Origin of the sequence: Photorhabdus viridis, from assembly GCF_040256935.1 — a bacterium.
Classification (GTDB): Bacteria; Pseudomonadota; Gammaproteobacteria; order Enterobacterales; family Enterobacteriaceae; genus Photorhabdus; species Photorhabdus viridis.
Genome location: NZ_JBEJZY010000027.1, coordinates 1 through 57671, shown reverse-complemented (window position 1 = coordinate 57671; position 57671 = coordinate 1). Strand labels below are relative to the sequence as shown.

Sequence of the window (57671 nt, the reverse complement as noted above, 5' to 3'; positions counted from 1 at the left end):
CCGGTATTTCGTGCCAGAGGGCCGGGGATCGCACCAATATCACGATGACCACGTTCAATAAGATAGCGGCCAGCCAGATAACCGCCGTGGAATGCGTTATCAATAATCGTATCAGTGAAATCACTTCTGGCTTGCCCCCAATCCATGACGACCATTGGGATATTGCGATAATCTTCTAACATTCCCAGCAATTGTTCCGGGTACTCTGAACACATCACCAGCAAGCCATCCACCCGTTTTTGTGCCAGCATGGCCAGATAGGCTTTCTGTTTATCAATGTTATTGTGTGAGTTACACAAAATCAGCGTATAGCCTTTGCTATAACAACTGTTCTCAACGGCTTCAATGATTTCAGCAAAATAGGGAGCTTCGCTGGACGTTGCCAGTAATCCGATCGATTTTGTATGGTTAACTTTCAGACTGCGGGCAACAGCACTGGGTGAATAACTCAGTTCTTTGATAGCAGCCCAAACGGCGGCCTTGGTATCTTCGGCGACGAAACGGGTTTTATTAATAACATGGGATACAGTAGTGGTTGAAACGCCAGCGTGCTTAGCCACATCTTTGATCGTTGCCATGAGATGAAATACTCCTGACCTTTTGGTCTAAATTTAAAACTCTTTGTTAATTATTTACCAGCATCTTTATACATTAGGGTGTCTGCTGGCAATAATTTAGCGATAAATCCTGAATTTTGTCTGATCTGGCTCAAAAGTGAAAGCAATAATCAATGTTATAAAATACAGGGTAATCGCTATTTTATTTTTTTTCCTTAAATGTAAGGATAATTAACCATATTAAATGAATGGTATTTGTGGTTATAGACGTCTATTCTGAGGGGGCATCGATGAATACCGATTTGAAGCTTGGCTTATTTACTGCGGTGAGCACGTTGGCGATGATTGCCATTTTTGCTGCTGTTTGCTTGATCTTTGCCTGATAAAGGCCATACGCGCCAGGATAAGAAAATATCAGGATGCATATTGGTGAGAGAAAATGGTATTCTCCGCCAATATTGTGACGATGTTGGTTATCAACATACTGTTGGTTTAAAGGAAATAAAAATGACGACTATTGAGAAGATTGAGCGCCAAATTAAAGAGAACCCGATTCTGCTGTATATGAAAGGCTCTCCTAAATTACCAAATTGTGGATTTTCTGCCCAGGCTGTTCAGGCTTTATCTGCATGTGGTGAACGTTTTGCTTATGTAGATATTTTGCAAAATCCAGATATTCGTGCAGAATTGCCTAAATATGCTAACTGGCCAACTTTTCCTCAGCTTTGGGTCGAGGGTGAGTTGATAGGTGGATCCGATATTATTATTGAAATGTATCAACGTGGTGAGCTACAAACATTAATTAAAGAAACTGCTGATAAATATCGCTCTCAGGATGAAAACGCGACAGAATAATTTTTAAATTAGCGACAGGCTATTATGTTATCTCCCCATATGTTGATATATGGGGGTTTTTGTTATTGCTTAAATTTAAATTTGATTATATTAATCTTATAGTTAGCTATAAGTCTCTCCGGTTTTTTCTTCTTCTGTTGTCGCTAAGGGCCAGCCGCCGAGTTGTTTCCAGCGGTTAACCATTTTACAGAATAATTCAGCGGTACGCTCAGTATCATATAAGGCGCTGTGAGCTTGATTATTGTCGAATGGGATCCCGGCAGTGGCGCAGGCTTTTGCTAAAATCGTTTGTCCTAATACCAGGCCACCTAAAGCAGCCGTATCAAAAGTCGCAAATGGATGAAATGGATTCCGTTTCAGTCTGGCGCGTTCTGCGGCAGCCATAACAAAACTATGATCAAAGTTAGCATTGTGCGCAACGATAATGGCCCGACTACAATGACTATTTTTTATCCCTTTACGAACCATTTTGAAAATAGTGTGCAGAGCTTCATATTCGCTTACTGCTCCACGTAGCGGGTTTGATGGATCGATGCCGGTAAACTCCAGGGCTGCTGGTTCAAGATTTGCGCCCTCAAATGGTTCAATATGGAAATGAAGTGATTCGCTTGGCGTCAGCCAACCTTGATCATCCATCTCCAGTGTGATGGCGGCAATTTCAAGTAACGCGTCTGTTTTGGCATTAAAGCCGCCAGTTTCAACATCAATAACGACAGGGTAATAACCTCGAAAACGCCCACTAAGGACGTTTGGCTCTTTTTTGTCAGACATCAGATTGAGTTACCCAGGGCGTTGCTGGCATTTTTGTTTTCAATAAGCTCAATTTTGTAACCATCTGGATCTTCAACGAAAGCAATAACGGTTGTTCCACCTTTTACCGGGCCGGCTTCACGGGTAATGTTACCACCTGCTTTGCGAATAGATTCGCAAGTGGCTGCGACATTATCGACGCCCAATGCAATATGACCAAAGGCATCTCCCATTGCATAATGGTCAACTCCCCAGTTATAAGTTAACTCGATCACCGCCCCTTCGCTTTCATCTGTGTAACCAACGAAAGCGAGTGAGTACTTATATTCTGTATTCTCACTGACGCGCAGCAGGCGCATTCCTAATACTTCAGTATAAAAATCAATGGAGCGTTGCAGATCACCAACGCGGATCATGGTGTGGAGTAAGCGCATAATTACCTCTCATTTAATGGTTTTACCAGTATTTTTGTGCGACAGGTCGCACAAAAACCACTAACTATAACGTGTCTTACGGTTACAGTTCAATTTATCCATAATTATAATTTATTCTCATCTGGGTTTATAATTAAATATAGTATATGAATTATATAGGAAACGGGATGTGATGGTCGAGCAACTAGAGTTCTTTGCTATTCCCACTCCTTGTCGAGGAATTTGTCAGGCTAATGAGCGGGGTTTCTGTTTGGGATGTTATCGTAGCCGGGAAGAAAGATTTAATTGGATGAAAATGTCGGATGGGCAAAAGCGTGAAGTATTGAGATTGTGCCGGCAAAGATATTTACGTGCAGTGAGAGCACAAAATCAGACAGATGAAGAACTGCCTGAGCAGCCATCACTATTTTAATTAGAAAATTTTGAGGTTATTAGAATTAATAATTCAATGATTTACTTATATAGGGTTATATTTTTGGCGAAGTTATAAATGTTCTACTATAATTTAGGATGTTTTGTTTGTTATTTTTTTATTTATTGCTTAACGGGGAGGTTAACGGTTTTTATTTTGATTTTTTTATAACATTATGTTTTTAATGAAATTTATAGTTTGATTGTGTGACAAATGTAAAATAAAAACAACATTAATGTAAAAATAGATAGCTTAGCATTTAGATGACAGCTATCCTTATAGTACTTGGAATAAAGTATTGAATGATATTTATTGGTTTCTATTTGTTTGTATTCATAGTTCTGATAGTTTTTGTGTTAAAAATATTGTATGTTAATTGTTTTGTTCTGAATTGAATTTAAGTTTAGTTGTTCTCGGTTATAGTTACCTGAATTAGTTAGTTACTAAGAGTTTACTGTGATTACACAGAAGTTATATATACTTTTTTAAGGCTAATTAGCCTGATTTAGAAAAATTTGGCTGTTATGTTTAATAGGCTAGTTATTTAAGGAGGGACAATTGGAATCTACATTGGGATCAGATCTGGCACGGTTAGTCCGTATTTGGCGTGCTTTAATTGACTATCGTTTAAAGCCGTTGGAATTAACTCAGACTCATTGGGTAACGTTATATAATATTAGCCGGTTACCCCAGGAGCAATCTCAGATACAGTTGGCGAAAGCTATCGGTATCGAACAACCATCTTTAGTCAGGACATTAGATCAGCTTGAGGAAAAAAGACTTATCACCCGGCATACTTGTGCCAATGATCGTCGTGCAAAAAGAATCAAGTTGACCGAAGATTCTGCATCGGTTATTAGGGAGTTAGATGGTGTTATTGAATCGACAAGAAATGAGATTCTGGATGGTATTTCACGCGAGGAACTTGCTTTTCTTTCCACTTTAGTGCAGAAACTGGAGCAAAATATTATCCAATTACAGAGTAGATAGTAATTACGATATCCATGGAATGCTAACTAGATGAAAGAAGACCGCGACTTACAAAAGATGAAGTCACGGTTTTCTTATCTATATTATTTTATTGTCGAGGTGAAACCGTCAGGTTATTGCCCTGGCCTGCGATTCTGACACGTTGGCCTTTACTGAAGACTGTTTTGCCTTGTTTTTGAACAACAATGATGCTTTCACCACTGTCACGACGAATTTCCAATTCTACACCTTTAGTTGTGTTGAGCGCCCCCTGAATGTTTTGGCCTGCAACACCACCGGCAACTGCACCCGCGGCAGTCGCCAATGTGTTGCCGCTGCCGCCGCCAATAGTATTACCAACCAGTCCACCCAGAACTGCGCCGCCGATAGCGCCTAATACATTCTCATTGCTGCCTGCTTGAATATTGACAGGACGAACGGAAACAATCGTACCGTAAGAGACTGTCTGGACTTGTTTAGCTTGTCCGGCAGTATAGGTATCGCCAGAAAGGGAATCGGTGTTGACACAGCCTGATAGTGATGCGACGGCAACCGCGCTAACTAAAAAATGCTTAAACATAATAACTCCTGATTTTGATGCCTGACTGCGGAAATCTGATAGCTTATGGACAACCAGGCTATAACCGGCATTGGCAACAAGTAATAAAAAATTTATTCGAATAGAATAATCGGTACATTAGCAATCTAGTGCTAAACATATATTAAACGTCAATAGAGATTTTTAAAAGAAATAGCTATTAATGAAAAATTCCGCATTTTTGTGAAGTTGTTTCCAAAACTTAGGTTTTATTCCTTTGTTTTCCTATTAACCATATACAGCTAAAACCACCGCGCCTTATAGTTATTGGCGTGGTTTCTGATTTTATCAAGGTAGATTCTAAGCAGGAAGGCAAATTAATGGTTATGAAGTCAGGTCGTTATATTGGTGTGATGTCGGGTACAAGTCTCGATGGGGTTGATGTGGTGCTTGCAGCGATCAGCGATAAAGTTGTTGCTCAACAAGCCAGTTATTCACATCCGTTTCCATATGAACTGAAGCAAAAAATTCTCGCAGTTTGTCAGGGGCAACAAACGACATTATCGGCGATAGGCCGGTTAGATTATGAGCTGGGTTCTTTATTCGCTGAAGCTGTGCAAGGTTTACTCGCTAAAACTGGGTTAACGACAAGCGATATCATTGCTGTGGGATGCCATGGGCAGACCGTTTGGCATGAGCCGGACAGTCACACGCCTTTCACTATGCAGCTTGGCGATAATAATCGTATCGCGGCTTTAACCGGGATGACCACAGTCGGTGATTTTCGCCGGCGGGATATGGCATATGGTGGGCAGGGCGCGCCATTAGTTCCGGCTTTTCATTTCGCTGTGTTAGGTCACTCAACAGAACGCAGGATAATTCTCAATATTGGTGGTATTGCCAACATAACGACGCTGTTACCTGGATCGTTAGTCAAAGGATATGACACCGGTCCGGGTAATATGCTGATGGATAGCTGGGTATGGCGCCATCAGAAAAAACCTTATGATAAAGATGGTCAATGGGCACGGGAAGGTGTCGTCAATAACAGCTTACTCAGACAAATGCTTTCTGATCACTATTTTTCACGGCCAGCCCCTAAAAGCACTGGCCGGGAGTATTTCAATATGAGCTGGCTGGAGGCGCAATTAGTTAACTTTCCTGATGTATCATTTGTTGATGTTCAGGCAACACTGGCCGAACTGACAGCGGTGTCTGTGTCACAGCAAATTATGTTGAGTGGTGGATGTGAACGTCTGCTGGTTTGTGGCGGCGGCGCGCGTAATCCACAAATAATGAGTCGACTTTCGGCATTATTGCCGGGGACGGAAGTGTGTCCGACAGATAAATATGGTCTTAGTGGTGATGATATGGAAGCACTGGCATTTGCCTGGTTAGCATTCCGTACAATGTCGGGAGTTTCAGGAAATTTACCCTCTGTGACTGGTGCCAGTACTGAAACTATTTTAGGTGCAATTTATCCTGTTGCTAATGAATAACAATGATAAGCTGTCTGGTATTTAATAAGTCATAAGTAGGGCTACATAATGTCAGAAAGTAATGAATTTGATGTTGCAGAATTGCGCCGTGAATATGTTCGTGGCGGGTTAAGACGTAAAGATTTGACCAAAGAACCTATCGAACTTTTTGAGCGTTGGCTCAAACAGGCATGTGAAGCCAAATTGTATGATCCAACAGCAATGTGTATCGCAACGGTTGATGAGCATGGCCAACCGTATCAACGTATTGTGTTATTGAAGTATTTTGATGCCAATAGCTTGGTTTTTTATACAAATTTAGGCAGCCGAAAAGCAACACATTTGGCGCAGAATAACAAAATCAGCCTTCATTTCCCTTGGCATCCACTGGAAAGGCAGGTTTCTTTTCTGGGTAAAGCTGAACGTCTTTCTCCTGTTGAAGTGGTGAAATATTTCCATAGTCGCCCCAAAGATAGCCAGATTGCTGCATGGGTGTCGCAACAATCATCTCGTATTTCCACACGCGGTATTTTGGAGGGGAAATTCCTTGAGCTGAAACAAAAATTCCTCAATGGTGAGGTTCCTTTACCCAGCTTCTGGGGTGGATTTAGAGTGACCTTTGATTCTGTCGAATTTTGGCAAGGTGGCGCAAACCGGCTCCATGACCGGTTTATTTATCAACGGGAAGGTGATAGTTGGCATGTTGACAGGCTTGCACCATAAATCGTGGATTACCATTTTTAATACTGGCACTTATAGTATTGGCGCTTTATGCTATGCCGCACTCTTTTTGAATCGCGATTTATACAACAGACAAAATAAACAAATTGATGGAGTCATTAATGTCTAGCAATAACCTGATAAAACAACTGCAAGAGCGGGGCCTCATTGCCCAGGTTACGGATGAAAATGCGTTAGTAGAGAGACTGGCGCAAGGTCCTGTTTCCCTCTATTGTGGTTTCGATCCGACCGCTGACAGCTTGCATTTGGGGCATCTGGTTCCCTTGCTGTGTTTAAAACGATTCCAACTGGCCGGGCATAAACCTGTGGCGTTGGTCGGTGGGGCTACGGGTTTGATTGGCGATCCCAGTTTCAAAGCCACTGAACGTAAATTGAATACTGAAGATACCGTTAAAGAGTGGGTAGAAAAAATCCGCCGGCAGGTTTCGCCTTTCCTGGATTTTGATTGTGGTGAGAACAGCGCTAAAACAGCCAATAATTATGATTGGTTTGGCAACATGGATGTTTTAACTTTCCTGCGTGATATCGGCAAACATTTCTCGGTTAATCAGATGATTAACAAAGAAGCGGTTAAACAGCGTTTGAACCGTGATGATGTGGGTATTTCTTTCACTGAGTTTTCTTATAACTTGCTGCAATCGTATGACTTTGCCCGCCTGAATGAAGTGCATGGCGTTGAGTTGCAGATTGGTGGTTCTGACCAGTGGGGGAATATTACTTCTGGTATTGATTTAACCCGTCGTATCAACCAGAAGCAAGTATTTGGTATGACGGTTCCTCTGATTACTAAATCTGATGGCACTAAATTTGGTAAGACAGAAGGTGGGGCTATTTGGTTGGATCCGAAGAAAACCAGCCCATACAAATTCTATCAATTCTGGATTAATACTGCGGATGCCGATGTCTATCGCTTCCTGAAATTCTTTACCTTTATGAGTCTTGAAGATATTGATGCTTTGGAAGAAGAAGACAGAAATAGCGGCAAAGCGCCTCGTGCCCAGTACGTGTTGGCAGAACAGGTCACCGGCATGGTGCATGGTGCAGAAGGGTTGGCAGCCGCTAAACGTATTACAGAAAGTTTGTTTTCCGGTGCGGTCGCTGATTTGACCGAAGAGGATTTCGCTCAATTGGCACAGGATGGTATGCCAGTAATCGAGCTGGAAAAAGGCGCAGATTTGCAACAGGCCTTGGTTAATGCTGGGTTAGTCCCTTCCCGTGGACAAGCACGGACTATGATTAGTTCCAATGCTGTTGCGGTTAATGGTGAAAAGCAGCCTGAACCTGAATATGTGTTTACTGACAGTAATCGTCTGTTTGATCGTTACACATTGTTGCGGCGTGGCAAAAAACACGATTGCTTGATCTGCTGGAAATAACCAATATTGCGTATAACCCAATAGATTTCAAGTTGCAGCGCGGCAGCAAGTGAACGCATCCCCAGGAGCATAGATAACGATGTGACTGGGGATAAGCGAAAGCAGCCAACAAAGCAGTAACTTGAAAGATGAAGGGTATAAATGGGCAACGGTAATGTTGCCCATTTTCTTACCCTAACTTTATCTTACAAACAGAAGCCAGAATAAAAATATAGGCCACGATTGTGAAAAATGTCCTTTCGATTCAATCTCATGTTGTCTTTGGGCACGCTGGTAACAGTGCTGCGGAATTCCCTATGCGCCGGATGGGGGTAAATGTCTGGCCATTGAACACAGTCCAGTTTTCAAATCACACCCAATATGCTCAATGGAAAGGGTGTGTTATGCCGGCTGACCATCTCACCGAAATCGTTCAGGGCATTGAAGAAATTGAACAACTTAAATCTTGTAGTGCAGTTCTGAGTGGATATATCGGTTCACCAGAGCAGGGTAATCATATTATCGATATTGTGAAACGGGTAAAGGCGGCGAATCCTGATGCCTGGTATTTCTGTGATCCTGTTATGGGACATCCAGAAAAAGGTTGTATTGTTGCGCCGGGGGTTGCTGAATTTTTGTGTGAAAAGGCGCTCCCTGTGAGTGATATCATTGCACCAAATTTGCTGGAGCTTGAAACGCTCAGTATGCATAAAGTGACCAATGTCGAACAGGCGGTTATGGCTGCTCGATCTCTGTGCGAAAGAGGGCCGGATATTGTACTGGTTAAACACCTTAGTCGTGCCGGTTACCGGGCTGATCGTTTTGAAATGCTATTAGTGACTCAAGAGCATAGTTGGCATGTTAGTCGGCTTTTAGTGGATTTTGGCGAACGTCAGCCGGTTGGTGTTGGTGATTTAACCAGTGGTTTGCTATTAGTTAATCTATTAAAAGGAGAGTCTTTACGAACTGCTCTTGAGTATGTCGCTGCTGCGGTTTATGAAGTTATGATAACAACCAAAGATATGAACGAATATGAGTTACAGATTGTCGCTGCTCAAGACAGAATGGTGATACCTGACCATGAATTCCGTGCGACGCAATTAGATTAATACGCAATTAGATCAACAACGTATTTAACCGTTCCACTGATGCTGTGTGGAACGGTGTGTTTATCTGTAGATCAAATTAACCCTTCAGCCTTCAATGCATCACGAACATTTGGACGTTCTGCAATTTTTTCCTGATAGGCTTTAAGGTGTATCAGGTTGGATAAATCTAACTGAACCAAAGGTGCCCAGTTGCTGACTGTAAATAAATAGGCGTCAGCAACAGTAAAGTTATCTCCGGCAATGTAGGGCTGTTTTGCCAACACTTCATCTATATAATTGAATTTTTTAAGTAGATAATTAATAGCAACAGGACGATACTTGTCTGGTGTCCCTGGTAAAAACAGTGGCGAATACCCTTTATGAATTTCACTGGAAATATAACTAAGACATTCAAGCTGGTGATATCGCTCCATCGTCCCGGCGGGTGCAATTAATTTTTTCTCCGGTTTCTGATCTGCAATATATTGAACAATAACAGATCCTTCTGTAAGGATCTCATTGTTATCTAACAGGAGAGTTGGCACCTGGCCTTTTGGGTTAACGGCGAGAAAGTCGTCGCCATTCTCCGTTTTTTTCGTTTTCAGATCAACTTTAATAACGCTGAAATCAAGCCCGGCTTCACGGAGGATGATGTGAGGAGATAGGGAACACGTTCCAGGCTGGTAATAAAGTTTCATGTATCGCTCCTTAAAAATTTCCGGTAATGAATATTATGGGACAAAGGAACTCAGTAAGGCATTTTTCATGGCCTTGATATATATTACCACGACATATGGGAATATGTTATGTAAAATTGACAATTGAGCAGATATAAGGTGGTGTGATTATCGTGATGAGGATTTTCTTTATCTCTTTGCTTATGTGACTAATATTCTGTTTTTTTATAATGTTTTCTAATAGATTGGTAGCTAATATAGAAATTTAGGGTCAGCTATGGATACAATTACTTACCCAAAACTGACCTGCATTTTGTGTTATATAGCATATTTTCATCTAATTATGTTATACAAAATAAATAATGGAAATTGTTAATAATTTCATAAAATTATCTTGTATTGGTTATAAGATAATTAATATATTATTCTTATTAAATGACTTGTAATCATAAGAAAATAAATTGAATTTATTTGTCAGGTCGCTAAAACAAACCATACATTGTCTATAGTTTCTTGTAAAAATATCTTTTTTATTTTCTTTATTAAAATGTTCAATTAAATTATTGTAAGTGTTGTTAATTGTTTTTATTTGTCCATTAAGTCTATTCACCGAATTGCTGATAGTTTCCAGGCTAAATGAAACATCTGATATGTTTAAAATAATTTCCTCTATCGATAAATAAATTTTATATATTTGCTTTTTATTTTCTCCATCGGCAATGGTTTTTAATAATTTTTGGATTTTTATATGTGTTTTTCTGGCGAAATTTTTATTACACTCAAAATTAATTTTAGCCATTTCAAATGGTTGTGTTATTTTTAAAATAAAATCATTTACCTTACCAAAATCTGATTCAATTTCTTTCAATGTATGACTGATTCTGGCAATATAACCATGACCTAGATATCCACAGCCAAGTGATCCTAAATAATCTGTTACTTTTTTTATATTTTTAATAATTGAGTCAATATCTTGTTCATCGAATTTATATGCATATTCATAATTTTCCAATGCTGATGGCCAACCATATAATGATTTACTAAACTCATTCCAAAAATATTCAATTTCTTTTGATGGGTCATATTTTTTTAGACATTCTGGTAGTGTTATATTCGTAATGGATTTAAACATATTAGATATAATTAAAAAGTCATTTTTCATTTTATGCACCTTGCGAAAATAATAAACATTATGAAACTCTATAAAAGTATGAAATATAATATTTAAACTAAAAGGTTAAATTGATGATAAAAATAAAATATTGTACTGATAATCGATTTTATGAAAGTTAACTTGTTGATTATATTAAAGGACAGATTACTGATTAGTGCAAGGAAATAAGATGATATTTTTTATTTCATTAAAACAATTATAAGGTGATATCATTTAACTCCTTAATTACAAAGGCTTTAATCGATTTTCAAAAATGTTTTTTATATTTTAATTTAAAATTAATCTTTATCTATTAGTGATAATTTAATTAAGCAATTAATGTATTATTTTTATCAATAATAAAAGGCCCGAAAAACTCATTTTCCCGGCCTTTTACGCTAATCATCAAGGACGATTAACGGATTATCTCAATTCCAGCTCATTCATTGCTGCAATGCTAAAACCACCGTCAACATGCAGGATTTCACCGGTAATACCGCCGGACAGATCCGAACACAAAAATGCCGCAGCGTTACCGACATCTTCAGTTGTTACCGTACGACGAATTGGGTTAATGGATTCACAGTGAGCCAGCATCTTACGGAAATCTTTGATGCCGGAAGCGGCTAAAGTGCGGATAGGGCCGGCAGAGATACCGTTAACACGAATACCTTCCGCACCCATAGTATTAGCCATATAACGCACGTTGGCTTCCAGAGACGCTTTTGCCAAACCCATCACGTTATAGTTAGGGATTGCGCGCTCTGCACCCAAATAAGTGAGGGTCAGTAAAGCTGAATTTGGGTTCAGCATTTCACGGCAAGTTTTTGCCATAGCAACAAAGCTGTAAGAACTGATGTCGTGTGCGATTTTAAAGCCTTCGCGGGTAACGGCATTTACATAGTCGCCATCCAGCTGATCAGCAGGTGCAAAACCAATGGAGTGAACAAAGCCATCAAATTTTGTCCATGTTTTAGCCAATTCAGTGAACAGGGCTTCAATACTTGCATCTTCAGCCACGTCGCAAGGCAAAACGAGAGTAGAGCCTAGGGAAGCTGCAAATTCTTCAACACGAGGTTTCAACTTGTCATTCTGATAAGTGAAAGCCAGTTCGGCCCCCTGATCATGCATTGCTTTTGCAACACCATAAGCGATGGAGAGTTTACTGGCGACGCCAGTGATCAGAATGCGCTTGCCGGTCATAAAGCCCATAACAGTATCCTTGTGTGATAAAGCCAATAATGATATTAATGGATTAAAATTGCTAACAGAGACAATATCAATATGGCATTTTATTGTTAATAAACCCAGTGATTCTATCACGCTGGAGAGAAATGTGCTGTATTTTGCGTTCTGCTCCGAGCAGTGATTATAGTTTTATATGCGTCAGGGAATATCCTGTCGCCAAGCATCAGAAGTGAGCGGCTCACCGAAATGGCTGGCGATCAGGCGGCGGGTCATATCATGCAGCGGAGAAGCCAACACTTCAGCTGTATTTCCCCGTTCGACAACTTCGCCTTGATGCATGACCAGGACCTGATCGCTGATATGTTTCATCATGCCAAGATGCTGGGTGACATAGAGGTAAGAAATACCGTGTTTTTCCTGTAATTCCAACATCAGATTAATTATTTGAGAGCGCATAGACATATCAAGTGATGCTAATGCTTCATCGGCAATAATAATCTGAGGTTGTAATATTAATGCCCGCGCCAGCGCTACCCGCTGTTTTTGGCCTGAGGCTAACATATGAGGATAATAATTGGCATGGTCAGGCAGCAGGCCAACTTGTCGCAATGTTTGATTGATACGTTTTTCCCGCTCGGTTGTATTGAGGGCTGTATTGAGCAGAAGAGGAACATCAAGAATTTGCCCAATCCTCTGGCGGGGATTCAGTGAGGTGCTTGGATCCTGAAATATCATGCGAATGCGTTGACTGCGATAGCTATAGTCACCATAAGTGAGTTTATGCCCTTCAATCATGATTTCGCCGGAAGTGGGTTCCATGACACCTGAAAGCATTTTTGCCAGGGTTGATTTTCCAGAACCGTTTTCACCAATAACCGCCAGGGTCTGTTTTGCTTTTAAAGTGAAGCTGACAGGCTTTACCGCGTCAAGATGTTGACGATGAAAAAAACCGGTGCGATAACGGAAAGTTTTAGCTAAGTTCCTGACTTCCAGCAAAGTATTAACCAATTATTGTTCCTCCAGATTCAATGGAAAATGGCAGGCAAAAGCATGGTTTCTAATTACCCGCAACCGTGGTGTTTCAATACAGGTTTTTTGTGCGTAAGGGCAGCGTGGACCTAAACGGCAGCCGATGGGCAGATGTTCAAGGGATGGAATGGCGCCTGACAATGTATTTAACCTGCTTTTATGGGGCAGAGAGCTGCCGAAATCGGGAATAGCGCGGCTTAACGCTTGTGTATAGGGATGGTGTGGTGTTATCAGTAATTCATTGGGCGCGGCGCTTTCGACAGTTTGACCACAATACAGAACATTAATGCGATCCACCAGTTTGCTCATGATTTGCAAGTCATGGCTTATCAGTAAAATGGTGGTGTTATTGTTCTGATTCAATCGCGCTAACAGACGGAAAATTTGAGCTTGGGTGGTTGGTTCCATCGCATTAGTGGGTTCATCTGCAATCAGCAAGCGCGGTTGGTTAGCCAATGCGATAGCAATCATCACTTTCTGGCATTCCCCTTCAGTTAATTCGTAAGGGAAACTACTCATAATATCTTTATGATCTTTAATTCCCACACGGTGGAGTAATTCGATAGCCCGGCGTTTTCGCCATTTTAAGCGTTGCCACCAACGGCCTTTATAAGTCCAGCCGGGGATTGCCTGAATAAGTTGCTGACCAATATTTTCAGAAGGATCAAGACAAGATTGCGGTTCCTGAAAAATCATTGAGATATTGTGGCCGATCACTTTTCGGCGCTGCCGGGGAGTCAGGCGCAGCAGATCAATATTATCGAAGCGAAAACGGTCAGCAGTCACTTTGAGATTATCTTTAGTGACCCCGCTTATCGCTTTAGCAATCAGACTCTTACCAGATCCTGATTCACCAACCAGACCGCGTATTTCACCCTCTGTCAGTGAGATGCTGACGCGATCAACGGCTTTAACTGGCCCTTTGGCAGTCATAAATTCAATAGTGAGATTGCGAATATCAAGTAATGGCATTATTCCACCCCGGAATTAATTGCACGGTGTAATCCATTACCCAGCAAATTGATCAACAAGACGCTCATCATTATCGCCGCGCCGGGCAGCATAACGGTCCAGGGCGCAACATAGATTAGCTCCAGTGAATCGCCCAACATCGCTCCCCATTCAGGCGAGGGAAGCTGGGCGCCAAGATCAAGAAAACCAAGAGAAACGATATCAAGTATGGCAATAGAAAGGGCGCGGGTCAGCTCGCTGACTAATACAGCGGTAATGTTCGGTAATACGGCATACCATAGAATATGGTAATTGGAGGCGCCATCCAGACGCGCGGCAATGACGTACTCTTTATCCAATTCATCATGAACCGCACTGTAAACAGTGCGGACGATACGTGGCAATAGCGCCAGCCAAATAGCGATTATGGCATGGGACAAACTGGCGCCGACAAAAGCGACGACAATAATTGCCAGCAATAATGAAGGGATAGAAAGTAATGAATCAAGAATATGATTGAGCACGGCGGATTTCAGTCCCCGAGTCATACCGGCCAGACAGCCGATGATCAGACCGCATAAAGTTGCTGCCAACGTGACCAGCAGTGCTGAACCGAATGTGGATGCCGTACCTATCAATAATCGGCTGAGAATGTCGCGCCCAAGATCATCGGTACCCAAAAAAAAGGCGATATTACCGTGATGTGACCACGAAGGCGGCAGCAACTGATGTCCAAGAAATTGTTGATCAAGCTGATAGGGCGCCAGATGCCCGCCAAACAGACTTAGGGCAATCAGAATAAGTACCCCATAAAATCCCGTCATTGCCAGTATATCGGAAGAGAAAAAATGCCAGATGACCTTTATCGGTGACGGCATTTTCTTTTCACGATAAAAATTATCTAAGGGCATACCATTCCTTATGCTTCAGAGGGGTAGTCATTGCGCCAATGATATCAGACAGAACATTGACCAGAATAACCAGCGTGCCAATAACCATCACACTCGCAGAAATGGCGGAGTAATCTTGCTGGCGGATTGCACTGACTAACCAGTGACCAAGCCCCGGCCAGTTAAATACCAATTCCGTCATCATAGCCAGTGTCAGCATGGTGGAAAATTGTAATCCCAGTTTCGGAATGATGGGAGGCAGCGCATTATGCAGGACATGACGACGGATAATTGTCAGCCTTGATAAACCCCGGGTTGAGGCGGCTTTAATGTAGTTTTCACCAAAAACGTCTTCTGTGCTGTTTCTCATCAGCCGGATAACTTCGGTTGTCGGTGCAACCGCGAGTGTAATCACTGGCAAGAGCAAGTGTTGCATGGTACTGATAATCATCTCATTGCGATAGGGGGATTTTGATAACCAGGCATCAATGAGTGAGAAACCTGTCACAGGCTCAATCTGATATAGCAGATCAAAGCGACCGGAAACCGGTAGCCAGCCGAGATAAAGGGAAAAAAACAGGGTTAGTAATAACGCCAGCCAAAAAATTGGAATAGAAAACCCAACTAAGGCAATGGAAGTGATAACGGTATCCGCTGTTTTGTTACGCCACACCCCCGCAATAATACCCAGTGGAATACCGGCCAGTAAGGCAGCAGAGAAAGCCAGAATACAGAGTTCCATTGTAGCGGGGAATACTTCCCTGAGTTGTTCACTGATGAGTTCACCATTAATACTGGATACACCAAAATCCCATAGCAATAAGCTGTGGAAATAGAATGTATAAGCGTCAAACAGGGATGCTCCGCCAAGGGGAGCATTAGGCGTAAAGTAACTGAGGCTGAAACTTATCAGCGACAGGAAAAATAGCGTAATAATCAACAGTAGCAGACGACGGAGAATGTAAATAGTCATTTGTTGCCCTTCTGAGTCATCTAATCACTCTCTCTTTCCCGGTAAACACCGGCAAAAGAGGTATTCCCAAATGGGCTGAGTACCAGCCCTTTAATATCATAACGGTAAGCCTGCAAGCGCAAGGAATAGGCTAAGGGTAATACGGGTAATTGCTGTTCAAGAATTTGTTGAGCCGCATGATAATACTTAATTCGGGATAATAATTGCTGGTTAATCAAAGCTTGTTGCAAAATCTTGTCAAATACTGGATTACACCAATGGCTGAAATTTGTCTGTGAGGCGATTGCCGCGCAACTTAGCAATGGACGGAAAAAACTGTCTGGATCATTACTGTCGGTGGACCAGCCTGATAGCGTCATATCATGGGATTTATCCATTAGTTTAGTTTCCTGAAAGCGGCCCTCAACAGGTTTGATATGCATGGTAATCCCCACCTGTGCCAAATCAGCCTGGATCAATTCTGCCATTTTTAGTGGACTTGGATTATGAGACTGAGAAGCGGAAGGGACCCATAAGCTCAATTGCATCCCGTTCAATCCAAGGTCATTGAGCATTTTGCGGGATTTTTCCGGGTTATATTCTGTAATTTCAGCTTGATTATCATAAGCCCATGACGCCCGCGGTAAAATGGACGCGGCGGTTTCTGCTGTTCCATAATAAATGGATTGCATCAGCCGCTGGTTATTAATTGCGTAGGCAATGGCTTGTCGAACCTGTAATTTATCAAGTGGTGGTTTGTTGGTATTGAAAGCCAGATAAGCGATATTCATTCCTGGACGTAAAGTGAGACGCAGGCGGGGATCGTCCCGTAGGACTTTAAGCTGACTGGCCGCCGGATAAGCTAATACATCACATTCGCCAGTTAAAAGTTTGGACATCCTCCCTGTGCCGCCGGCACCGACATCAATAACGATTTGTTGCATCTGTGGCTTGCCTTTCCAATATTTATCATGGCGAATCAGACGGATAAATTGCCTGGTTCGATGATTTTCCAGCATAAATGGGCCAGTGCCGACAGGTTTCCAATCAATTTGCTCATGGCGGTTCATTCCATGCAATTGCTGCCCATATTCTTGTGAGAGTATTGGGGCATAATGAGTTGCCAAATGCCAAAGAAAAGAAGCATCGGGTTCGTTCAGACGAAATTCCACCGTATATTTATCAATTTTACGGATACTTTGGATAGAATCGGCTAACTGGAGGCTGTCAAAATAGGGATAATGCCCGCCATTGACGTAATGATAATAGTGTTGCTTATCAAATAAACGTTTAAAGCTAAAAATGACATCATCGGCATTCATTTTACGGGTTGGAGTAAACCAGCCTGTTGATTGAAATGAGACATTACGGCGCAAATAAAAACGGTATGTTGCGCCATTATCCAGCACCTCCCAGCGAAAGGCTAATTCGGGCCGCAGGCGGTAAGTATAAGGGTCTACATCCAATAGACGTTCATAGAGTTGTGCAGCCAGAGTATCAACCGTTAAACCGCTGGTAGTCAGTTGCGGGTTAAAGGTATTCAGGTTGCCATTAACGCAATAAACAAATCCTTGCTGCCGGATATCAGCCGGAACGCGGGGCTTTTTTTCAGGCGTAGACATTGTCTCTGCAATAGCCGGAGCTGAGAGGGATAATATGATCCAATAAATCAAACTACGCATATAAGGTATCTGTTATTAATTAGAATTGACACATTGTATCTCAATTAGCGCTTGAGCCCAAAAAAACCGGGCGATAACGATAATGAGAAAAATTCTCAATAAAGTGCTTTACAAATGGTATTGAGAAACATTATCATCTGTATCGCACTTCCGGGAAACAGCTTTTGTTATCCTAGGAAAGGCACGACATTGCTCACATTGCTTCCAGTGTTTTTTAGCCAGCTCGGGTGCTGGCTTTTTTTTATCTGTCATTCGAATCACTTATCACCTGTACTGATATTATGTTTCTTTATTAAGCCGCGCAATTGATGATAGGTCAGCCCTAGCTTTTCTGCCGCTTTTCTCTGATTAAACCTATTGGCTTTTAATGATAATTCTATTAATTGTCGTTCGCTGTCGTGTTGCCATTGTTTCAGATTAACCGGCAGGGAAGGCAGAGGCGGTAAAGATGAATCGTTACTATTATCAACATTGACGATAGAATGCGGCGCAGAAACGAATGGATTAATAATGATATTATCAAGTTGATCGAAATTTTCGCCATGACGATAAACCGAGCGTTCCACCACATTTTTCAGCTCCCGGATATTACCGGGCCAGTAGTAATTCTGTAACCGTTGTTTTGCCTGTTCAGTGAAGCCGGGAAATAATGGCAAATCCAACTCACGGCACATCTGAATAGCAAAATGCTGTGCCAGTAACATGATGTCCTGCTGCCTTTGGCGCAATGGTGGGATTTGAACGACATCAAACACTAATCTATCGAGTAAATCAGCGCGGAATTTACCTTCGGCTGCCATGGCGGGCAGATTATCATTGGTCGCGCATATCAATCGAACATCGACCTGCAATGGCTGGCTGCCGCCAACTCGTTCAAGATGCCCATATTCAATGACGCGCAACAACTTTTCCTGAACCTGCATAGGGGCGGTTGCCAGCTCATCAAGAAACAGCGTTCCGCCATCAGCACGCTCAAACCTTCCCTGATGCTTTTTTTGTGCGCCGGTAAATGCGCCGGCTTCATGACCAAATAGTTCTGAATCCAATAAATTTTCGTTCAGCGCAGCGCAGTTTAGAGAGATAAATGGCCCTTGCCAACGGGGAGATAGGTAATGCAGACGGCGGGCAATCAATTCTTTGCCTGTTCCTCGTTCACCAATAACCAGCACGGGTTTATTTAATTTTGCCAGAGCGGATACCTGCTCCAGAATTTCAATAAAGCTGTTTGCTTCACCTAACAGGTTTTCTGTAACTTCATTCATGGTTATTTTCGCTAATAATTGGTTATTATGACCACTCTATTTCGTTATAATAAAAAATCAAATAAAAAAATTTATTTATATTTCATGTGGATAAAACGAATAAAAAAGTTGGCACGACTCTTGATAGTATGTCATTAGCAGTACAACAAATCTGAAAATCTTAGTCAAAGAGGATAATTTACTATGGGTATTTTCTCTCGTTTTGCCGATATCGTGAACGCCAACATCTCTTCATTACTGGATAAAGCGGAAGATCCGCACAAAATGATTCGCCTGATGATTCAGGAAATGGAAGATACTTTGGTTGAAATTCGTTCAACTTCTGCGCGTACGCTGGCAGAGAAAAAACAGTTATCTCGCCGCATTATGACTGGCGAACAGCAAATACATGACTGGCAGGAAAAAGCTGAATTGGCGCTGAATAAAGACCGAGAAGATTTGGCGCGGTCAGCACTGATTGAAAAACAGAAAGTTGCTGCTTTAGTGGATACATTGAAGCATGAATTAACCATACTGGAAGAAACCCTTGAGCGCATGAAAGGGGAAGTCACTGAGCTTGAAAACAAACTCGGCGAAACCCGGGCAAGACAGCAAGCGTTGGCCTTGCGTCATCAGGCTGCCGCTTCTTCCCGGCAGGTTCGTCGCCAGTTAGACAGTGGTAAAATTGATGAGGCAATGGCCCGCTTTGAACAATTTGAACGCCGTATCGATCACATGGAGGCTGAAGCGGAAACTGTGAGTATGGGGAAACAAAAATCCCTGGATCAACAATTTGCTGAATTAAAAGCAGATGATGAAATTAGTGCGCAGTTAGCCGCAATGAAAGCTAAAATAAATGCTAATAAAGAACAACATTAAATACTGGTGCACTCAACTCACCATTAAGGAAAAGTGATGAGCTCTATATTTATTGGCATTCCACTGATTATCTTTGTACTTTTTGTTTTACCTATCTGGTTGTGGTTGCATTATAACAGCCTGAACTCAAACCAAAGTCAGTTGGATCAGAATGAAATTCAGCGCCTGGCAGAGCGCGTACAGCATATGCAGGCACGAATCAAAACACTGGAAGATATTCTGGATGCGGAGCATCCTGACTGGAGGCAATCATAATGTCGAATTATAACCGCCGGAAACTGTACCGAATACCTGAAAAAGGTAAGATTAAAGGTGTTTGCGCTGGATTGGCTTACTATTTTGATGTACCCGTAGGTTTAATTCGTGCAATAACTATATTGTCGCTGTTCTTTGGCCTATTTGGTTTAGTCGTTATTGCCTATATTGTACTGGTTTTCGTCTTGGATCCGGCTCCGGTCAGTTATACCGAAGAAGCCGGTTTTTCGGTACAGAAATTACTGAATGAAGCAGATTATCAATTGAAAGCGGGTGAGCTTCGTTTGCGTCAAATGGAACGCTATGTCACCTCAGAAACATTCAGTGTTCGCAGTCGTTTCAGACAGCTTTGATAGTAAGAATGGCATATTGCCTGGCCGACATAATAAAATTGTCGTAAGACTTACCATAGGACAGACATGAAACGGCTACAAAATGAATTAACTGCGCTTGTTAACCGCGGGATGGATCGTCATTTACGGTTAGCTGTTACAGGATTAAGCCGTAGCGGTAAAACAGCGTTTATCACATCTTTGGTTAATCAGTTACTTAATCTCCATAGCGGCGCCCGGTTGCCGCTATTTTCCGCTGTGCGTGATGGTCGTCTGCTGGGGGTGAAACGGGTTCCTCAACGGGATTTGGGTGTTCCTCGTTTTGCTTATGATGAAGGATTGACTGCGCTTTATGATACACCTCCTGCCTGGCCGACCCCGACACGTGGCGTCAGTGAAATCCGCTTGGCGCTTCGTTACCGTTCTGAAAATTCTCTGCTGCGCCATTTTAAAGAGACTGCCACGTTATATCTGGAAATTGTAGATTATCCCGGCGAATGGCTGCTGGATTTGCCGATGTTGGCACAAAATTATTTAGCATGGTCACGCCAGATGAATGGTTTATTGCAGGGACAGAGAGCTGAATGGGCAAAACCCTGGCTGGAACTGTGTAAACAGTGCGATCCATTGGCGCCGGCGGATGAGAATTTATTGGCTGCTATTGCTCAGGCATATACGGAATACCTGATTAAATGCAAAGAACAAGGATTACATTTTATTCAACCGGGGAGATTTGTTCTGCCGGGTGAAATGATGGGGGCTCCGGCTTTACAATTTTTTCCATGGCCGGATATCGGTCATATCGTTGAGTCACAGTTTGCTCAGGCAGATCAACATACGAATATCGGTATGCTGGGTAAGCGTTTTGAATATTACTGTCAGTCGGTCGTGAAGGGGTTCTATAAAGAACATTTTCTGCGTTTTGATCGGCAAATTGTGTTGGTAGATTGTTTACAGCCATTAAACAGCGGGCCACATGTGTTTAATGATATGCGCCTGGCGCTGACACAATTAATGCAGAGTTTTCATTATGGTAAACGAACACTTTTCCGCCGCCTGTTTTCCCCTTGCATTGACAAGTTAATGTTTGCTGCTAGTAAGGCTGATCATGTCACCGCAGATCAACATGCCAATCTGGTTGCTTTACTGCAACAATTGGTGCAGGAGGCCAGACAAAATGCGGCTTTTGAAGGTATCAGTATGGATTGTGTTGGTTTGGCATCGGTACGGGCAACAGAAAGTGGAATGATTGAACATCATGGTGAAAACGTCCCGGCGCTGAAAGGACATCGCTTGACAGATGGTAAATTACTGACATTTTTCCCCGGTGAAGTGCCACGAAGTTTACCTGGGGATAATTTCTGGCAAAAGCAGGGTTTCTGTTTCGAAGAATTCAGCCCCCGTCAGGTGAATATTGATGCGCCATTGCCGCATATCCGGTTGGATACCGTGCTGGAGTTTTTACTGGGAGATAAAGTGAAATGACAGATTCCCTGAAACCAAGAATTGACTTTGAAGAACCCTTATTGGAGCCGCAAGAACCGGTTTTAAAACCCGCTCAGATTTTTGATGGAAAAGACACGGCGAACTTCTGTCCTGCCTCGCTGGAGCTTGAGGCTGAAGAGGGGGAAGGACAGGTAGAAGGAATAGTGAATGCAGCATTGAAACCCAGGCGCAGTTATTGGCGTAAAATGGTCTATGGCGCTCTGATTTTACTGGGAATGAGTGTTATTGCTCAGTCTGTGCAGTGGATTTATCGATCATGGCAGCAACAGGATTGGATTGTGTTAAGTGTGGCTGCGGCGGGGGGCATGATAGTATGTGCCGGTATTGGTTCGGTGGTCAGTGAATGGCGTCGTTTTCACCGGCTAAGAATGCGTGCTGAAGAACGTGATACAGCGAGAGAACTACTGCAAAATCATGGTGTGGGTAAAGGCCGGGCATTTTGCGAAAAGTTGGCCAGTCAGGCGGGTATTGAGCCGCATCATCCGGCGTTACAGCGTTGGCAGGCTGCTTTACATGATACACATAACGATCGTGAAGTGGTGGCGTTGTACGGTAAATTGGTTCAGCCTGTTTTGGATTCTCAGGCAAGAGCTGAGATCAGCCGTTATGCTGCGGAATCAGCATTAATGATAGCCGTCAGCCCGTTGGCAATTGTCGATATGGCATTTATTGCCTGGCGCAATATCCGGTTGATTAACCGTATTGCTGCGCTTTATGGTATTGAACTGGGATATTTCAGTCGCATTCGGCTTTTCCGTCTTGTTTTGCTTAATATTGTTTTTTCGGGTGTTTCAGAGGTGGTGCGGGAAGTTGGGATGGATTGGTTATCTCAGGATATCGCGGCGCGTCTTTCTGCCAGAGCCGCTCAAGGGATCGGTGTGGGTTTACTGACAGCTCGGCTTGGCATTAAAGCCATGGAGTTATGCAGGCCATTGCCTTGGATAGAGGGTGATAAACCTAAATTAGGAGATTTCCGTCGCCAGTTAATCGCTCAACTTAAGAATATCCTGCCAAATAAAACTAAGAACACAGTTGATTAAATGATATACCCTTTAATTCTATACTAACGCACAAAATATCCAGATAACGGCGGAATTTTACGTTATTTTATTAAACCGTTTTATAGTTAATCTTAGAGTCTGTTTATTTTAGTGAAAGTTTCAAATGCTGTGTTATTTATTCCACTAAAAACCGGAGTCTTGTCAATTTTTACTGACAGAATGCTTCATATGAATAATAGTAGAGAGTAGTATTTAGAAAAATTATATGTATTAGTGTAAATAAGGTCAAAACAGATGCGCTTAGAAGTTATTTGCCATGATCGAATCGGGTTGACCCGGGAATTGCTTGATCTACTGGTATTACAGGATATTGATTTGAAAGGGGTAGAAATATCCCAAACTGGCCGGATTTATCTTAATTTTTCACCCGTTGATTTCAATATATTCCGTAGATTAATGGCAGAAATTCGCCGTATTAATGGTGTTATTGATGTTCGTACGGTCTCTTTTCTACCTTCGGAAAGAGAACACAAAGCGATGTGCGCACTGTTGGAATCTTTGCCTGAGCCTGTTTTTTCAGTTGATCTAAAAGGAAATATTGAGCTTGTTAACTCTGCTGTTTTCAAGCTGCTTGGCGTTAGTGAGGAAGAAATCTATCAAAAACCTATCGGGCAGTTTATCAGCGGTTATAACTTCACGCGCTGGTTTGAAAATAAAAATACCCAGCAACGTGTGGAAAGGATAACGTTCAAAGGTCTGGACTACCTGATGGATATTATGCCAATTCAACTGACTGACGAAAAGCAGCAAGTACAGTGTGTCGGCACTGTGATTATGCTCAAATCTGCTGCCCGGATAGGTCATCAGCTGAAGAAACTGACTGTCAATGATGGCGGTGAGTTTAGGAAAATTATCTCTGTTAGCCCAAAAATGGCTCAGATTATTGAGCAGGCCCGAAAAATGGCGATGTTGGATGCGCCACTGCTTCTGATTGGTGAGACAGGAACCGGTAAAGATATTTTGGCGAAAGCTTGTCATTTGCACAGTTTGCGCGGAAAACAACCCTTTCTGGGATTAAACTGTGCATCTATGCCGGATGATGTCGTAGAAAGCGAACTATTTGGCTATGCTGCCGGTGCTTACCCTAATGCCATTGAAGGGAAAAAAGGTTTCTTCGAGCAGGCCAATGGCGGCACTGTTTTGCTGGATGAAATTGGCGAAATGTCGCCACAGATGCAGATTAAGCTGCTGCGTTTTCTTAATGATGGTACTTTCCGCCGAGTGGGGGAAGAAAACGAAGTTAAAGTGAATGTCAGAGTCATCTGTGCTACACAGAAAAACCTGGTTGAATTAGTACAGCGGGGGGAGTTTCGCGAAGATCTCTATTATCGCCTTAATGTACTGACTATTATGCTTCCGCCTCTGCGTGATCGGAAAGCGGATATTATGCCGCTGGTGGAATACTTTATTGAGCGCTTTGCTGAAGAACAAGGGGTACCAAAACCTAAACTGTCCCCTGAACTTTCTCATTTTCTGGCTAGTTACAGTTGGCCCGGTAACGTAAGGCAGTTACAGAATGCTATCTATCGGGCATTGACTCAGCTTGAAAATATGGAGCTGGCTCCACGGGATATACAATTGCCGGAATTTGAAACAGAGATCTCTTTTAGTGAAGATGTATTCAATGGTTCTCTGGATGAAATCAGTAAACGCTTTGAACGCTCGGTGTTAACGCGTCTTTACCGGCACTACCCAAGTACTCGTAAACTGGCTAAACGCCTTGGGGTATCGCATACTGCGATTGCCAATAAATTGAGAGAATATGGCCTGAGCAGCAGGAAGCATTCCGCCGGGCATGAATTGGATAATGATGAGTGAAATAATGCCCACTTAAAGTGGGCATTATAAAATCAATGGATTTATTTCAGTGCCGCCAGTGCGCTGTCATAATCTGGCTCATTAGTGATTTCATCAACTAATTGGCTGTAAATCACGTTATCGTTTTCATCAAGCACAACGACTGCCCGGGCTGTTAGACCACTCAGAGGGCTGTTGCTGATAATAACGCCATAATCTTCAGTGAAAGTACCGCCACGCAGAGTAGAAAGAGTGACCACATTAGATAACCCTTCCGCGCCGCAGAAACGTGACTGCGCAAAAGGCAGATCGGCGGAAATGCACAGTACAACGGTATTTTCCAGGTCATTCGCTGCCTGATTAAATTTACGGACCGATGCTGCGCAAACACCGGTATCAATGCTTGGGAAAATATTCAGCACCTTACGTTTTCCGGCATAGTGGCTGAGAGAGACATCGGAGAGATCTTTGGCTGTCAGAGTAAAATCTTTCGCTTTTTCCCCTGATGTTGGGAAATGGCCGCTTACGGAAATATCATTGCCTTGAAATTTTACTGTTTGTGTCATAGTTTTCTTCCTCTGATAAATGAACCACAGCCTCCCAGTGTAGAAGAATAGTCGGCTCTTGCCCATCAAAATAGCACCTGTGAAGTAAAATTGTCTGATTGTGCCCCTTTGACAATGGTTTATAATTCGGTTCTGGAATAATTATTTTACATACAGGGCAGATTACCTTAATGCGCTATTTCAGCTTGACTTCATGTGCGCTACTTATCAGTGGCTCTTTTCTCATTGCTTCTGCCTTTGCTGCGGAAGTGCCTCCCGGTACTCAACTTAATGACAGACAAGAATTGGTACGTCATCTAAAAGACGAACCGGCATCTTTAGACCCGATTAATGCGGTGGGCTTGACGGAAGCTCAGGTTCAGCGTGATCTGTTTGAAGGGCTGGTAAATCAGGATGCGTATGGCAATGCCATTTCTGGCGTCGCGACAGCGTGGAAAACGGCAGACAACAAAACCTGGTTTTTTACGTTGCGTTCTGATGCCCGTTGGTCAAATGGGGAACCGGTTACTGCGGCGGATTTTGTGTATAGTTGGCAGCGATTAGTCACCCCGGTTAATACCTCTCCTTTTGCCTGGTTTGCCGCACTGGCGGGTATTGAGAATGCGCAGGAAATTATTGACGGAAAATTGCTGCCTGCAAAATTGGGTGTTAAAGCTATTGATAAGCATATATTACAGGTGACGCTAAACCGGCCTGTGCCTTATTTCCCCAATCTGACCGCGAATTTCAGTCTCTATCCGGTCAATAAGAAAACGGTAGAAAAATATGGGAAAGAGTGGATAAAGGTTGGTAATTTGGTGGGGAACGGTGCTTTCAAATTACACGATCGGGTTGTGAATGAGAAAATCGTTCTGACGCCAAATCCTTATTATTGGGATCATAAAAAAACGGTTCTGACCGAAGTCACATTCGTACCCATTAATCAGGAATCACACGCGACTAAACGCTATCTGGCTGGTGATCTGGATATTACCGAATCCTTTCCGAAAAATATGTACAAAAAGTTGCGCCATGAATTACCTGGGCAGGTTTATACGCCAGATCAATTGGGCACCTATTATTACGCCTTTAATACTCAACGTGCCCCAACCAATGATGCCAGAGTGCGCAAAGCGCTTTCTCTGGCAATTGACCGTAAAATCATTGCGGAAAGAGTATTGGGGACAGGAGAGAAACCCGCCTGGCATTTTACGCCAGATGTGACTGCGGGTTTCCATCCTATGATCAGTGATATGGAACAACACACACAAGCCGAGCTGGACCAACAAGCCAAGACATTATTACAGGCGGCGGGTTATGGTTTGAACAACCCACTGAAACTTTCTCTGCTCTATAATAGTTCCGAAAACCATCAGAAAATTGCTATTGCTGTCGCCTCTATGTGGAAGAAAAAACTGGGCGTACAGGTGAATTTGGTGAATCAGGAATGGAAAACGTATATTGATAACCGCAACACCGGCAATTTTGATGTTATTCGTGCATCTTGGGTGGGGGATTATAACGAACCATCCACGTTTCTGAGCCTGTTGACTTCAACGCATAGTGGCAATATTGCCAAATTCCATCAGGCTAATTATGACAAACTACTCCAATCTGCCCGTTTGCAAACGGATGATGCCCGGAGAAACGATGACTATAACAGAGCGGAACAGATGATTGCTGAACAGGCCCCTATTGCTCCGATTTATCAGTATACAAACGGTAGATTGATAAAACCCTGGTTAAAAGGATACCCGATCACCAATCCTGAAGATGTGGCTTATAGTCATACTATGTACATTATCAAGCATTAAAAATAAGGAGCTGGATGTGGAAACAATTTATGGTTCATCATTTAAAGATGCCGATGCAGTCTATACCTGTCAGTTTGATGGTCAAGGCGGAATGACACCGATAGAGATGAATGCATTAGCCACACCAGCTCAACCTTTCTGGCAACATCTGGATTACCGTAATCCCAAGAGTTATCGCTGGATAATAGAGACGGATTTATTACCTGAATCCGTTAAAACAGGGTTGGCTGGGGAAAGTTTGAGGCCGAAGATAATCCGTACCGGCGATGGTACGATGATTACGCTGCGAACAATTAATAACAATGAAAGTGAACGTCCCGATCAGCTGGTGGTATTCCGTATTTATATTAATTCTAAAATTGTTATTTCCAGCCGCCATCGTAAAGTTCATTCACTTGAACAGGTTTTGAGTGATTTGCAAAATGGCATCGGCGCGCAAACTACCGGGCACTGGCTAGTCGATATGGTTGATGCAATCACTGATGAAGTCGGTAATTTTATTGAAGATCTTCATGACAATCTTATTGAGCTTGAGAATATGATTCTGGAGCAGCGAATACCGGGGCGGGGTGGATTGGCCTTGCTGTGTAAACAATTGATTGTTTTGCGTCGTTATATGGCGCCTCAGAGAGATGTATTTGCCCGTCTTGCTAGTGAAAGATTACCTTGGATGAGTGATGAAGATCGTCGTCGGATGCAGGAGATTTCCGAGCGTCTGGGAAGGGAATTGGATGATTTGGATGGTTGCATTGCCCGTACCGCCATTATTTCAGATGAAATTACATCAATGATGGCAGATGCGATGAATCGGCGTACTTATGTCATGTCATTATTTGCAATGGTTTTTTTGCCAACAACATTCCTGACCGGATTATTTGGCGTTAATCTTGGTGGTATCCCTGGCAATGAATATTATTTGGGTTTTAGTATTTTTTGCTTGTTATTACTGGGATTGATTATATTTGTTGCCTGGTGGTTAAAGCGCAGTAGATGGTTATGAAAATTAAACGATGAACGTTGTTCTCCGTAATTGTAGTTTTTCTCACATGAGTCTTTATACAAAATAATTGCCCATTCTTGTGCCGATATTACTTTTTAATATCGGCATTTTTTATTTTTCATTGTTGTTGTAAGCAGAATAGGGAAATAGTAAATAAAAATGGCAATGAAAAAATTACCGCTCTGAAATATATCCGGAGCGGTATTATTAAGGATCACTATTTTACTTCGACAATATCCAGCCGTTCTGATTGATAGCTGGGTTGATCTTCTATATCAACGGCGAGTTGTACAGGTAATTCTTCGCGGTCAAAAGCGAGATCACCACCATCAATAACTTCACTTTCATGAGTGATATTTTTAAAATCGAACAGATTAAAATCACTGAGATGGGATGGAACGACATTTTGTACCGCGCGGAACATCGTTTCAATTCTTCCCGGATGGTGTTTATCCCATTCCCGTAACATATCTTTGATAACCTGACGTTGTAGATTTGGTTGTGAACCACAGAGATTACAAGGAATGATAGGAAACGCTTTGGCGGTTGCATAGCGTTCAATATCTTTCTCACGGCAATAGGCGAGGGGACGGATCACAATATGCTTACCATCATCACTCATCAACTTCGGCGGCATCCCTTTAAGTTTGCCGCCGTAAAACATATTGAGAAACAGGGTTTGCAAAATATCATCACGGTGATGGCCTAATGCAATTTTAGTTGCGCCCAACTCGGTCGCGGTGCGATATAAAATGCCCCGACGCAGACGGGAACAAAGAGAACACGTTGTTTTACCTTCGGGTATTTTTTCTTTCACAATGCCGTAAGTGTTTTCTTCAACAATTTTATATTCGACACCCAGTTCATCCAGATAAGCGGGAAGGATATGCTCAGGAAAACCTGGTTGTTTCTGATCCAGATTAACTGCAACAAGTGAGAAATTAACCGGAGCGCTTTTTTGCAGATTTTGCAGGATGGACAACAAGGTATAGCTGTCCTTACCACCGGAAAGGCAGACCATAATACGGTCGCCTTCCTCAATCATATTGAAATCAGCGATGGCCTGACCGACATCACGGCGTAAACGTTTCTGTAATTTGTTCTGGTTATATTGTGCTTTCTGATCCACCACGGACGCTCTGTAAATAATGTTTAAATGGAATTTAGGGGGGAGAGTATACCATTTTTATCACCTGGCACCTTAAAGAGTTTGCGGTGGATTTTGCTCGTTTCTACCCGTTAATGTTGATGAATTAACGGTTTTCTCTGTTATAGAAGATAAGGATCACACCTTCAAATTGACTGTGGGTGTTCTGTATTTACATTTATATAAGATATTTAACTGTTTTTTACAATTTTATCATTGAAATGCCAAAAAAGTAGTTCAGAACGAAAGATTAAGCAGAAATATGGGATAAATAGTATGGCAAATGACAAATAAAGCCTTTCGCTAATATATAACTCGATAATCTTATCTATTTTTTCTTATTTATTTTTTAAATGACTATAAATATAACGAGAAAAAGAATGGAGGAAATATAAGAAATAAGCAATATGATAAAAGCGATTCTGTTTATGTTAGTATCTTGTTGAATACTCAACATATTTTATTCGATTTTAGTTGTTAGTTTAAAAGATAAAAGTATTTGTAACATAAACCCATTACTATTGATATAAAGAAAAACACAAAACTTATATTAATAGTAATGAAATATATTTTTATCCAATGAGTTAAGCTGGAAGGTAAACTTTGAATAAAGTCGTAAGATTCTTGGTACATGTATTTACTATCAGGTTTATTTATTCTCATTCTTTTTCCTGTTAATAACATGTAGAAAAATACAGCAACTTGAAACTGACCATAAACACCTAGAAAACGGCCAATATTCACGCCTGTCGACAAACAAAGCCCTTTTTCTATATATAATTCAATAACTTCATCCATTTTTTTCTGATTTATTTTGTAAATGATTATTGATATAGCAAGAAAAAGAAGAAAAGAAATATAAGAAATAAGTAAGATGATAAAAGCGATTCTGTTCATATTAATGCTCGATTGAATGTTTAGTTATAGTTAAGCGTATTTTTCAAATAGGTATATTGCCATTGTTATAAGGATAAATACCCCACTTATATTAATGGTGATGAAATATGTTTTTATCCAACGGGTTAAATTGGAGGGTAAACTTTGAATAAAATCATAAGATTCTTGTGGCATATATTTACTATCAGGTCTATTTATTCTTATTCTTTTTCCTGTTAATAGCCTATAGAAAAATACGGCAGGATAAAACTGACCTTGAATACCCATAAGGTGACCCATATATGCTCCTGATGACAAACAGAATCCTTTTTTCATATATAATTCAATAATTTTATCCATTTTTTTCTGATTTATTTTATAAATGATTATTGATGTAATCAAAATGAAAAAAAATGAAAAAAAACATATGGTCATTATCAAATTCAATATGCTCATAGTTAATTACCTATAAACAAATCTACAATAAATTCAGCAGCCCTTTCGCCACCTTTACTGCCGATATAACCACCAGACAAGCCTCCTCCCGCCATACAAAGTCCAATGGCTAATCCATCAGTTGCAATTCCAAAAGCAATACATGCCGCACCTGCTGCTATACCGCTATAATACCCTACAGCCATTCCCACTCCCGTTCTGCCAGCAAATTTACTATATTCCTTAACTGCCACTTTTTCACATTTTCCTGATTGTCCGTAATTACAGGCATCAATAACTTGTCCAGTGGTATCAATAAAATCCAGACCGATCGCAATACGACCACCATACTTCATCCATTTAACCATTTTTTCACCTTGGATAATTGTTTGACTATATCCTTTTATTGCCCCAATCCCTGCTTTATCCCACATTTATATAAGATATTTACTGTATTTTACAATTTTATCATTGAAATACAAAAAAAAGTGGTTCAAAGTTAAATTTTAAGCAGAAATATAGGGTAAGTAGTATGGCAAATATGATTTATGTAACGATAAAAGGTGAAACGCAGGGGCTTATTTCTCAAGGATGCTCAACTCTGGATTCTATTGGTAACCGGTATCAGAATGGGCATGAAAATCAAATTATGGTACTGCAATTTAATCATGGCTTGACTGTTGCGCAGAATGTCAATTATCAGCCGGTAAACTTCATTAAACCATTAGATAAATCTTCACCATTATTAATGATAGCGGCGGCTAATCGTGAAAAACTGGAATTGACATTTGATGTTTATCGGACCTCGCAAATAGGCTCACAGGAACTTTTCTATTCCATCTTGCTCACTGGGGCAAAAATTTGCGGTTTAAATGTTAATTATCCGCATGTTGTTAATGATAATAAAGGACAACCGGAGGAAGTTGTTTCAGTTCAGTATGTTAACATTACTTGTCGGCATTATATGGCAGGAACATCAGGATATTGCATCTGGGATGAGATGGTTTATTGATAACTATAATTTATACGCTTAGTTTTTAGTTAATAACTAGGCGTGTTTTTTGGAATAAATATATTAATATAAAGAAGTTGTGGTTATTGTAATCCTAATTATGAAATGTAATTTATATTTTTAAGTTTTTGATTTATTTTGTAAATGACTATAGATATAACGGGAAAAAGAATGGAGAAAATAGAAGAAACAAGTAAAATGATAAAAGTGATTCTATTCATATTAACCTTCTGTCAAGTGTTTAATATAGATAAGTATCTTATTTAAATAAAAACATTATCATTATTATAAAGAAAAAGAAACCACTGATATTAATGGTGATAAAATATATTTTTATCCAATGAGTTAAATTAGAGGGTAAGTTTTGAATGAAATCATAAGATTTCTGGTACATGTATTTGCTATCTTTTTCATTTATTCTCATTCTCTTACCGGTTAGTAATTTATAGAAAAATACAGCAACCTGAAATTGACCATAAACGCCTAAGAACCGGCCTAATTTCACGCCTGCTGACAAATAAAGCCCTTCGCTAATATATGATTCAATAATTTCATCCATTTTTTTTGATTTATTTTATAAATAGCTATTGATATGATTAAAAAGAGGAAGAAAAAAATAACGGAAATAATTGTTATTAAGTCTGATATGTTCATAATAAATTTTCTGTAAGGAAATTTGTAAAAAGTCCCTAACTGAAAAATTGCCAGACATATTTATCATATGTAAGAAATACTATCCCAATAGCGAAAGACATTAAGCTAATAGTGATAGTTATCATGTAAATTTTTAACCAATTTGTTGTTCTTTTTGGTAATTTCTGAATAAAATCATAGGATTTTTTATACATATATTTACTATCAGGCTCATTTATCCTAATTTTTTTCCGGTTAATAACATATAGAAAAATACAGCGACATAAAATTGACCATAAATACCTAAAAAATGACCCATTCTTGCTCCCGCTGACATATAAAGCCCAGCTTCCGTATATAATTCAATGATTTTATTTATATTATGCTGGTTTATCTTGTAAATAGCTACTGAAATAATGAAAAATCCAATAAAGGAAATATAAGAGATAACAACGACAAGAGGAATTATTTTGTGCATATTAATATCTTATTGAATTTTCAATATATTTTAGTTGGGTTTGGTTGTTAGTTTAAAAGATAAGAGTATTTGTGACATAAACTCGTTATTAATGATATAAAGAAGAATGCAAAACTTATATTAATGGTAATGAAATATATTTTTATCCAGTGAGTTAAACTAGAAGGTAAACTTTGAATAAAATCATAAGATTCTTGTGGCATATATTTAATGTCAGGTCTATTTATTCTTATTTTTATTCTTTTTCCTGTTAATAGCCTATAGAAAAATACGGCAGGATAAAATTGACCATGAATACCCATAAGATGACCCATATATGCTCCTGATGACAAACAAAATCCTTTTTCTATATATAATTCAATAATTTTATCCATTTTCTTTTGATTTATTTTGTAAATAATTATTGATATAGCAAGAAAAAGAAAAAAAGAAATACAAGAAATAAGTAAAATGATAAAAGTGATTCTATTCATATTAATATCCTATTGAATATCTAACAGATTTCAGTTTAAAATTAATCGTATGTTTTAAATAAGTATATTGCCATTAATATAAAGAAGAAGGCTCCACTTATATTAATAGTGATGAAATATATTTTTATCCAATGAGTTAAATTAGAGGGTAAGTTTTGAATGAAATCATAAGATTTCTGGTACATGTATTTGCTATCTTTTTCATTTATTCTCATTCTCTTACCAGTTAGTAATTTATAGAAAAACACAGCAACCTGAAATTGACCATGAACGCCTAAGAACCGGCCTAATTTTACGCCTGCTGACAAATAAAGCCCTTCGCTAATATATGATTCAATAATTTTATCCATTTTTTTTTGATTTATTTTATAAATAGCTATTGATATAATTAAAAATAAGAAGAAAAAAATAACGGAAATAATTGTGATTAAATCTAATATATTCATCATTAATCTCCTATAAACATATCTGCAAGGAATCCCATAGTATTGTCAAGTGTATAGCTACCTATGGCCCCACCCGCTAAACCGCCCCAACTATGCAGAGTCCTGCAACTAAACCCCCCGTTGCAGCCCCAAGAGCAATACATGCGGCCCCTGCTCCTATACTGCCCATATATCCTCCAAGCATTCCCCCTCCTGTTCTACCAGCAAATTTACTATATTCCTTAACTGCCACTTTTTCACATTTTCCTGATTGTCCGTAATTACAGGCATCAATAACCTGTCCGGTGGTATCAACAAAGTCCAATCCGATCGCAATACGGCCACCGTACTTCATCCATTTAGCCATTTTTTCACCTTGGATAATTGTTTGACTATATCCTTTTATTGCCCCAATCCCTGCTTTATCCCATTGATGAGCAATGGCTTTAGTTGACAACTTTAGCGCATGTTTTAAGTTAGGGTGTTCTTCGATTTTTAAAGAAAGTCGTCCAATCTTATTCAATAGTCTCTTTAAGTTACCCATAATCTTCTGTCTTTCTAGATAAAAATCGGGGCTGGCATACTTCCGATTTAGCCCATTTAAGCTATATTCTTTCTCATAAAGAGACTGTAACTTTGACAGGTTTTTATTAATTTCAGAAAAATAGCTTCCACCCAGTGATGAAGTGGTGCCGATAAGCGTTCCTCCCTGATCCAGCAAAAAGTGAAACAGACCAAAATGACGATGCAAAAATGCGGCATATTCATTAGGCAAGGTCGAAACGGATTGGTTTATTTCATACTGGGATTGCTTTAATAGCTGCATTATATGCGGAGGATTATAAGAATCGGGATCGGCAACAAGTAGAATCTGTCCCGGTTTCAGATACCGGTTATCGGCATTCAACTCCATAAAATACCGGGCCGCTTTGCTATTCGAATGGCTGAACAGCAAGCTTACCTGAAAACTTAATCCTCCAGGTTGTTGTACTACACAGAAACCGGGTTGAATATTCCTCTCCATACTATTTTACCCCTCAAAGCGTGTTGAAATAAGATTGCTCGAATTCAGACAGTATAAGTTTCTTTTAGTTCCACAATGATCGCCTAATCAGATAATAGGATTATTTTTAATTTATAAATATATCGGCGCTTAATTCCCTGATGCTATATTTTCCCAAGTGATGGTAAAGGTTCTCGTGCTGAATGATTTTGGTCTGAATCGCAAAACTGGAAGCTATCATTAGCACTTTTCCATATTTCTTGTAGAATCTTTCCAACGATCTTCCTGTCATCAGGATACTTCTGCGGGCATGCTGTAAATAATATCCAAATTGGATTTAGGGAGCGAAATATATCATTTTTGTTACGTTACTCTTACCAGAATTTGTGATAGATTCAGCCCGTTTCTGTCTATTAGCGTTGTTCAATTTATGTTTTTTTGTTATAGAGAGTCAAGTTATGAATGGATTTGTATATTTAGCAATGGCAATTGTTGCTGAGGTTGTGGCAACCGCTTCATTAAAAGCTTCCGATGGGTTTAGTAAATTATTCCCTTCTATACTGGTCATTGTTGGATATGGCATTGCTTTCTGGGCATTATCTCATGTAGTTAAAGTTGTGCCATTGGGAGTTGCCTACGCGATATGGTCTGGCCTTGGTATTGTGCTGGTTTCTGTTGCGGCGATATTTTTATATCAGCAGAAGTTGGATTGGGCGGCTATGTTAGGTATGGCGCTTATTATTGCGGGCGTTATGGTAATAAATTTGCTTTCTGACAGCAGTGCACATTAATTAATGATGCTGCATGGTTTTCCCTGAATTGTTTTTCGGAGAAGAGATATGTTAAATATCGACGATAAGAAGGGATTCAATAAAGTTTTTCTAGGAGCGCTACTCTTTAATTTTACTTTATTGGCTGGCTGTAGTAGCCAAACAGGGAAAACAGTTGTCCAATATCAGGCGATACAATATTCTCAGCCAGAAATTGGTCTTGGAATTGATGCCAGAGCAACTTGTGTTTATGCAGGTGGTACACCTGCATTAGCCGTACAATTAAATGGTACAAAAACACCGGTTTGTCAGTTAGTGAATGGCAAACGTTGTGATGAAAGGGCGTTATTGCAAGGTTCTTGCGCACCCATTTAAAGTCGGACGAGCGGGCTTTTTGCTTTGTTGTATACTCTTTCATCGATAATGTAAGCAAAAATGTTTATGTTCTCTTGTTTTTATAAACAAAAATGTTTATTTTTGTTTTAAGTTAAACAACAGGAGAGGAGGTAGTGAAGCAAAGCGAATTTCGTAGATGGCTGAGATCTCAGGGAGCAGAATTTAAAGATGGTACAAATCATCTGAAGATTTTCCTGAATGGCAAGCAAACAACAATGCCACGGCATCCCAGTAAAGAGATCCCCGAACCATTGAGGAAATTGATACTGAAACAACTTGGCATTAAATAATAAAACTGGCCCAAAAATGGGCCGATTATTCGCTGCGCTTGACTAAATACACTATGCGATATCCGGTGAAATTTGAACACGATGAAACGGGATGGGCGGCCATGTTTCCCGATATTCCCGAAGCGTTAACCGGGGGTGAAACAAGAGAAGAAGCGCTAAAAATGGCGCGGGATGCTCTTGTCACTGCGTTTGATTTTTATTTTGATGATCAGCGTGAGGTGCCAATGCCTTCTAGTGAAGGTGAAGCCTTTGTTGATGTTCCGGCAAGTGTTGCAGCGAAGGTGTTGTTGTTAAATGCAATGCTGCAAACAAAAACGAGTAATGCAGAGCTGGCGAGAAAATTAGGAACACGTCCGCAAGATGTTCAGCGCATAGTTTCTTTACGCCACAGCACGAAAATTGACACTGTAGAGAACGCGTTAAATGTTCTTGGTAAGAGATTGGATCTTGCCATCACTTGACAATCATTTCGTATCATATTGTTATTCACAGGCTGCGTATTGCGTGGCCTTTTTCTTTTCTTACACCCGTTAAACGGGATTAAAACCCCAACGGGAAACTCATAGACAAGAAGCCTGAAATCTGGATTTTTAAAGCAAATCAGGCAACTGTCTGTTATGAGCAGGAACATGCCGTTGGGATTACTGTGGTAGGCACCTTTAGGCATGATTCTGCGAGTATATTTGATTCACCAGCCAACGGTTTTAGCTTTTGAATGGGGCATTATTTACGATTAAAAAATTGGCTGATCAATACTAATACAGCAACAACCAGATAAGCGGCAAAAATACCGATTAACCATTGTGGCATCTCTAATGATAGAAATTGCCATTGTCTTGCTGAACAGTCACCGGAGGCTTCAAACACCGAAGGGATCCACTGGTTTAATGCCAGCCATGAGGGAAAGTTTACAAAAAAATCACAAGTATTAAATGGGGAAGGATATAACTGGATCATAGTATGTTCCCATGCCAATTGCAGGCCACGCCAGGCACTGTAGATCCACAAAATAATAGCCAACCAACGTAACGGTGTTTTTGGTGCGATCGCACCCAGTAATCCCGCGCCTAACACACCAAACAGAGCAACCCGCTCATAAATACACATCACACAGGGCTGTAATTTCATCACGTGTTGAAAATATAAGGCTGAACCTTCCAGTATCAAGGCAGTAAACGTCATTAACAGCCATGCGTTTCGTCCTTGGGAATAGTGGTTTAAAAAGCGCATCATGTCCTTTTTTCCATGCAGAATAAGATAAATAATCGAACGCCTATTTTGCCGCCTAAAGTGCAACAAAAAAAGTCAATTAAAGTAAATCTGTTTTTTCGGGTAAAAAATAAAGCCGGATTGAGCATAATCAGCGCTCAATTCGGCATGGGTAATAACGTTATGAAATAAATTTATTGTTGGTTATGGCAAAGCGATTAAACCCCAATGAACCATGATGTCAGTCATCGGAACTAACAGAAACTCTACACATAATAAACCGACCAGCGTCATCACGATGGTATAGGGCAATGCCATCATGACCATTCGACCATAAGACAGACGGATTAAGGGTGATAACGTTGAGGTCAGCAGGAACAGGAAGGCGGCTTGTCCGTTGGGGGTTGCAACAGAAGGCAGGTTCGTACCGGTATTAATGGCAACAGCCAGATATTCATATTGTTTATGTGAAATCAACCCTTCTTGCATAGCAGCCTTGGCTTCATTGATATAAACCGTACCAACAAACACGTTATCTGACACGGCTGAGAGCATGCCATTAAACAGATAGAACAGAGAAAGCTGAGAAGTTTCTGAAGATTGCAAGACGAACTGAATAAATGGCGTAAACAGTTGTTGGTCAACTATCACTGCAACAATGGAAAAGAAGACCGTTAATAATGCCGTGAATGGTAATGCCTCTTCAAACGCTTTGCCCAGCGCGTGTTCTTCCGTGATACCGCAAAAAGAGGTAGTCAGAATGATAACTGACAGACCGATCAGACCAACCTCTGCTAAATGAAATGCCAGAGCGATAATTAACCATAGGCCAATCAACGCCTGAGCGATAAGCTGCGCTTTTTCCTGGTGGGTTCGTTTTGCGCTGGTTTTTTTATCATAATTTTCCAGTACTTGCCGAACGCGCTCCGGCAATTCTGCACCATAACCGAATAACTTAAAGTGTTCGACCAGAAAACAGACCAGCAGTCCACAGATAAAAACAGGCAAGGTAACCGGGGCCATGCGAATAAAGAAGGTGACAAAATCCCAGCCAACACTTTTGGCGATAATCAAATTTTGGGGTTCTCCCACCATGGTCATCACACCACCGAGCGCAGTCCCTAAACCGGCATGCATCATCAGGCTACGTAAAAAAGCACGAAACTGTGCGAGCGTTTGTTTCCTTTCCTCTGCATCAATATGACGATCATTATTCGGTTTCAGCGCATCATGCTGATCAGAGATAAAATTGTTATAGATAGAATAGAAGCCAAGGGAAACACTAATAACTACCGCGATAACTGTCAGGGCATCAAGAAATGCCGAGAGGAATGCACTGGCTAAACAAAATGCCAAGGCAAGCATCCGTTTGGATTTTATGGATAGAAGAAGTTTAGTGAACGCAAATAATAATAACTGCTTCATGAAGTAAATCCCTGCAACCATAAATATCAGCAGCAGAACAACTTCCAGGTTATTAGCAATTTCATGACCAATTTGTTGAGGTGAGGTCATACCGATAATGACCGCTTCAATGGCCAACAGGCCACCGGGTTGTAACGGGTAACATTTAAGCGCCATTGCCAAAGTAAAGATGAATTCGACAACCAGCAGCCAGCCGGCAACAAATGGGTTGATGGTGAAGAATACAAGTGGGTTGATGATAAGAAAAGCAATGATAGCCAACTTATACCAATTCGGCGAGTTACCGAGAAAGTTTTTTATCGCCGCTTTCCGGATATTGGTTTCCATGGTAATTAAAATTCCTCTAAATTCGTAAAGTTGTGTTCTCTAAACAATAGTACGCTTTAATACAAAATATTTTAAGGGAGATGAGGCACAGTTAAACAATTTGTGTGTTTTTTTCGTGACCGTTTTTGTGGTTTCTAGACTAGACAGCTATATTGGAGGAGCGCATTCTGATATAATTTCATCTATTATTAGTTGAAAAATTCACGTTGGAATAACAAAAATATGGTCATTAAGGCTCAAAGTCCCGCAGGTTTTGCGGAAGAGTATATTATTGAGAGTATATGGAATGGTCGTTTTCCTCCTGGCTCTATTCTTCCGGCAGAACGTGAATTATCTGAGTTGATTGGTGTAACAAGGACTACCCTGCGTGAGGTATTGCAGCGTTTGGCACGCGATGGTTGGTTAACTATTCAGCATGGCAAGCCAACAAAAGTGAATAACTTTTGGGAAACATCAGGTCTTAATATTTTAGAAACACTGGCTCGTCTTGATCACGATCGCGTTCCTGAGTTAATTGATAATTTACTGGCAGTGAGAACGAATATTGCCGCAATATTTATTCGCACAGCTTTTAGGCATAATCCAAGTCAGTCATTGGAAGTGTTGGCAAAAAAAGAGAATGTGGAAGATAACTCAGAGTCTTTCAGCGCTCTGGATTATGATATTTTCCGTGGTTTGGCTTTTGCTTCAGACAATCCAATTTACGGCCTTATTATCAATGGGTTGAGAGGGTTGTATACCCGTGTAGGGCGTTATTACTTCTCTAATCCTGAGGCCCGCAAATTGGCATTAAACTTTTATCAGCAACTGGCGATATTATGCCGGGATAAATCCTATGATAAGGTCATGGAATGTGTACGTAATTATGGTAAAGAGAGCGGTATCATTTGGCACAGTATGCAAAGTACGATGCCAAGTGATTTAGCTGAAGTTTGTCGTTGATATCTCGTTAGTATTTTTACTTAATGCCAAGTCTTAATCCAATTCATTAGTTTCAAATCAAAACTATTTTGAGCTGACCCGGGGCAGAATGCGCTGCCCCGGGAATTTTGTTTCTTTTTTCCCCTCATCTCAAGGCAATCATCAATATATAAATTTCAGAATATTATTCCGGAATTGTGGATTTTTATTGAATTTTTATTTTGATTAATTGATGGTTATTGGTATCTTGTGGTTGTTTAATTGATTCATCATTTTTCGCTGAAAAAATAAGAATAATTACTGAATATTCAATAATTAGCATGCGATATAAATCTTGATTTTTATTTTAATTTCATCATCTTAGTATCAGTTTTTGTAAATTGCTTGTGTATAAGCAACAAATATTCTTGTTGCATAAATGTAATGTTATTGTGATCTAAATCATAAATTTAGATTATTGATGTTACCGATGATTGTCCTATATTGGTTTTTTTTAGACAGCATATTATGCTTAGCTAAATTTTTAATCATCAGGGGACCATGATGAAAATCCTTGTTTTAGGTAGTGGCGTTATTGGTGTAACCAGTGCCTGGTATTTGGTACAGCAAGGTCATGAAGTAACCGTTATTGATCGTCAGGGAAGTGCGGCGCAGGAAACCAGCGCGGCGAATGCCGGTCAGATCTCGCCGGGATATGCGACACCGTGGGGAGCGCCAGGTATTCCACTGAAAGCCATTAAATGGATGTTTCAACGTCATGCTCCGCTGTCTATCCGCCCTGATGGTTCGCTGTTTCAATTGCGCTGGATGTGGCAGATGCTGCTCAATTGTGATGCAAGTCACTATGCAATCAATAAAAGCCGGATGGTACGGCTGGCAGAGTACAGCCGTGACTGTATCAAACAGTTAAGGGAAGATACCGGTATTCAATATGAAGGTCGCCAGAGGGGCACTCTTCAATTATTCCGCACCAATAAACAGTTTGATAATGCGATGAATGACATCGCGGTTCTTGAACAAGAAGGTGTGCCTTATAACCTGTTAACGCCAGATAAGTTGGCGACAGTTGAACCGGCATTGGCCCGTGTCGCTCACAAATTGACGGGAGGCTTACAATTACCAAACGATGAAACAGGGGATTGTCAGCTTTTTACCAAAGAATTGGCAAAAATGGCAGAAGCGGCTGGCGTCACGTTTCTGTTTAATAAACAGGTCAAACAGTTGCTGGTGGAAGGCTGCCGTATTACGGGCGTCCAGTGTGAAGATGGCGTCATGACGGCAGACAGCTATGTTGTTGCGATGGGAGCTTATTCCACTGAACTGTTGAATGGTATTGTCAAAATCCCGGTATATCCATTGAAAGGTTATTCATTAACTATGCCTATCGTAGATGCAGAACGGGCTCCGGTTTCGACTACGTTGGATGAAACATACAAAATTGCGATTACCCGGTTTGACAATCGTATTCGTGTTGGCGGCATGGCAGAAGTTGCGGGCTTCAATTTGAATGTGCCTAAAGCACGTTGTGAAACACTGAAAATGGTCGTGCAGGATCTCTACCCGGGGGGGGGCGATATTGCTCAGGCTAATTTCTGGACGGGCTTACGGCCCATGACACCAGATGGTACTCCCATTGTTGGTCCGACTGAATATAACAATCTCTACCTCAATACAGGGCACGGCACATTAGGGTGGACAATGGCATGTGGTTCCAGTCAGCTACTGGCGGATCTTATTTCAGGTAAGAAGCCTTCCATTGCCTCTGATGATTTGTCAGTATTCCGTTATGTTAATGGTTTTAATAAGAAATTTAGGCCGTTAGGCCATCAATTGCACATTGAACTGAGGGGCTGATATGCCACGTCCGATTTCGGCAACGATCCATCTTGATGCGTTGAAGAATAACTTGGCTATTATTCGTAATAGGGTCGGTAATAGCAAAATCTGGGCTGTAGTTAAAGCAAATGCTTATGGGCATGGCCTGCGTTGTCTATGGCGGTATCTCGATCAGACAGATGGATTTGCCTTACTTGATTTTAATGAGGCAATTTTATTGCGGGAACAGGGTTGGCAACGGCCTATCTTGCTGTTGGAGGGTTTTTTCAAACCAGAAGATTTGTCGGTAATTGATCAATATCAGTTGATAACAGTGGTACACAGTCATTGGCAACTTAAAGCAATCGAGATGGCCAATTTGAGCAGGCCAATCGATATTTATCTAAAATTAAACAGCGGCATGAATCGATTGGGTTTCCCTGCGGATCAATATAAAGAGGTTTTATCGCTGGCAAGGAGTATCCGGCAAATTGGACGAATAACGTTGATGTCGCATTTTGCGAATGCAGATAATAAGGAAATTGGCGTTACTGAACAATTTAACATTATTAATTCAGTCAGTCAGGGCTTGGATATTGCTCAATGTTTGGCTAATTCAGCCGCTTCTCTGTGGTATCCGCAAACTCACAGAGATTGGGTACGTCCCGGTATTGTGCTTTATGGCGCTTCTCCCAGTGGAAAGTGGAAAGATATTGCGGATATTGGGTTGAAAGCCGTGATGAGTCTGCAAAGTGAGATTATTGCCATTCAGCATCTCAAGGCTGGGGAAAAGATCGGTTATGGCAGTAAATATACCGCATCAGGCCCTATGAGAGTCGGTACTGTTGCCTGTGGTTATGCTGATGGTTACCCCCGCAGAGCAATGACCGGAACACCGGTTATTGTCGATGGCGTCAGAACTCAGGTGTTAGGGGCAGTATCAATGGATATGTTGTCAGTAGATTTGACGCCTTGCCCGCAGGCCCAAATTGGCAGCCCTGTCGAATTGTGGGGGCAAAACCTGCCGGTGGATGATGTGGCAGAGATCCTTGGAACGATTGGTTATGAATTGTTGTGTGCACTGGCGGATCGGGTCCCGGTATCTCTATGTCGTTAAATACTTGGCAGGACGGTTTTACTCTGATTGGGGGAGTGATAAATAATAATTTATTTCTGGTATTATTCAGAAAATAAGTTATCGATTTCTCTAAATTAATATATCTGTTCTTCACATATAATCTGTATGTTTTCGTTAAGAAAATTAAGCATAATTTAGACATATAGTGCTTTTTGGACAAAAATACTATGTTATTCTTGGAAATAAGGGAGATGATCTTTTACACTTACACTTTATAATAGCTAATCGCATAATTGTTTTATAGGAAATAGTTAATAATGATCAACAAAGCAAAAGTTCTAGCGGCAGCCATCACTTTTTGTTTTTCTTCATCGGTAGTTTATGCAGGGCAGTGGTCAGTTGGCGTATCTGTTCTGGCTCAGTCGCCCCCTTATAAGGGAGTAAAGAGTGAAGATAAAGTGTCACCTGTTCCAATGGTTAATTATGAAACTGACAATTTCTATTTTCATACTTTAGCTGCTGGGTATTATTTGTGGAACGAACCGAAAGATAAATTATCTTTGGATGTGTATTATTATCCTCAAAGTTTCAGCCCAAAAGACAATGAAGATAAGCAGCTGAAAAAGCTGGATAAACGTCGCGATACCATGATGGGTGGTTTTAGTTATAGTCATATTGAAGATTGGGGAACGTTACGCAGTTCTTTTGCAGCGGATACTTTAAGTAACAGTAAAGGGATCACGGTTGACTTGGCTTATTTATATGACTTTGAAATAGGGAGCTTGTCATTACAACCAGGGTTAGGCGTGGTCTGGAATAGTAAAAAACAAAATCGTTACGAATATGGTATTAAAGAGCGTGAATCACATCGTAGCGGGTTGGAAAAATATACTCCAGGTGATAGTTGGACTCCTTACCTGGAATTATCTGCCAATTATGAATTTAACCAGACATGGTCTGCATTTATGATGGGGCGCGTTGAATGGCTACCGTCTGAAATTAAAGATAGCCCAATGGTTAATAAATCATATTCAAGTATTGTCTGGACAGGTATTACATATAGTTTTTAATTACCCGAAACGATAATACCGGATAGAGACTGAATTCATCGAATTGTATTCAGTCTTTTTTGTGGTTTTTTTTGAGATATTTACTGATGGTCTTTCCGGCAACGAATGACAACCGAAATGCGGGCTGGGCTATCATTTTTGGCAATTAACGGTTTATTGATACGAGCTGTTTCTACACAAATCATATTTTTGTAACCTTCATCACACATGTCTTTCATATTATTCGATAATTTAGCACCGGGATTCCAGCATACAACATCACTGTGATGGTAATGGTGAATTTCAATTGTCCGTTTCAGTGAGATAAGTGTGCAGGGCGCAGGTTGCCTGATAATCACCATAGGCTTCCATAACGCATGTTATAAACAGATTAAAACAAAAGAGCCGCCAGAAAGGCAGCTCTTTTCAGGCAAGGTGATGACTCAGTTATTTAGAGATGTGAGTGATGAGATCCAGAACTTTATTAGAATAACCTGTTTCGTTGTCATACCAGGAAACCAGCTTCACAAAGTTGTCATTCAGGGCGATACCGGCTTTTGCATCAAATACAGAAGTCAGTTTTTCGCCATTGAAATCGTTAGATACAACGTCATCTTCGGTGTAACCCAGAACGCCTTTCAGTTCGCCTTCAGCCGCGTCTTTGATGGCATCACAGATTTGCTGATAGGTGGCTGGTTTTTCCAGACGTACAGTCAGGTCGACAACAGAGACGTTAGGAGTAGGAACACGGAAAGACATACCCGTCAGTTTACCGTTCAGCTCAGGGATAACTTTACCTACTGCTTTAGCCGCACCGGTAGAAGATGGAATGATGTTCTGAGCGGCGCCACGGCCGCCGCGCCAATCTTTTGCAGAAGGGCCATCCACTGTTTTCTGCGTCGCAGTGGTTGCGTGAACAGTGGTCATCAAACCTTCGACGATGCCGAATTTGTCATTGATAACTTTAGCCAGCGGCGCCAGACAGTTAGTGGTGCAGGAGGCATTGGAAACGATGTCCTGGCCTGCGTAAGCTTTGTGGTTAACTCCCATAACAAACATCGGCGTGTCATCTTTGGATGGGCCGGTCAGAACCACTTTTTTTGCACCTGCGATAATGTGCTTACGTGCAGTTTCATCAGTCAGGAAGATACCTGTTGCTTCTGCAACAACATCAACGCCCACTTCATTCCATTTCAGGTTAGCTGGATCTCTTTCTGCTGTAACACGGATAGTTTTACCGTTAACAACCAGGTGACCGTCTTCTACTTCAACAGTTCCTTTGAAGCGGCCGTGAGTTGAATCGTATTTCAGCATGTAAGCCATGTATTTTGCATCCAGCAAATCGTTGATTGCGACGATTTCGATGTCTGAACGTTCTTGTGCAGCACGGAAAACAATACGGCCAATACGACCAAAACCGTTGATACCTACTTTGATAGTCATAGTGTTCCACCAGCTATTTTTTAGTGAATTAAAAATTATTACTAAAGTTACCAAAACCTTGCCAGCCGTCAAGCGGAATCGTGTCAATAGTCGAAAAACATCGACCTTGAGTACACCATTCAGACGCTTTCTATACGGTACCAGCAATCGATCCGCCCATCATTATCGGGGCATAGACAGATATTGAAAGTTAATCGGTTAGATATGCGAGTCACATCACAAATAGTAGGATAAACATCTTCAATTAACCGCTTAAAATAAATTCCACTGATGCAATGTTAATCTTTTGTTATTATCATTTGATTTTATTGAAAACATGAGTCTTATTAAGGTGGTCGTTATGGCTAAAAATCCTGATGTTTCCCTTTATACAGAGCTTACTGATATTCAGCGTCATGTTACCCAGTATGCAGGGACGGAACCGCCATTTTCGGGGAAATTGCTACATAATAAAAAAAGTGGCGTGTATCATTGTCTGTGCTGTGGGCAGCCGTTATTTATGTCTGATACTAAATTTGATTCTGGCTGTGGCTGGCCGAGTTTTTACCAGCCTGTCAGCAATGATGCGATACTGTATCTTGATGATAATAGTTATAATATGCAGCGTATTGAAGTTCGTTGCCGCCATTGTGACGCTCATTTGGGGCATGTGTTCCCTGATGGTCCGAAACCAACAGGAGAACGTTTTTGTATCAACTCGGCTGCGTTAAGTTTTACTGATGAAAATACAGGTGAGAAAACAACAGGTTAGACATTTTTATCATTGACGGCATCGCTGTTAATTTATGTAAGAAAAATCGTTTCAGCTAATTCTGAAAAATAATAATGAGGAAATATCAATGGAACTGGATGATCTGTTATCTGTAATGACGCCAGAAATATATCAACGCCTGGTTCAGGCAGTCGAACTGGGTAAATGGCAGGATGGCGTGCCTCTAACTGTAGAGCAGAAAGAAAATAGCCTGCAAATGATTATGCTATGGCAAGCAAAGCACAACCATGAACCTGAGCATATGACAATCGGTACTGATGGTCAGTTGGTGATGAAGAGTAAACAAGAACTGAAAGCGGCCTTTCAGTCTGAAATGGTGGCAACATTTAAGCCATAATCTTCGCAAGATGGCGATGAAAAGGCTGAGTTTGTTGAACTCAGCCTGGTCTTGATTGGTATCAGAAAAGGGCGCTTTCTAACTGGGCAAGTTCTATCAGGATCGCGCCTTGCGTTTTTATCTCTTTGAATGCGGATTGGCTGTCACCTGGATTGAGGTTAACCCCCCGACAACCATCAGTGATTACCCAGGTTTCATAACCTAATGCCAGCGCATCCAGCGCGGTAAACTTCACACAATAATCAGTGGCGATACCAATAATAAACAGGCGTTCAATTTGTTCTGTTTGCAACCAGTCGTCAAGCTGGGTTTTACTCTGGTGACCGTTATCAAAGAAAGCGCTGTAGCTGTCGATCTGTGGATTTTCGCCTTTGTAGAAAATCTCAATAATGGCCTGCTTGTTCAGTTGTGGATGGAAATCAGCGCCATGTTGCCCCTGAACACAGTGTTCCGGCCACCATACTTGCGGAATACCGTTCAGTATACCGATATCGCCGATCTTCTGACCGGAGTTAACTGCGAAGCTCATATGTTCAGCAGGGTGCCAGTCTTGAGTGGCAATAATGCTGATATTGTGTTTCAGACAGATATCAATTGCCTGATTTGCAACATCAATGACGTGCTCACTCTCTTTTACGGCTAATGCACCGCTAGTACAGAAATCGTTCTGTAGATCAATGAGTAATAGGGCTGTTTTCATCTCTTTCTCGGATTATTTATCGACATAACTTAATTCACCACGTAAATTTTGTTGCATTAAATAACGAATTTTTTCACTGCTATAGGGTTGACTGAGTAAATAGTGCAACTTAGTTAAAGTTGCTTCAAAGGTCATATCGTAGCCACTGATAACACCGGCTTCAGCCAGAGCATGACCGGTTGCGTAACCATCCATGTTTACCCTGCCAGAAATGCACTGGGTTAGATTGACAACCACAATCCCTCTCTCTGTTGCCTGTGTTAGCTCTTTCAATAAGTCTGGATGCTGCGGCGCGTTGCCGACGCCATATGAGCGCAGGATTAAGGCTTTAACCGGTTGCATTAAAATATTGTTCACAACTTGACTGGAAAGGCCGGGATAAATGGTTATCACGCCAATAGGCTGATGGGTGATCTGATGAGTGATAAATTCACCATGATTGGCAGGGGCCGGACCTGTATTGAAGGTTTTGATGTTAATACCCGCTTCCATCAATGGGGAACAGTTTGGTGAGGCAAAGGCATCAAAACCGTCTGCATGTGCTTTGACCGTCCGGTTCCCACGGAACAATTTATTATTGAAAAACAGGCTGACCTCATTAACGGGGTAGTTAGCGGCAAGATAAAGCGCATTCAGCAAGTTTGTCTGCCCGTCAGAGCGCAGTGCTTCCAGTGGGATTTGTGATCCTGTCACAATCACCGGTTTACCCAGATTCTCAAACATAAAAGAGAGAGCGGATGCGGTAAATGCCATCGTGTCCGTGCCATGCAGGATCACAAAACCATCATAATCATCGTAATTTTTCCGGATATCATCAGCGATGAGTTGCCAGTCTTCTGGGGTCATATCAGAAGAATCAATCAGTGGTTGATGCTCACGGATGGTGAATGTCGGCATTTCAGACCGGTGGAATTCGGGCATTTTGGTGAGCTGGCGCTGTAAATGCCCGGAAATGGGAATATATCCCTGAGATGAGCGTTGCATCCCAATTGTTCCGCCAGTATAGACGACATAAATAGATTTCTTCTGCATGACTGTACCTCGTAAAAAGATCAACTGGATTATAGGAGTATTACAAAATAAAAAAAGCCTGGCAGGGTATCTGTCAGGCTAAAAACGTCATTAATTACGTTATCACCAGGATCATACCGGGGAATTTCAGCGGCATGTTTCTGCTAATGTCATGTATTATGATGGTTTTTTAACGAATATCTCCGCAGTTTAAACAGAAAGCATAACGATTTTGTGGATCATTCAAATGGCGATAGAACTCAGCTTGCTGTTTTACTGCCTGAGTGACCGGCGTCAATGGTGCGGGCAGCCATGCCTGAATCGCTTCCGGCACGATAGCTTGAGTGGTTGCCGTCAGTTGGCTCATCAGCAACTCACTGAATGACATTTCCGGCTGCATCCAATCAAGTTCAGGATGATCTAATTTTGCCAATTCAGCTGCTTTGACAACCGCGTTGTCGAAATCACCTAATTGGTCGACCAATCCATTGGTTTTAGCGTCATTACCAATCCACACATGCCCCTGAGCAATGTTATCGACCTCTTCTGATGTCTTATTGCGTGAGTCAGCAACAAGGTCAATAAAGTTCTTATAGCCGTTTTCAATATTAAGCTGCATCAGCTCTGAGAACTCTTTACTAAGCCCTTTAGTGACAGAAATACCCGCCAGTGGTGTTGTGGAAACGCCGTCAGTGTGGATACCAATATGATCCAGACTGTTTTCATAAGTGGCAATGACACCGAAGATACCAATAGAACCGGTCAACGTACTTTGGTTTGCAATGATGTAATTTGCGGGGGTGGAGATCCAGTAACCACCGGATGCAGCCATTCCACCCATAGAAACAACGACCGGCTTATTCGCTGCACGCAGAGCGGCCAGTTCGGTGCGGATAACATCGGAAGCGCTAACGCTGCCTCCAGGACTGTTTACCCGCAGAATAACGGCTTTGATATTATTATCCAAACGCGCTTGACGGATCTGAGCGGCGGTTGTATCACCGCCAACCATTCCTGGAACCTGTTGACCATCAACGATCGCGCCCTGCGCTATAATAACGGCAATATTGCCCTTGGATGATGATTTATTTGCCAGCAATTGTGGCGCGTAATCATAAATACTGATGGCATTGAAATGTCGGTTTTTCTCATCCCAGCCAAAAGCTTTTGTCATTTCACTTTCAATGATATTGCGTGGAGCGACATAATCGATCAGTTTGCGTTTAAGTGCATATTGGGCATTGTCGCCGCCGACAGTACGCAGGCCGGCAATTATCTCATCCGCGCCTGGGAATACCTGATGAACAGAAAGTTTGCGGTTAGCGGCGATAGTATTGAGGTAGTTGTGCCAAAGACCGTTGACCCAACGGCTGTCAGCTTCCCGTGCCGCCGGAGACATATCATCGCGCATAACCGGTTCGACGGCTGATTTATACGTCCCGACCCGGAAAATATGTGTGGTGACTTTCAGCGAATCCAGTAGGGATTTGTAATAGAGGTTATTGGTCGAATAACCATAAAGACCAACCGCACCTTGTGGCGACAGATAAATTTTATCGGCAAAAGTGGCCAGATAATATTGAGGCTGGTTGTAGTTATCACTGATCGCGTAAACGGGTTTGCCTGAGGTTTTAAACTCATTAATCGCTTTACCGATATACTGCATCGATGGCTGGTCAGCGCCGATGAAATCGTCAAGTTTCAGCACCAGTCCTGTGATTTTGTTATCGGTTTTTGCCTGACGAATGGTATCCACAATATCAAACAGAGAATTCTCCTGTAATTTATTGCCGGATGAACCAAACAGTTCACGTCCCAATTGATTCAATGGGTTACGGCTGGAAACTTGATCCACAACAACACCAGTGAGATTGACATACAAGGCTCCCCGATAACTGTCCACCGCTTTATTAGGCTGTTGATAAAGCATAAAGCCCCCAGCAATCACCAGGATAATCAGGATAAAAATCAGGTTTGAAATAACTTCCCGAACAAAATTCAGCAGTCGCCAACTCCATTTAAATAATCTTGCGACCCACTTCCATAAAATACGCATATCATCTCCAAAGATAGGATCAAGTAGGGCTATCCTAATGACCAGACATATAAATGTCAGCTTCAAATAGTGTCAAATTGTCCGAAAAGGCCGCTTTTGGGCTTTTATTCGTTAACAAATAAACAGAAAATGTTAGCTTATAACAAAATAGCTTATTCAGGAGAAAAAATATGAAAGCATTAGAGCTCTTGTTGAACCGACGTTCAGCATCACGTTTGACAACACCGGCGCCTCAAGGTGAAGCATTACAGAATATTCTGGCTGCGGGAATGAGAGCGCCAGATCATGGCGCATTACGGCCGTGGCACTTTATTGTCATGCAGGATGAGGGTATTGATCGGTTTAGTCAATTACTCCACCAAGCTGCCGTTGACAGTAATCTGGGGGTTGAAGCGGAAGAAAAAGCCAAAAGCGCGCCTTATCGTGCGCCATTAATTATCGCTGTTCTGGCAAAGGTGATGGAGAATGCCAAGATACCGGAATGGGAACAGGTGGTTTCTGCCGGCTGCGCGGTGCACGCGATGCAAATGGCGGCAGTGGCGCAAGGGTTTGGTGGTATCTGGCGTACGGGTTCATGGACTGATGATGATACGGTGCGTACTGGTCTGGGTTGTAATGAGCATGACAAGGTAGTAGGTTTTCTCTACCTTGGAACGCCTGTTTTGAAAGCGCCGGGCAACGTTGCCACGCCAGATATGACTAGTTTTGTCAGCTACTTCTGACCGGAGTCTGTTATGTCAACAGAAGTTCGCCTTACCCAGTACAGTCACGGTGCTGGGTGCGGTTGTAAAATTTCACCGAAAGTTTTGGAAACCATTCTGCATAGTGAGCAGGAAAAATTTCTTGATCCTCACTTACTGGTGGGTAATGAAACGCGTGATGATGCGGCGGTTTATGATATTGGCAATGGTACGGGCATCATTAGTACGACCGATTTCTTCATGCCGATCGTTGATGACCCGTTTGATTTTGGACGGATTGCCGCGACAAATGCTATCAGCGATATTTATGCAATGGGCGGTAAGCCCATTATGGCGATAGCGATTCTGGGATGGCCGATGGATAAACTGGCGCCGGAAATTGCCCGCAAGGTGATTGAAGGTGGCCGGGCTGTTTGTAAAGACGCAGGAATTTCACTGGCGGGAGGACATTCTATTGATGCGCCTGAGCCTATTTTTGGTCTGGCTGTAACCGGTATCGTTAATATTGATCGGGTGAAACGGAACAGTGCAGCGAAAGCCGGTAGCCAGCTATTTCTGACAAAGCCGCTTGGCATTGGGGTATTGACTACGGCGGAGAAAAAAAGCTTGTTGTTGCCTGAGCATCAGGGCGTCTCGGTAGCAACCATGTGCCGCCTAAATAAACCGGGGGTTGATTTTGCCGAAGTTGCGGGTGTTACAGCAATGACTGATGTGACCGGGTTTGGTCTGTTAGGGCATTTGAGTGAAATTTGTCAAGGATCGGGTGTCCGGGCAACTCTCCATTTTGCAAAAATTCCTAAACTGCCGGAAGTGGAATCTTATATTGAAAAAGGGTGTGTTCCGGGAGGCACTGGGCGTAATTTTGACAGTTATGGTCATCTTATTGGTGAAATGACAGCGCTTCAGCGTAACCTGTTATGTGATCCGCAAACATCAGGCGGCCTGTTGTTGGCCGTTCTGCCAGAAGCGACAGATGAAGTGAAAATGATTGCACGATGTCATGGCATTGAACTGACCGCAATTGGTGAGTTGTCTGAGCAACAGTCAGGCAGAGTGCTGATTGAGGTTAATGAATAATATCCATGCGGCTTTTTATTGCAGAAAAACCAAGCCTGGCCAGGGCGATTGCTGATGTTTTACCGAAACCGCATCGCCGTGGCGATGGCTTTATTGCTTGTGGGAATAACCAGTTTGTGACCTGGTGTATTGGGCACTTATTGGAGCAGGCGGAACCTGATGCTTATGACAGTCGTTTCGCTCGTTGGTCACTAGTTGATCTTCCTATCATTCCGGAGAAATGGCAGTTAAAACCGCGGCCTTCTGTGGCGAAACAGCTTAACGTCATCCGGGAGTTGCTGGGAAAAGCAGAGGAAGTGGTCCATGCGGGCGACCCGGATCGTGAAGGGCAACTGCTGGTGGATGAGGTTCTGGATTTTTTGAAATTGGATGGTGAAAAGCGAAAAAATGTTCGCCGTTGCCTGATAAGTGATCTAAATCCACAAGCGGTTACCAGAGCTATTGACAGGTTAAGAGATAACCGGGATTTTATCCCGCTATGTGTTTCCGCTCTCGCCAGAGCTAGGGCTGATTGGTTGTATGGTATTAACATGACCCGGGCTTATACCTTGCTTGGACGCAATGCGGGGTATCAGGGTGTATTATCTGTCGGGCGGGTTCAGACTCCTGTGCTGGGGTTAGTAGTTCGCCGGGATGAAGAGATTGAGCATTTCGTACCAAAAGATTTCTTTGAGGTGAAAGCGCATATTGTGACGCCAAAGGATGAGCGTTTTACCGCGCTCTGGCAGCCAAGTGAATCTTGTATTGATTTTCTGGATGAAGAAGGGCGATTGATACACAGGCCTCTGGCTGAACATGTTGTTGCCAAAATCACCGGCCAGCCGGCCTATGTGACATCTTATCAGGATAAACGGGAATCTGAAGTTGCTCCTTTGCCGTTTTCATTATCTTCGTTGCAGATTGAAGCCGCTAAACGTTTTGGCCTGAATGCGCAGCAAGTGCTGGATATTTGCCAGCGATTATATGAAACGCATAAGTTGATTACTTATCCCCGTTCTGATTGCCGTTATTTGCCTGAAGAGCACTTTGCCGGGCGCCATGCGGTGCTTAATGCAATATCTGTTCATACAACAAATCTGTTGCCGCAAGCATTACTGGAAACAGACAGAAAGAATCGTTGCTGGGATGATAAAAAGGTTGATGCCCACCATGCAATTATTCCTACGGCACGAAGTAACCATATAAATCTGACAGACAACGAGGCTAATATTTATGGTTTGGTTGCCAGACAATATTTGATGCAATTTTTCCCAGATGCCATATTCCGTAAATGTATTATTGAATTGGAAATTGCTGGCGGCAAATTTATTGCTAAAGCGCGTTTTCTTGCTGAGGCAGGTTGGCGCATATTGCTTGGCAATAAAGAGCGTGATGAAGAAAACGACGGAACGCCATTACCGGTTGTTGCTAAGGGTGATGAATTATTGTGTGAAAGGGGAGAGGTGGTAGAGCGCCAAACTCAACCGCCAAAGCCATTTACAGATGCAACTATCCTCTCTGCTATGACGGGGATTGCTCGTTTTGTGCAGGATAAGGAATTGAAAAAAGTCCTTCGTGCGACGGATGGGCTGGGAACTGAAGCAACACGAGCCGGCATTATCGAACTGTTGTTTAAACGGGAGTTTCTTTATAAAAAAGGGCGTCATATTCATGCAACGCCTGCGGGTAGGGCCCTTATTCATGTATTACCTGATATGGCTGCTTTACCGGATATGACAGCCCATTGGGAGTCCCGGTTAACGCAAATCAGCGAAAAACAGTTCCGTTATCAAGATTTCATGGGGCCGCTTGAGGAGACATTGCAGCAATTAATTTGGCAGGCTAAACAGAACCGTAATTTAAAAGCTTTTCGTGATTTGCCTCCGGTTCCGGTTAAAGAGAAAAAGGGGAAAAAAACAAAATCGACAAAAAATGCTAAAGCAGCTGCGCCGTAGGGCGCAATTGCTACGTTATTTTAAAAAAATGGTTGATATTCGGCGTTAACAGAATATCACATTTCAAATTCTACCCAGACAGGCGCATGATCTGACGGTTTTTCCATTTCACGGATTTTATAATCAATACCTGTCGCAATACAGCGCTCCGCTAAGGGGTGACTAGCAAGAAGTAAATCTATACGTAGCCCACGATTATCATCAAACCCTTTTGATCGATAATCAAACCAAGAAAATTGGTCGTTACATTCAGGATTCAGATTCCTGAATGTATCAACCAAACCCCAACTTTTCAGGCGATCCATCCAATCTCTCTCTTCTGGCAGGAAAGAACATTTACCTGTTTTTAACCAGCGTTTTTGGTTGTTTTCACCAATGCCGATATCCAGATCCGTTGGACTGATATTCATATCCCCCATGATAAGCACTTGCGATTGAGGCGATAAATTTTGTTCCAGATAGCTTTGCAGGTCCTGATAAAATTTCTCTTTTGCAGGAAATTTCACTGGATGGTCACGGCTTTCTCCCTGTGGAAAATAGCCATTAATGACTGTCAATAGCCCGTGTGGGGTTTCTATATCAGCCATGATAATACGGCGCTGGGCATCTTCATCGTCCCCAGGAAAACCACAGCGCACAACAACAGGATTCTGGCGTGTTAACAGAGCAACGCCGTAATGGGCTTTCTGACCGTAATAAAACACATGATAGCCAAGTTTACTCACTTCTTCTAAAGGAAACGCCTCATCATGAACTTTTGTTTCCTGTAGGCCGATAACATCGGGTTGATGTTGCTCGACGATCGCAGCTAACTGATGGGGGCGGGCACGTAATCCATTAATATTAAAAGAGATAAATTTCATCTTTTACAGCCATCCAGTGAAAAGACACAAGAACAATAATAACAGATGGATCTTAAAAAGTAACTATTGACAATGGTTAGGACGAAATAGTAACGGAACCCCTAATATTATAATTAATTGTGAAAAATATAATAATTTATGGTGAGAAAACACTGAGGTTAGACCGTTTTTATCTCTAGTGTTACAAAAATTGATTACTGAAAAATGTAGAACCCTATCCTAATCTTTGATAGAAAATTGAGCTCGTTAGTAATGTTTATATTTTCTAATGGTTGATTGGTTAAGATTAATTTTTGAACCATGATAAACATGAATAATAGAGTTTATTGAGCCACCTATGTATTGAACATAAGCTTTTTTTATGTGGTATATGTTTGAGAAGTATTTGTTTTTTTTGTACAAAATTTACGCCTTCACAGTATCGAACTGATTTAGCTGTCATTTGGTGAAGGCTATTTCAAAGAAATTATTTTAGCCACAAGTTATATAGGAACGGTGAATTATGTTTTTTTCTCGTAAATTAGAAGCATTCATGGCAGTGGTGGAAAATGGTTCTTTAAGTAAAGCGGCAAGAGTGATGAACCGTACAACTCCTCCAGTAGCTAAATCAATCAAAGACTTCGAAGCAACATTAGGGAAGCGCCTTTTCAAAAGGGAGAAATTTGGGATGAGTCTGACTAAAGATGGTTTAGAATTATATAATGATCTTAAAGATCTTTATTTACAAGAAAAAGAAATAACTAAAAAACATATCAGTGGTAGTATATGTAACATAGTTAATATTTATTACGATTGGGGGAAAAACAAACACCTAATTTATTTATATAAGGCAGCTGATAGAAATAGCTCCCAAGTAAATATATTCCGGTTTAGTTATGATAACATTGAAGAAATAGTGGATTATGACGGCAACACCCTCATTATGAGCTCAGAAAAGATACTAAGTGACCGTTTTAGTCTTATTCGTAAAATAAAAGGACCAGAATTGGGAATTTGCTGCCGAAAAGAGTTATTAGATATTGCTGGCGGTGATGTAATGCAATTACTAAAAAATAATACTTGGTTATGTGATCCTGTGCTTTATAAAAGCAGTTTCATTAAAAACTTGGAAGAAGAAGTTATTCAAAGTGGTGGCAAAGTGAATATGCGCCAGATGGATAATATGGGGTGCTGCATGAATTTCATTTATTCAAGAGACTATATTTTCATTACAGATTCTCATCCTGATGAATTGGAAGGAGGTGATGCTTTAAGTTTTGTTCCTATTGAAAAACCGGGTGCAGCAAACCACTGTTATATTTATAAGTCTAAATCACATTCAAGTGTACTTAATCGTTTTATCGATTCAGTAAATGATATGAGTTAAATTTATTCTACGCGGAGTAGATTATTGTAAGCTCCGCGTTGTTGTTTTGCGGAGATGATGATAGAAAATTTTCATTGTACCCAGATGATAAAATTATATTTATTATTTTTTGTTATACCTAGAATAATTTTTTATGGTGGTAGGGAAAGATAGACTGTTTCCTCGCCTTTTGGACTAACACACTATAAGCACTACGCTGTTATTTTGCTTTGCTTAATTCGAGCCTTATTCGAAGTGCAAAACATCCTGCATGTGAGTGCCATGTAATCATAGAGATAAGTGATACATGATTTCTAAGCCGGGGTTCTCCCGGCTTCAGGCTTTCAGGATGGCTACAGCCTTTCCTGGTGATCCCCTCTTTTACCACAACCTTGCCTTATTGTTTCAGCCACGGCGTTGCCGTGTTCCAAAAAATGATGTTCGCCCCCAGGTAGTTTTCAGTGAAATCAGCAAACTCCTCCCGAGTGAAGGGTTTTTTGGTTTTTGGGTTAGTGTAGGTCAGATTTGGTTCTTGGACTGCCATCGCGAATAAATCCAGCTTGCCTTTGTAACGGTTGAAAAAGGGATAGGTGTTTTTCATCTGTGCGGATTGATATGGCAAGATATCAGGGCCCCCTAGGCCGATCTTATTTTTCGACGCGAAATTAAATGGCCGGGACATGTATTGATGATCGTTATTCCGTTCACATGGACAGAAGTTAACGTATTGCACCCCGTAGGATGTTTTGAATAGCAACCCAGCCATAACCTTGTTCTTTATTTTCACCGGGATTATCAACTTGCGCAACTAAACCACCTTGATATTTCGAGTTCTGTTGAAGATAAAATGGGATATAGCGGGCATCCTTCTCAAAAAAGCGATCCTGAATCTGGATATACCCAAGAAACTTCAAGATGCAGTTTTTAGCACCTGAAAATGGTCGTTAATTCTAGACATCAGCGAGTCCGCTATATCCGGTAGCGTTGTGGTGAAAAATTTGAAGACGTTGTCTCGAAATTCATGTTTATCAGCGAAATAACGGTTATTTCGAACCTGCTCATTCATGACCTTCCATAATCGTTCTATCGGGTTTAAATTTGGGCTGTATGGCGGAAGGTAATGTAATTCAATATTGCTAACATAAGCCCACTCCTTAACAAGATGAGCTTTGTTGTAACCCGCCCCATCCACAATAAGATGAATTTTTTGATGATAGTCAGGATAAGACTTTCTTATTTCATTGAAAAAACAGCAAATATTGTAGTCATTGAGGGTTTGATATTCCTGGAACACCGTACGACCAATGGCATTCAGGTTGAGCGCGCCCAATATATTCAGGCGAGTCCGGCTTCCTGTTGTCTTGACGGTTTTTTTCTCGCCTTTTCGCATCCAGCCATAACTGAGTTTGGTGCCTTGAGTCGGGTGAACAGCGTCAAGAAAAAGGATGGGTTCGTCTTTCGCTGTGACTTTAAGATTCTCATAATATTCAATAAATTGTCGCTGTTTTTCTGCGTCGAATTTATGAGGGACGCCACAAGGT

General features: G+C 41.4%; 60 protein-coding genes and 3 pseudogenes (1 of these 63 running past the window's edge). 30 read left to right on the top strand and 33 right to left on the bottom strand.

Features of this window, described 5'->3' with window-relative positions:
• Positions 1-578 carry the 5' portion of an HTH-type transcriptional repressor PurR gene (gene purR, locus ABR397_RS13215; protein WP_350306141.1) on the bottom strand. 448 nt of this gene lie to the left of the window's left edge, so only the first 578 of its 1026 coding nucleotides appear in the window; the start codon lies at positions 576-578; its stop codon lies beyond the left edge, outside the window.
• A gap of 486 nt (positions 579-1064) precedes the next feature.
• Here purR and ABR397_RS13210 point away from each other — a divergent pair, with 486 nt between their 5' ends.
• A complete protein-coding gene (locus ABR397_RS13210; RefSeq protein WP_350306152.1) occupies positions 1065-1412 on the top strand; it encodes a Grx4 family monothiol glutaredoxin in 348 nt (115 codons plus the stop codon).
• Positions 1413-1514: 102 nt separating this feature from the next.
• Here ABR397_RS13210 and rnt read toward each other — a convergent pair whose 3' ends face one another.
• Both rnt and gloA read right to left on the bottom strand, forming a co-directional pair.
• On the bottom strand, positions 1515-2183 hold the full coding sequence (gene rnt / locus ABR397_RS13205) for a ribonuclease T (RefSeq protein ID WP_350306140.1): 669 nt from the start codon (positions 2181-2183) through the stop codon (positions 1515-1517).
• Positions 2183-2596 (bottom strand): lactoylglutathione lyase, encoded by a 414-nt coding sequence (gene gloA, locus ABR397_RS13200; RefSeq protein WP_350306139.1) that lies wholly within the window; start codon positions 2594-2596, stop codon positions 2183-2185. Before gloA ends, rnt begins: the two co-directional genes overlap by 1 nt.
• 172 nt (positions 2597-2768) lie before the next feature.
• Here gloA and ABR397_RS13195 point away from each other — a divergent pair, with 172 nt between their 5' ends.
• Together ABR397_RS13195 and slyA are read left to right on the top strand one after the other, a co-directional pair.
• Complete coding sequence (locus ABR397_RS13195) at positions 2769-3008, top strand: DUF1289 domain-containing protein (protein WP_023045585.1); 240 nt, start codon at positions 2769-2771, stop codon at positions 3006-3008.
• Positions 3009-3566: 558 nt separating this feature from the next.
• Positions 3567-3998 (top strand): transcriptional regulator SlyA, encoded by a 432-nt coding sequence (gene slyA / locus ABR397_RS13190; protein ID WP_021325608.1) that lies wholly within the window; start codon positions 3567-3569, stop codon positions 3996-3998.
• An 88-nt stretch (positions 3999-4086) separates the two neighbouring features.
• Here the strand turns inward: slyA and ABR397_RS13185 are convergent, their stop codons facing one another.
• The gene (locus ABR397_RS13185; protein WP_023045584.1) at positions 4087-4557 is read right to left on the bottom strand and encodes an outer membrane lipoprotein; all 471 of its coding nucleotides are present in this window, start codon (positions 4555-4557) and stop codon (positions 4087-4089) included.
• A 344-nt stretch (positions 4558-4901) separates the two neighbouring features.
• Between ABR397_RS13185 and anmK the strand changes: the two genes are divergently transcribed.
• From anmK to pdxY, 4 genes are all read left to right on the top strand, one after another.
• Positions 4902-6014: an anhydro-N-acetylmuramic acid kinase gene (gene anmK / locus ABR397_RS13180; RefSeq protein WP_350306151.1), complete on the top strand. Its 1113-nt coding sequence runs from the start codon at positions 4902-4904 to the stop codon at positions 6012-6014.
• Positions 6015-6062: 48 nt separating this feature from the next.
• The gene (gene pdxH, locus ABR397_RS13175; protein ID WP_350306138.1) at positions 6063-6716 is read left to right on the top strand and encodes a pyridoxamine 5'-phosphate oxidase; all 654 of its coding nucleotides are present in this window, start codon (positions 6063-6065) and stop codon (positions 6714-6716) included.
• Positions 6717-6835: 119 nt separating this feature from the next.
• The gene (gene tyrS / locus ABR397_RS13170; protein WP_350306137.1) at positions 6836-8110 is read left to right on the top strand and encodes a tyrosine--tRNA ligase; all 1275 of its coding nucleotides are present in this window, start codon (positions 6836-6838) and stop codon (positions 8108-8110) included.
• 224 nt (positions 8111-8334) lie between these two features.
• Positions 8335-9198: a pyridoxal kinase PdxY gene (gene pdxY / locus ABR397_RS13165; RefSeq protein WP_350306136.1), complete on the top strand. Its 864-nt coding sequence runs from the start codon at positions 8335-8337 to the stop codon at positions 9196-9198.
• Positions 9199-9269: 71 nt separating this feature from the next.
• On the opposite strand, the gene gstA is transcribed toward pdxY, so the two are convergent.
• The 9 genes from gstA to pspF form a co-directional block, all read right to left on the bottom strand.
• The gene (gene gstA, locus ABR397_RS13160) at positions 9270-9875 is read right to left on the bottom strand and encodes a glutathione transferase GstA (RefSeq protein WP_350306135.1); all 606 of its coding nucleotides are present in this window, start codon (positions 9873-9875) and stop codon (positions 9270-9272) included.
• A gap of 382 nt (positions 9876-10257) precedes the next feature.
• Complete coding sequence (locus ABR397_RS13155) at positions 10258-11016, bottom strand: hypothetical protein (protein WP_350306134.1); 759 nt, start codon at positions 11014-11016, stop codon at positions 10258-10260.
• Between the two features lie 414 nt (positions 11017-11430).
• Complete coding sequence (gene fabI / locus ABR397_RS13150) at positions 11431-12219, bottom strand: enoyl-ACP reductase FabI (protein WP_350306133.1); 789 nt, start codon at positions 12217-12219, stop codon at positions 11431-11433.
• A 174-nt stretch (positions 12220-12393) separates the two neighbouring features.
• Positions 12394-13203, bottom strand: a complete 810-nt coding sequence (sapF, locus tag ABR397_RS13145) for a putrescine export ABC transporter ATP-binding protein SapF (RefSeq protein ID WP_350306132.1) — start codon at positions 13201-13203, stop codon at positions 12394-12396.
• Positions 13204-14196, bottom strand: a complete 993-nt coding sequence (sapD, locus tag ABR397_RS13140; RefSeq protein ID WP_350306131.1) for a putrescine export ABC transporter ATP-binding protein SapD — start codon at positions 14194-14196, stop codon at positions 13204-13206. It lies immediately after the preceding gene.
• Positions 14196-15086 (bottom strand): putrescine export ABC transporter permease SapC, encoded by an 891-nt coding sequence (gene sapC / locus ABR397_RS13135; RefSeq protein ID WP_350306130.1) that lies wholly within the window; start codon positions 15084-15086, stop codon positions 14196-14198. The genes sapD and sapC overlap by 1 nt, the downstream gene beginning before the upstream one ends.
• A complete protein-coding gene (sapB, locus tag ABR397_RS13130) occupies positions 15073-16038 on the bottom strand; it encodes a putrescine export ABC transporter permease SapB (protein WP_350306129.1) in 966 nt (321 codons plus the stop codon). The genes sapC and sapB overlap by 14 nt, the downstream gene beginning before the upstream one ends.
• A gap of 20 nt (positions 16039-16058) precedes the next feature.
• Complete coding sequence (gene sapA / locus ABR397_RS13125) at positions 16059-17699, bottom strand: ABC transporter substrate-binding protein SapA (RefSeq protein ID WP_350306128.1); 1641 nt, start codon at positions 17697-17699, stop codon at positions 16059-16061.
• Positions 17700-17956: 257 nt separating this feature from the next.
• Complete coding sequence (gene pspF / locus ABR397_RS13120; protein ID WP_350306127.1) at positions 17957-18961, bottom strand: phage shock protein operon transcriptional activator; 1005 nt, start codon at positions 18959-18961, stop codon at positions 17957-17959.
• 183 nt (positions 18962-19144) lie between these two features.
• On the opposite strand from pspF, the gene pspA reads away from it, so the two are divergent.
• The 6 genes from pspA (at position 19145) to tyrR (ending at position 24791) form a co-directional block, all read left to right on the top strand.
• Entirely contained in the window at positions 19145-19819 is a 675-nt protein-coding gene (gene pspA / locus ABR397_RS13115) for a phage shock protein PspA (protein WP_350306126.1), read from the top strand.
• Positions 19820-19855: 36 nt separating this feature from the next.
• On the top strand, positions 19856-20074 hold the full coding sequence (gene pspB / locus ABR397_RS13110; protein ID WP_350306125.1) for an envelope stress response membrane protein PspB: 219 nt from the start codon (positions 19856-19858) through the stop codon (positions 20072-20074).
• Complete coding sequence (gene pspC / locus ABR397_RS13105; RefSeq protein ID WP_350306124.1) at positions 20074-20427, top strand: envelope stress response membrane protein PspC; 354 nt, start codon at positions 20074-20076, stop codon at positions 20425-20427. Before pspB ends, pspC begins: the two co-directional genes overlap by 1 nt.
• A gap of 66 nt (positions 20428-20493) precedes the next feature.
• Positions 20494-21891 carry a YcjX family GTP-binding protein gene (locus ABR397_RS13100; protein ID WP_350306123.1) on the top strand — a complete coding sequence of 466 codons (1398 nt, stop codon included), beginning with the start codon at positions 20494-20496 and terminating at the stop codon, positions 21889-21891.
• A complete protein-coding gene (locus tag ABR397_RS13095) occupies positions 21888-22952 on the top strand; it encodes a YcjF family protein (protein ID WP_350306122.1) in 1065 nt (354 codons plus the stop codon). The genes ABR397_RS13100 and ABR397_RS13095 overlap by 4 nt, the downstream gene beginning before the upstream one ends.
• Before the next feature lie 255 nt (positions 22953-23207).
• Positions 23208-24791, top strand: a complete 1584-nt coding sequence (gene tyrR / locus ABR397_RS13090) for a transcriptional regulator TyrR (protein WP_350306121.1) — start codon at positions 23208-23210, stop codon at positions 24789-24791.
• Between the two features lie 41 nt (positions 24792-24832).
• Here tyrR and tpx read toward each other — a convergent pair whose 3' ends face one another.
• Positions 24833-25336 carry a thiol peroxidase gene (gene tpx / locus ABR397_RS13085; protein WP_350306120.1) on the bottom strand — a complete coding sequence of 168 codons (504 nt, stop codon included), beginning with the start codon at positions 25334-25336 and terminating at the stop codon, positions 24833-24835.
• Between the two features lie 170 nt (positions 25337-25506).
• Here tpx and ABR397_RS13080 point away from each other — a divergent pair, with 170 nt between their 5' ends.
• Both ABR397_RS13080 and zntB read left to right on the top strand, forming a co-directional pair.
• Complete coding sequence (locus ABR397_RS13080; RefSeq protein ID WP_350306119.1) at positions 25507-27129, top strand: peptide ABC transporter substrate-binding protein; 1623 nt, start codon at positions 25507-25509, stop codon at positions 27127-27129.
• Positions 27130-27145: 16 nt separating this feature from the next.
• Complete coding sequence (gene zntB, locus ABR397_RS13075; RefSeq protein ID WP_350306118.1) at positions 27146-28129, top strand: zinc transporter ZntB; 984 nt, start codon at positions 27146-27148, stop codon at positions 28127-28129.
• A 217-nt stretch (positions 28130-28346) separates the two neighbouring features.
• On the opposite strand, the gene ttcA is transcribed toward zntB, so the two are convergent.
• The 4 genes from ttcA to ABR397_RS13055 all read right to left on the bottom strand — a co-directional run bounded on the left by ttcA (position 28347) and on the right by ABR397_RS13055 (position 31021).
• Positions 28347-29276 carry a tRNA 2-thiocytidine(32) synthetase TtcA gene (gene ttcA / locus ABR397_RS13070; RefSeq protein WP_350306150.1) on the bottom strand — a complete coding sequence of 310 codons (930 nt, stop codon included), beginning with the start codon at positions 29274-29276 and terminating at the stop codon, positions 28347-28349.
• Between the two features lie 477 nt (positions 29277-29753).
• Complete coding sequence (locus tag ABR397_RS13065) at positions 29754-30173, bottom strand: hypothetical protein (RefSeq protein ID WP_350306117.1); 420 nt, start codon at positions 30171-30173, stop codon at positions 29754-29756.
• 30 nt (positions 30174-30203) lie between these two features.
• The gene (locus tag ABR397_RS13060) at positions 30204-30512 is read right to left on the bottom strand and encodes a hypothetical protein (RefSeq protein ID WP_350306116.1); all 309 of its coding nucleotides are present in this window, start codon (positions 30510-30512) and stop codon (positions 30204-30206) included.
• A 98-nt stretch (positions 30513-30610) separates the two neighbouring features.
• Positions 30611-31021 (bottom strand): hypothetical protein, encoded by a 411-nt coding sequence (locus ABR397_RS13055; protein WP_350306115.1) that lies wholly within the window; start codon positions 31019-31021, stop codon positions 30611-30613.
• A 98-nt stretch (positions 31022-31119) separates the two neighbouring features.
• Between ABR397_RS13055 and ABR397_RS13050 the strand changes: the two genes are divergently transcribed.
• The gene (locus ABR397_RS13050) at positions 31120-31599 is read left to right on the top strand and encodes an Hcp family type VI secretion system effector (RefSeq protein WP_350306114.1); all 480 of its coding nucleotides are present in this window, start codon (positions 31120-31122) and stop codon (positions 31597-31599) included.
• A gap of 259 nt (positions 31600-31858) precedes the next feature.
• Here the strand turns inward: ABR397_RS13050 and ABR397_RS13045 are convergent, their stop codons facing one another.
• The 5 genes from ABR397_RS13045 to ABR397_RS13025 all read right to left on the bottom strand — a co-directional run bounded on the left by ABR397_RS13045 (position 31859) and on the right by ABR397_RS13025 (position 34632).
• Complete coding sequence (locus ABR397_RS13045) at positions 31859-32158, bottom strand: hypothetical protein (RefSeq protein WP_350306113.1); 300 nt, start codon at positions 32156-32158, stop codon at positions 31859-31861.
• A gap of 309 nt (positions 32159-32467) precedes the next feature.
• A complete protein-coding gene (locus ABR397_RS13040; RefSeq protein ID WP_350306112.1) occupies positions 32468-32710 on the bottom strand; it encodes a hypothetical protein in 243 nt (80 codons plus the stop codon).
• A gap of 47 nt (positions 32711-32757) precedes the next feature.
• Positions 32758-33183 (bottom strand): hypothetical protein, encoded by a 426-nt coding sequence (locus ABR397_RS13035; protein WP_350306111.1) that lies wholly within the window; start codon positions 33181-33183, stop codon positions 32758-32760.
• A gap of 41 nt (positions 33184-33224) precedes the next feature.
• On the bottom strand, positions 33225-33629 hold the full coding sequence (locus ABR397_RS13030) for a hypothetical protein (protein ID WP_350306110.1): 405 nt from the start codon (positions 33627-33629) through the stop codon (positions 33225-33227).
• A gap of 76 nt (positions 33630-33705) precedes the next feature.
• Positions 33706-34632 carry a hypothetical protein gene (locus ABR397_RS13025; protein ID WP_350306109.1) on the bottom strand — a complete coding sequence of 309 codons (927 nt, stop codon included), beginning with the start codon at positions 34630-34632 and terminating at the stop codon, positions 33706-33708.
• A 437-nt stretch (positions 34633-35069) separates the two neighbouring features.
• On the opposite strand from ABR397_RS13025, the gene ABR397_RS13020 reads away from it, so the two are divergent.
• From ABR397_RS13020 to ABR397_RS13005, 4 genes are all read left to right on the top strand, one after another.
• On the top strand, positions 35070-35402 hold the full coding sequence (locus ABR397_RS13020; protein ID WP_021325552.1) for a DMT family transporter: 333 nt from the start codon (positions 35070-35072) through the stop codon (positions 35400-35402).
• Between the two features lie 48 nt (positions 35403-35450).
• Positions 35451-35756 (top strand): putative hemolysin, encoded by a 306-nt coding sequence (locus tag ABR397_RS13015; RefSeq protein WP_350306108.1) that lies wholly within the window; start codon positions 35451-35453, stop codon positions 35754-35756.
• A 134-nt stretch (positions 35757-35890) separates the two neighbouring features.
• Entirely contained in the window at positions 35891-36067 is a 177-nt protein-coding gene (locus ABR397_RS13010) for a type II toxin-antitoxin system HicA family toxin (protein ID WP_350306107.1), read from the top strand.
• Positions 36068-36120: 53 nt separating this feature from the next.
• Positions 36121-36528, top strand: a complete 408-nt coding sequence (locus ABR397_RS13005) for a type II toxin-antitoxin system HicB family antitoxin (RefSeq protein ID WP_350306106.1) — start codon at positions 36121-36123, stop codon at positions 36526-36528.
• Between the two features lie 262 nt (positions 36529-36790).
• On the opposite strand, the gene dsbB is transcribed toward ABR397_RS13005, so the two are convergent.
• The gene (gene dsbB / locus ABR397_RS13000; protein ID WP_350306105.1) at positions 36791-37300 is read right to left on the bottom strand and encodes a disulfide bond formation protein DsbB; all 510 of its coding nucleotides are present in this window, start codon (positions 37298-37300) and stop codon (positions 36791-36793) included.
• A gap of 180 nt (positions 37301-37480) precedes the next feature.
• A complete protein-coding gene (gene nhaB / locus ABR397_RS12995) occupies positions 37481-39028 on the bottom strand; it encodes a sodium/proton antiporter NhaB (protein WP_350306104.1) in 1548 nt (515 codons plus the stop codon).
• Between the two features lie 222 nt (positions 39029-39250).
• Here nhaB and fadR point away from each other — a divergent pair, with 222 nt between their 5' ends.
• The 4 genes from fadR (at position 39251) to ABR397_RS12975 (ending at position 43912) form a co-directional block, all read left to right on the top strand.
• Positions 39251-39970 carry a fatty acid metabolism transcriptional regulator FadR gene (gene fadR / locus ABR397_RS12990; RefSeq protein WP_350306103.1) on the top strand — a complete coding sequence of 240 codons (720 nt, stop codon included), beginning with the start codon at positions 39251-39253 and terminating at the stop codon, positions 39968-39970.
• Between the two features lie 522 nt (positions 39971-40492).
• Complete coding sequence (locus ABR397_RS12985) at positions 40493-41803, top strand: D-amino acid dehydrogenase (protein ID WP_350306102.1); 1311 nt, start codon at positions 40493-40495, stop codon at positions 41801-41803.
• A gap of 1 nt (position 41804) precedes the next feature.
• Complete coding sequence (dadX, locus tag ABR397_RS12980; protein WP_350306101.1) at positions 41805-42881, top strand: catabolic alanine racemase DadX; 1077 nt, start codon at positions 41805-41807, stop codon at positions 42879-42881.
• Between the two features lie 278 nt (positions 42882-43159).
• Complete coding sequence (locus ABR397_RS12975) at positions 43160-43912, top strand: MipA/OmpV family protein (protein WP_350306100.1); 753 nt, start codon at positions 43160-43162, stop codon at positions 43910-43912.
• Positions 43913-43992: 80 nt separating this feature from the next.
• On the opposite strand, the pseudogene ABR397_RS12970 reads toward ABR397_RS12975, so the two are convergent.
• A pseudogene (locus tag ABR397_RS12970) lies at positions 43993-44247 on the bottom strand (D-hexose-6-phosphate mutarotase); the annotation flags it as partial.
• Positions 44248-44338: 91 nt separating this feature from the next.
• Positions 44339-45334, bottom strand: a complete 996-nt coding sequence (gene gapA, locus ABR397_RS12965) for a glyceraldehyde-3-phosphate dehydrogenase (RefSeq protein WP_350306099.1) — start codon at positions 45332-45334, stop codon at positions 44339-44341.
• A 340-nt stretch (positions 45335-45674) separates the two neighbouring features.
• Between gapA and msrB the strand changes: the two genes are divergently transcribed.
• Complete coding sequence (msrB, locus tag ABR397_RS12960) at positions 45675-46085, top strand: peptide-methionine (R)-S-oxide reductase MsrB (protein WP_350306098.1); 411 nt, start codon at positions 45675-45677, stop codon at positions 46083-46085.
• A gap of 88 nt (positions 46086-46173) precedes the next feature.
• Entirely contained in the window at positions 46174-46443 is a 270-nt protein-coding gene (locus tag ABR397_RS12955; protein WP_350306097.1) for a YeaC family protein, read from the top strand.
• Positions 46444-46504: 61 nt separating this feature from the next.
• On the opposite strand, the gene pncA is transcribed toward ABR397_RS12955, so the two are convergent.
• From pncA to sppA, 3 genes are all read right to left on the bottom strand, one after another.
• A complete protein-coding gene (gene pncA / locus ABR397_RS12950; protein WP_350306096.1) occupies positions 46505-47143 on the bottom strand; it encodes a bifunctional nicotinamidase/pyrazinamidase in 639 nt (212 codons plus the stop codon).
• A 12-nt stretch (positions 47144-47155) separates the two neighbouring features.
• On the bottom strand, positions 47156-48175 hold the full coding sequence (gene ansA, locus ABR397_RS12945) for an asparaginase (RefSeq protein WP_350306095.1): 1020 nt from the start codon (positions 48173-48175) through the stop codon (positions 47156-47158).
• Positions 48176-48344: 169 nt separating this feature from the next.
• Positions 48345-50210, bottom strand: coding sequence for a signal peptide peptidase SppA (gene sppA, locus ABR397_RS12940; RefSeq protein ID WP_350306094.1), 1866 nt, complete (start codon positions 50208-50210; stop codon positions 48345-48347).
• Between the two features lie 170 nt (positions 50211-50380).
• Between sppA and ABR397_RS12935 the strand changes: the two genes are divergently transcribed.
• Genes ABR397_RS12935 through ABR397_RS12925 form a run of 3 tightly spaced genes read left to right on the top strand, consistent with a single transcriptional unit; the run spans position 50381 to position 53922 of the window.
• On the top strand, positions 50381-50932 hold the full coding sequence (locus tag ABR397_RS12935) for an NAD(P)H nitroreductase (RefSeq protein ID WP_350306093.1): 552 nt from the start codon (positions 50381-50383) through the stop codon (positions 50930-50932).
• Between the two features lie 12 nt (positions 50933-50944).
• Complete coding sequence (gene selD / locus ABR397_RS12930; RefSeq protein WP_350306092.1) at positions 50945-51988, top strand: selenide, water dikinase SelD; 1044 nt, start codon at positions 50945-50947, stop codon at positions 51986-51988.
• Between the two features lie 5 nt (positions 51989-51993).
• Entirely contained in the window at positions 51994-53922 is a 1929-nt protein-coding gene (locus ABR397_RS12925; protein WP_350306091.1) for a DNA topoisomerase III, read from the top strand.
• Between the two features lie 56 nt (positions 53923-53978).
• On the opposite strand, the gene xthA is transcribed toward ABR397_RS12925, so the two are convergent.
• On the bottom strand, positions 53979-54785 hold the full coding sequence (gene xthA / locus ABR397_RS12920; protein WP_350306090.1) for an exodeoxyribonuclease III: 807 nt from the start codon (positions 54783-54785) through the stop codon (positions 53979-53981).
• A 502-nt stretch (positions 54786-55287) separates the two neighbouring features.
• Between xthA and ABR397_RS12915 the strand changes: the two genes are divergently transcribed.
• The gene (locus tag ABR397_RS12915; protein WP_350306089.1) at positions 55288-56151 is read left to right on the top strand and encodes a helix-turn-helix domain-containing protein; all 864 of its coding nucleotides are present in this window, start codon (positions 55288-55290) and stop codon (positions 56149-56151) included.
• 376 nt (positions 56152-56527) lie between these two features.
• Here the strand turns inward: ABR397_RS12915 and ABR397_RS25050 are convergent.
• Both ABR397_RS25050 and ABR397_RS12900 read right to left on the bottom strand, forming a co-directional pair.
• Positions 56528-57029 (bottom strand): annotated as a pseudogene (locus ABR397_RS25050) (hypothetical protein); the annotation flags it as partial.
• Between the two features lie 11 nt (positions 57030-57040).
• Positions 57041-57671 (bottom strand): annotated as a pseudogene (locus ABR397_RS12900) (IS630-like element ISPlu3 family transposase); the annotation flags it as partial.

Bases quoted from the DNA above. Each gene is read 5' to 3' on its own strand.
- tpx (WP_350306120.1), bottom strand. From the start codon at position 25,336: ATGACACAAACAGTAAAATTTCAAGGCAATGATATTTCCGTAAGCGGC.
- sapD (WP_350306131.1), bottom strand. From the start codon at position 14,196: ATGCCATTACTTGATATTCGCAATCTCACTATTGAATTTATGACTGCC.
- sapB (WP_350306129.1), bottom strand. From the start codon at position 16,038: ATGACTATTTACATTCTCCGTCGTCTGCTACTGTTGATTATTACGCTA.
- ABR397_RS12955 (WP_350306097.1), top strand. From the start codon at position 46,174: ATGGAACTGGATGATCTGTTATCTGTAATGACGCCAGAAATATATCAA.
- ABR397_RS12925 (WP_350306091.1), top strand. From the start codon at position 51,994: ATGCGGCTTTTTATTGCAGAAAAACCAAGCCTGGCCAGGGCGATTGCT.
- ABR397_RS13195 (WP_023045585.1), top strand. From the start codon at position 2,769: ATGGTCGAGCAACTAGAGTTCTTTGCTATTCCCACTCCTTGTCGAGGA.
- ABR397_RS13040 (WP_350306112.1), bottom strand. From the start codon at position 32,710: ATGCACAAAATAATTCCTCTTGTCGTTGTTATCTCTTATATTTCCTTT.
- ABR397_RS13210 (WP_350306152.1), top strand. From the start codon at position 1,065: ATGACGACTATTGAGAAGATTGAGCGCCAAATTAAAGAGAACCCGATT.
- xthA (WP_350306090.1), bottom strand. From the start codon at position 54,785: ATGAAATTTATCTCTTTTAATATTAATGGATTACGTGCCCGCCCCCAT.
- fadR (WP_350306103.1), top strand. From the start codon at position 39,251: ATGGTCATTAAGGCTCAAAGTCCCGCAGGTTTTGCGGAAGAGTATATT.
- pdxH (WP_350306138.1), top strand. From the start codon at position 6,063: ATGTCAGAAAGTAATGAATTTGATGTTGCAGAATTGCGCCGTGAATAT.
- ansA (WP_350306095.1), bottom strand. From the start codon at position 48,175: ATGCAGAAGAAATCTATTTATGTCGTCTATACTGGCGGAACAATTGGG.
- ABR397_RS13035 (WP_350306111.1), bottom strand. From the start codon at position 33,183: ATGAATAGAATCACTTTTATCATTTTACTTATTTCTTGTATTTCTTTT.
- tyrS (WP_350306137.1), top strand. From the start codon at position 6,836: ATGTCTAGCAATAACCTGATAAAACAACTGCAAGAGCGGGGCCTCATT.
- pspB (WP_350306125.1), top strand. From the start codon at position 19,856: ATGAGCTCTATATTTATTGGCATTCCACTGATTATCTTTGTACTTTTT.
- ABR397_RS13015 (WP_350306108.1), top strand. From the start codon at position 35,451: ATGTTAAATATCGACGATAAGAAGGGATTCAATAAAGTTTTTCTAGGA.
- gloA (WP_350306139.1), bottom strand. From the start codon at position 2,596: ATGCGCTTACTCCACACCATGATCCGCGTTGGTGATCTGCAACGCTCC.
- ABR397_RS12915 (WP_350306089.1), top strand. From the start codon at position 55,288: ATGTTTTTTTCTCGTAAATTAGAAGCATTCATGGCAGTGGTGGAAAAT.
- nhaB (WP_350306104.1), bottom strand. From the start codon at position 39,028: ATGGAAACCAATATCCGGAAAGCGGCGATAAAAAACTTTCTCGGTAAC.
- pspF (WP_350306127.1), bottom strand. From the start codon at position 18,961: ATGAATGAAGTTACAGAAAACCTGTTAGGTGAAGCAAACAGCTTTATT.
- sapC (WP_350306130.1), bottom strand. From the start codon at position 15,086: ATGCCCTTAGATAATTTTTATCGTGAAAAGAAAATGCCGTCACCGATA.
- fabI (WP_350306133.1), bottom strand. From the start codon at position 12,219: ATGGGCTTTATGACCGGCAAGCGCATTCTGATCACTGGCGTCGCCAGT.
- selD (WP_350306092.1), top strand. From the start codon at position 50,945: ATGTCAACAGAAGTTCGCCTTACCCAGTACAGTCACGGTGCTGGGTGC.
- ABR397_RS12975 (WP_350306100.1), top strand. From the start codon at position 43,160: ATGATCAACAAAGCAAAAGTTCTAGCGGCAGCCATCACTTTTTGTTTT.
- pspA (WP_350306126.1), top strand. From the start codon at position 19,145: ATGGGTATTTTCTCTCGTTTTGCCGATATCGTGAACGCCAACATCTCT.
- ABR397_RS12985 (WP_350306102.1), top strand. From the start codon at position 40,493: ATGAAAATCCTTGTTTTAGGTAGTGGCGTTATTGGTGTAACCAGTGCC.
- anmK (WP_350306151.1), top strand. From the start codon at position 4,902: ATGAAGTCAGGTCGTTATATTGGTGTGATGTCGGGTACAAGTCTCGAT.
- ABR397_RS13065 (WP_350306117.1), bottom strand. From the start codon at position 30,173: ATGAACAGAATCGCTTTTATCATCTTACTTATTTCTTATATTTCTTTT.
- ABR397_RS13185 (WP_023045584.1), bottom strand. From the start codon at position 4,557: ATGTTTAAGCATTTTTTAGTTAGCGCGGTTGCCGTCGCATCACTATCA.
- ABR397_RS13005 (WP_350306106.1), top strand. From the start codon at position 36,121: ATGCGATATCCGGTGAAATTTGAACACGATGAAACGGGATGGGCGGCC.
- ABR397_RS13155 (WP_350306134.1), bottom strand. From the start codon at position 11,016: ATGAAAAATGACTTTTTAATTATATCTAATATGTTTAAATCCATTACG.
- tyrR (WP_350306121.1), top strand. From the start codon at position 23,208: ATGCGCTTAGAAGTTATTTGCCATGATCGAATCGGGTTGACCCGGGAA.
- ABR397_RS13060 (WP_350306116.1), bottom strand. From the start codon at position 30,512: ATGGATAAAATTATTGAATTATATATGAAAAAAGGATTCTGTTTGTCA.
- ABR397_RS13025 (WP_350306109.1), bottom strand. From the start codon at position 34,632: ATGGAGAGGAATATTCAACCCGGTTTCTGTGTAGTACAACAACCTGGA.
- ABR397_RS13030 (WP_350306110.1), bottom strand. From the start codon at position 33,629: ATGAATATATTAGATTTAATCACAATTATTTCCGTTATTTTTTTCTTC.
- msrB (WP_350306098.1), top strand. From the start codon at position 45,675: ATGGCTAAAAATCCTGATGTTTCCCTTTATACAGAGCTTACTGATATT.
- ABR397_RS13045 (WP_350306113.1), bottom strand. From the start codon at position 32,158: ATGGATGAAATTATTGAATCATATATTAGCGAAGGGCTTTATTTGTCA.
- gapA (WP_350306099.1), bottom strand. From the start codon at position 45,334: ATGACTATCAAAGTAGGTATCAACGGTTTTGGTCGTATTGGCCGTATT.
- ABR397_RS13100 (WP_350306123.1), top strand. From the start codon at position 20,494: ATGAAACGGCTACAAAATGAATTAACTGCGCTTGTTAACCGCGGGATG.
- ABR397_RS13050 (WP_350306114.1), top strand. From the start codon at position 31,120: ATGGCAAATATGATTTATGTAACGATAAAAGGTGAAACGCAGGGGCTT.
- ABR397_RS13020 (WP_021325552.1), top strand. From the start codon at position 35,070: ATGAATGGATTTGTATATTTAGCAATGGCAATTGTTGCTGAGGTTGTG.
- ABR397_RS12935 (WP_350306093.1), top strand. From the start codon at position 50,381: ATGAAAGCATTAGAGCTCTTGTTGAACCGACGTTCAGCATCACGTTTG.
- dadX (WP_350306101.1), top strand. From the start codon at position 41,805: ATGCCACGTCCGATTTCGGCAACGATCCATCTTGATGCGTTGAAGAAT.
- sapA (WP_350306128.1), bottom strand. From the start codon at position 17,699: ATGCGTAGTTTGATTTATTGGATCATATTATCCCTCTCAGCTCCGGCT.
- dsbB (WP_350306105.1), bottom strand. From the start codon at position 37,300: ATGATGCGCTTTTTAAACCACTATTCCCAAGGACGAAACGCATGGCTG.
- ABR397_RS13080 (WP_350306119.1), top strand. From the start codon at position 25,507: ATGCGCTATTTCAGCTTGACTTCATGTGCGCTACTTATCAGTGGCTCT.
- rnt (WP_350306140.1), bottom strand. From the start codon at position 2,183: ATGTCTGACAAAAAAGAGCCAAACGTCCTTAGTGGGCGTTTTCGAGGT.
- pncA (WP_350306096.1), bottom strand. From the start codon at position 47,143: ATGAAAACAGCCCTATTACTCATTGATCTACAGAACGATTTCTGTACT.
- ABR397_RS13055 (WP_350306115.1), bottom strand. From the start codon at position 31,021: ATGTGGGATAAAGCAGGGATTGGGGCAATAAAAGGATATAGTCAAACA.
- ABR397_RS13095 (WP_350306122.1), top strand. From the start codon at position 21,888: ATGACAGATTCCCTGAAACCAAGAATTGACTTTGAAGAACCCTTATTG.
- gstA (WP_350306135.1), bottom strand. From the start codon at position 9,875: ATGAAACTTTATTACCAGCCTGGAACGTGTTCCCTATCTCCTCACATC.
- pspC (WP_350306124.1), top strand. From the start codon at position 20,074: ATGTCGAATTATAACCGCCGGAAACTGTACCGAATACCTGAAAAAGGT.
- sppA (WP_350306094.1), bottom strand. From the start codon at position 50,210: ATGCGTATTTTATGGAAGTGGGTCGCAAGATTATTTAAATGGAGTTGG.